Source organism: Micromonospora sp. WMMD882, assembly GCF_027497255.1.
GTDB lineage: Bacteria > Actinomycetota > Actinomycetes > Mycobacteriales > Micromonosporaceae > Micromonospora.
In genome coordinates, this window is the sequence record NZ_CP114903.1 from 2,015,428 (window position 1) to 2,073,098 (window position 57,671).

48 protein-coding genes, 1 tRNA gene, 3 rRNA genes and 1 pseudogene (1 of these 53 running past the window's edge) are annotated in these 57,671 nt (G+C 70.5%); 19 read left to right on the top strand and 34 right to left on the bottom strand.

The features are described 5' to 3' along the window. Positions 1–195 precede the first annotated feature (195 nt). Both O7606_RS07860 and O7606_RS07865 read left to right on the top strand, forming a co-directional pair. Complete coding sequence (locus tag O7606_RS07860) at positions 196–1,704, top strand: hypothetical protein (protein WP_281598407.1); 1,509 nt, start codon at positions 196–198, stop codon at positions 1,702–1,704. Continuing rightward, on the top strand, positions 1,701–4,178 hold the full coding sequence (locus O7606_RS07865; protein WP_281598408.1) for a hypothetical protein: 2,478 nt from the start codon (positions 1,701–1,703) through the stop codon (positions 4,176–4,178). Before O7606_RS07860 ends, O7606_RS07865 begins: the two co-directional genes overlap by 4 nt. A gap of 79 nt (positions 4,179–4,257) precedes the next feature. Here O7606_RS07865 and O7606_RS07870 read toward each other — a convergent pair whose 3' ends face one another. From O7606_RS07870 to O7606_RS07895, 5 genes are all read right to left on the bottom strand, one after another. Next, entirely contained in the window at positions 4,258–4,665 is a 408-nt protein-coding gene (locus tag O7606_RS07870) for a transposase (protein ID WP_281599542.1), read from the bottom strand. After that, complete coding sequence (locus tag O7606_RS07875) at positions 4,557–5,201, bottom strand: transposase (protein WP_348651137.1); 645 nt, start codon at positions 5,199–5,201, stop codon at positions 4,557–4,559. The genes O7606_RS07870 and O7606_RS07875 overlap by 109 nt, the downstream gene beginning before the upstream one ends. Before the next feature lie 427 nt (positions 5,202–5,628). Then, the gene (locus tag O7606_RS07885) at positions 5,629–5,754 is read right to left on the bottom strand and encodes a hypothetical protein (protein WP_281599918.1); all 126 of its coding nucleotides are present in this window, start codon (positions 5,752–5,754) and stop codon (positions 5,629–5,631) included. A 1,846-nt stretch (positions 5,755–7,600) separates the two neighbouring features. Continuing rightward, entirely contained in the window at positions 7,601–8,506 is a 906-nt protein-coding gene (locus tag O7606_RS07890; protein WP_281598410.1) for a DMT family transporter, read from the bottom strand. An 11-nt stretch (positions 8,507–8,517) separates the two neighbouring features. Continuing rightward, a complete protein-coding gene (locus tag O7606_RS07895; protein WP_281598411.1) occupies positions 8,518–9,300 on the bottom strand; it encodes a GntR family transcriptional regulator in 783 nt (260 codons plus the stop codon). A gap of 314 nt (positions 9,301–9,614) precedes the next feature. On the opposite strand from O7606_RS07895, the gene O7606_RS07900 reads away from it, so the two are divergent. From O7606_RS07900 to O7606_RS07965, 14 genes are all read left to right on the top strand, one after another. Then, positions 9,615–9,992: a DUF6284 family protein gene (locus O7606_RS07900; protein ID WP_281598412.1), complete on the top strand. Its 378-nt coding sequence runs from the start codon at positions 9,615–9,617 to the stop codon at positions 9,990–9,992. Next, a complete protein-coding gene (locus O7606_RS07905) occupies positions 9,992–10,360 on the top strand; it encodes an RRQRL motif-containing zinc-binding protein (RefSeq protein ID WP_281599543.1) in 369 nt (122 codons plus the stop codon). Before O7606_RS07900 ends, O7606_RS07905 begins: the two co-directional genes overlap by 1 nt. A gap of 142 nt (positions 10,361–10,502) precedes the next feature. Then, the gene (locus O7606_RS07910) at positions 10,503–10,814 is read left to right on the top strand and encodes a hypothetical protein (protein WP_281599544.1); all 312 of its coding nucleotides are present in this window, start codon (positions 10,503–10,505) and stop codon (positions 10,812–10,814) included. Then, on the top strand, positions 10,811–10,990 hold the full coding sequence (locus O7606_RS07915; protein WP_281598413.1) for a hypothetical protein: 180 nt from the start codon (positions 10,811–10,813) through the stop codon (positions 10,988–10,990). The genes O7606_RS07910 and O7606_RS07915 overlap by 4 nt, the downstream gene beginning before the upstream one ends. Further along, entirely contained in the window at positions 10,987–11,988 is a 1,002-nt protein-coding gene (locus tag O7606_RS07920) for an ABC transporter permease (protein ID WP_281598414.1), read from the top strand. Before O7606_RS07915 ends, O7606_RS07920 begins: the two co-directional genes overlap by 4 nt. A gap of 94 nt (positions 11,989–12,082) precedes the next feature. Further along, positions 12,083–12,589 carry an NUDIX domain-containing protein gene (locus tag O7606_RS07925; protein WP_281598415.1) on the top strand — a complete coding sequence of 169 codons (507 nt, stop codon included), beginning with the start codon at positions 12,083–12,085 and terminating at the stop codon, positions 12,587–12,589. Positions 12,590–12,671: 82 nt separating this feature from the next. Continuing rightward, positions 12,672–12,860, top strand: a complete 189-nt coding sequence (locus O7606_RS07930; RefSeq protein WP_281598416.1) for a hypothetical protein — start codon at positions 12,672–12,674, stop codon at positions 12,858–12,860. A 94-nt stretch (positions 12,861–12,954) separates the two neighbouring features. Then, positions 12,955–15,138 (top strand): FtsK/SpoIIIE domain-containing protein, encoded by a 2,184-nt coding sequence (locus O7606_RS07935; protein ID WP_281598417.1) that lies wholly within the window; start codon positions 12,955–12,957, stop codon positions 15,136–15,138. Between the two features lie 384 nt (positions 15,139–15,522). Beyond that, positions 15,523–15,810, top strand: coding sequence for a DUF4326 domain-containing protein (locus tag O7606_RS07940; RefSeq protein WP_281598418.1), 288 nt, complete (start codon positions 15,523–15,525; stop codon positions 15,808–15,810). Further along, complete coding sequence (locus O7606_RS07945; RefSeq protein WP_281598419.1) at positions 15,807–16,103, top strand: hypothetical protein; 297 nt, start codon at positions 15,807–15,809, stop codon at positions 16,101–16,103. The genes O7606_RS07940 and O7606_RS07945 overlap by 4 nt, the downstream gene beginning before the upstream one ends. Before the next feature lie 33 nt (positions 16,104–16,136). Then, positions 16,137–17,084 (top strand): bifunctional DNA primase/polymerase, encoded by a 948-nt coding sequence (locus O7606_RS07950; RefSeq protein WP_281598420.1) that lies wholly within the window; start codon positions 16,137–16,139, stop codon positions 17,082–17,084. After that, positions 17,081–18,640: a hypothetical protein gene (locus tag O7606_RS07955; RefSeq protein ID WP_281598421.1), complete on the top strand. Its 1,560-nt coding sequence runs from the start codon at positions 17,081–17,083 to the stop codon at positions 18,638–18,640. The genes O7606_RS07950 and O7606_RS07955 overlap by 4 nt, the downstream gene beginning before the upstream one ends. A gap of 531 nt (positions 18,641–19,171) precedes the next feature. Next, positions 19,172–19,354: a helix-turn-helix domain-containing protein gene (locus O7606_RS07960; RefSeq protein ID WP_348651158.1), complete on the top strand. Its 183-nt coding sequence runs from the start codon at positions 19,172–19,174 to the stop codon at positions 19,352–19,354. After that, a complete protein-coding gene (locus O7606_RS07965; protein WP_281598423.1) occupies positions 19,354–20,559 on the top strand; it encodes a site-specific integrase in 1,206 nt (401 codons plus the stop codon). The genes O7606_RS07960 and O7606_RS07965 overlap by 1 nt, the downstream gene beginning before the upstream one ends. 84 nt (positions 20,560–20,643) lie before the next feature. Here O7606_RS07965 and O7606_RS07970 read toward each other — a convergent pair. The 9 genes from O7606_RS07970 to ald all read right to left on the bottom strand — a co-directional run bounded on the left by O7606_RS07970 (position 20,644) and on the right by ald (position 29,226). Beyond that, positions 20,644–20,717 (bottom strand) — tRNA-Pro (locus tag O7606_RS07970). Positions 20,718–20,855: 138 nt separating this feature from the next. Further along, on the bottom strand, positions 20,856–22,259 hold the full coding sequence (der, locus tag O7606_RS07975; protein WP_281598424.1) for a ribosome biogenesis GTPase Der: 1,404 nt from the start codon (positions 22,257–22,259) through the stop codon (positions 20,856–20,858). After that, entirely contained in the window at positions 22,256–22,936 is a 681-nt protein-coding gene (cmk, locus tag O7606_RS07980; protein WP_281598425.1) for a (d)CMP kinase, read from the bottom strand. Before cmk ends, der begins: the two co-directional genes overlap by 4 nt. Before the next feature lie 179 nt (positions 22,937–23,115). Then, positions 23,116–23,889, bottom strand: coding sequence for a pseudouridine synthase (locus O7606_RS07985; RefSeq protein ID WP_281598426.1), 774 nt, complete (start codon positions 23,887–23,889; stop codon positions 23,116–23,118). After that, positions 23,873–24,760 carry an SMC-Scp complex subunit ScpB gene (gene scpB, locus O7606_RS07990; RefSeq protein WP_281598427.1) on the bottom strand — a complete coding sequence of 296 codons (888 nt, stop codon included), beginning with the start codon at positions 24,758–24,760 and terminating at the stop codon, positions 23,873–23,875. Before scpB ends, O7606_RS07985 begins: the two co-directional genes overlap by 17 nt. Beyond that, entirely contained in the window at positions 24,757–25,761 is a 1,005-nt protein-coding gene (locus O7606_RS07995) for a ScpA family protein (RefSeq protein ID WP_281598428.1), read from the bottom strand. Before O7606_RS07995 ends, scpB begins: the two co-directional genes overlap by 4 nt. A gap of 34 nt (positions 25,762–25,795) precedes the next feature. Then, positions 25,796–26,719, bottom strand: a complete 924-nt coding sequence (locus O7606_RS08000; RefSeq protein ID WP_036375269.1) for an AAA family ATPase — start codon at positions 26,717–26,719, stop codon at positions 25,796–25,798. Positions 26,720–26,999: 280 nt separating this feature from the next. Next, entirely contained in the window at positions 27,000–27,995 is a 996-nt protein-coding gene (locus O7606_RS08005) for a site-specific tyrosine recombinase XerD (RefSeq protein ID WP_281599546.1), read from the bottom strand. A 115-nt stretch (positions 27,996–28,110) separates the two neighbouring features. Continuing rightward, complete coding sequence (ald, locus tag O7606_RS08010; protein WP_281598429.1) at positions 28,111–29,226, bottom strand: alanine dehydrogenase; 1,116 nt, start codon at positions 29,224–29,226, stop codon at positions 28,111–28,113. 203 nt (positions 29,227–29,429) lie between these two features. Between ald and O7606_RS08015 the strand changes: the two genes are divergently transcribed. Beyond that, the gene (locus tag O7606_RS08015) at positions 29,430–29,765 is read left to right on the top strand and encodes a TM2 domain-containing protein (RefSeq protein ID WP_348651159.1); all 336 of its coding nucleotides are present in this window, start codon (positions 29,430–29,432) and stop codon (positions 29,763–29,765) included. Between the two features lie 108 nt (positions 29,766–29,873). Here the strand turns inward: O7606_RS08015 and O7606_RS08020 are convergent, their stop codons facing one another. The 14 genes and pseudogenes from O7606_RS08020 to O7606_RS08085 all read right to left on the bottom strand — a co-directional run bounded on the left by O7606_RS08020 (position 29,874) and on the right by O7606_RS08085 (position 47,500). Continuing rightward, positions 29,874–30,473, bottom strand: a complete 600-nt coding sequence (locus O7606_RS08020) for an NUDIX hydrolase (protein WP_281598431.1) — start codon at positions 30,471–30,473, stop codon at positions 29,874–29,876. Further along, entirely contained in the window at positions 30,470–32,275 is a 1,806-nt protein-coding gene (locus O7606_RS08025; protein WP_281598432.1) for a CTP synthase, read from the bottom strand. The genes O7606_RS08020 and O7606_RS08025 overlap by 4 nt, the downstream gene beginning before the upstream one ends. A 193-nt stretch (positions 32,276–32,468) precedes the next feature. Further along, complete coding sequence (locus O7606_RS08030) at positions 32,469–34,121, bottom strand: cellulose-binding protein (RefSeq protein WP_281598433.1); 1,653 nt, start codon at positions 34,119–34,121, stop codon at positions 32,469–32,471. Between the two features lie 279 nt (positions 34,122–34,400). Beyond that, positions 34,401–36,725 (bottom strand): hypothetical protein, encoded by a 2,325-nt coding sequence (locus O7606_RS08035; RefSeq protein WP_281598434.1) that lies wholly within the window; start codon positions 36,723–36,725, stop codon positions 34,401–34,403. A 131-nt stretch (positions 36,726–36,856) separates the two neighbouring features. Further along, positions 36,857–37,963, bottom strand: a pseudogene (locus O7606_RS08040) (glycosyltransferase family 4 protein); the annotation flags it as partial. Then, positions 37,960–39,624: a lipid II flippase MurJ gene (locus O7606_RS08045; RefSeq protein WP_348651138.1), complete on the bottom strand. Its 1,665-nt coding sequence runs from the start codon at positions 39,622–39,624 to the stop codon at positions 37,960–37,962. The gene O7606_RS08045 and the pseudogene O7606_RS08040, both read right to left, overlap by 4 nt. A gap of 1 nt (position 39,625) precedes the next feature. After that, positions 39,626–40,489, bottom strand: coding sequence for a hypothetical protein (locus O7606_RS08050; protein WP_281598435.1), 864 nt, complete (start codon positions 40,487–40,489; stop codon positions 39,626–39,628). A gap of 61 nt (positions 40,490–40,550) precedes the next feature. Continuing rightward, entirely contained in the window at positions 40,551–41,483 is a 933-nt protein-coding gene (locus O7606_RS08055; protein ID WP_281598436.1) for a copper transporter, read from the bottom strand. Between the two features lie 27 nt (positions 41,484–41,510). Further along, a complete protein-coding gene (gene steA / locus O7606_RS08060) occupies positions 41,511–42,689 on the bottom strand; it encodes a putative cytokinetic ring protein SteA (RefSeq protein WP_281598437.1) in 1,179 nt (392 codons plus the stop codon). Positions 42,690–42,807: 118 nt separating this feature from the next. Beyond that, positions 42,808–44,565 carry a DNA repair protein RecN gene (recN, locus tag O7606_RS08065; RefSeq protein WP_281599548.1) on the bottom strand — a complete coding sequence of 586 codons (1,758 nt, stop codon included), beginning with the start codon at positions 44,563–44,565 and terminating at the stop codon, positions 42,808–42,810. 108 nt (positions 44,566–44,673) lie between these two features. Then, on the bottom strand, positions 44,674–45,561 hold the full coding sequence (locus tag O7606_RS08070) for an NAD kinase (RefSeq protein WP_281599549.1): 888 nt from the start codon (positions 45,559–45,561) through the stop codon (positions 44,674–44,676). A gap of 22 nt (positions 45,562–45,583) precedes the next feature. Beyond that, positions 45,584–46,387 (bottom strand): TlyA family RNA methyltransferase, encoded by an 804-nt coding sequence (locus O7606_RS08075; protein WP_281598438.1) that lies wholly within the window; start codon positions 46,385–46,387, stop codon positions 45,584–45,586. 20 nt (positions 46,388–46,407) lie between these two features. After that, the gene (locus O7606_RS27600) at positions 46,408–46,734 is read right to left on the bottom strand and encodes a hypothetical protein (RefSeq protein WP_348651139.1); all 327 of its coding nucleotides are present in this window, start codon (positions 46,732–46,734) and stop codon (positions 46,408–46,410) included. Then, entirely contained in the window at positions 46,721–47,500 is a 780-nt protein-coding gene (locus tag O7606_RS08085) for a hypothetical protein (RefSeq protein ID WP_281598440.1), read from the bottom strand. Before O7606_RS08085 ends, O7606_RS27600 begins: the two co-directional genes overlap by 14 nt. A 112-nt stretch (positions 47,501–47,612) precedes the next feature. Here O7606_RS08085 and O7606_RS08090 point away from each other — a divergent pair, with 112 nt between their 5' ends. Next, a complete protein-coding gene (locus tag O7606_RS08090) occupies positions 47,613–47,951 on the top strand; it encodes an SCP2 sterol-binding domain-containing protein (RefSeq protein ID WP_281599551.1) in 339 nt (112 codons plus the stop codon). Positions 47,952–47,974: 23 nt separating this feature from the next. Here O7606_RS08090 and O7606_RS08095 read toward each other — a convergent pair whose 3' ends face one another. Next, on the bottom strand, positions 47,975–49,006 hold the full coding sequence (locus tag O7606_RS08095) for an HAD-IIA family hydrolase (RefSeq protein WP_281598441.1): 1,032 nt from the start codon (positions 49,004–49,006) through the stop codon (positions 47,975–47,977). Next, positions 49,003–49,959, bottom strand: coding sequence for a tetratricopeptide repeat protein (locus tag O7606_RS08100; RefSeq protein ID WP_281598442.1), 957 nt, complete (start codon positions 49,957–49,959; stop codon positions 49,003–49,005). Before O7606_RS08100 ends, O7606_RS08095 begins: the two co-directional genes overlap by 4 nt. Here O7606_RS08100 and O7606_RS08105 point away from each other — a divergent pair. Then, positions 49,882–51,264 carry a hypothetical protein gene (locus tag O7606_RS08105; RefSeq protein ID WP_281598443.1) on the top strand — a complete coding sequence of 461 codons (1,383 nt, stop codon included), beginning with the start codon at positions 49,882–49,884 and terminating at the stop codon, positions 51,262–51,264. The genes O7606_RS08100 and O7606_RS08105 overlap by 78 nt on opposite strands. A 441-nt stretch (positions 51,265–51,705) precedes the next feature. Here O7606_RS08105 and rrf read toward each other — a convergent pair. The 4 genes from rrf to tyrS all read right to left on the bottom strand — a co-directional run. After that, positions 51,706–51,822, bottom strand: a 5S ribosomal RNA gene (gene rrf, locus O7606_RS08110). A 79-nt stretch (positions 51,823–51,901) separates the two neighbouring features. Beyond that, positions 51,902–55,009, bottom strand: a 23S ribosomal RNA gene (locus O7606_RS08115). Between the two features lie 353 nt (positions 55,010–55,362). Next, positions 55,363–56,877 (bottom strand): 16S ribosomal RNA (locus tag O7606_RS08120). Together the 16S, 23S and 5S rRNA genes form the textbook arrangement of a ribosomal RNA operon. A 613-nt stretch (positions 56,878–57,490) precedes the next feature. Continuing rightward, positions 57,491–57,671: the end of a tyrosine--tRNA ligase gene (gene tyrS / locus O7606_RS08125; protein ID WP_281598444.1), read on the bottom strand. 1,106 nt of this gene lie beyond the right edge of the window; 181 of the gene's 1,287 nt are visible here — the last part of the coding sequence; the start codon falls outside the window, past its right edge; its stop codon occupies positions 57,491–57,493.

The following is a 57,671-nucleotide window of genomic DNA, read 5'->3' on the forward strand; positions in this document are numbered from 1 at the left end:
CCTTTGACAGCACCGTCTGACAGGGGCCAGCCGCCTTGGCCTGCGCCATCCGAGCCACCATTGGTACCGGAAATGCCGGAAGCTCGCGCTCTGTGTTCTGTCTGCTATCCGTCACTTCGCTGGCCATGCCCAACTGGTCTGCTTGCGTAGCGCGGTGGATCTCTTTGACCCTCCGATGATCGTGACGAAGCGCTGGTGACCGCGATGTTGGGTCCGGCGTGGACGGTCAAGCCGGACGCGCCTGAGGACACCGGCCGTCAGCCCCTTGCCGTCGAAGCCGTGATCGGGACACACGCTGCGGCGCTGATCCCTGGCGTCATCACCACCACTCCCCACGCCCGTTACCTGGCCTTGCACACCCGCCTCGCGATCGAGGCACAGCGGCGTGGCTGGACCGACAAGACCAACCTGGGACGGTTCAACGCGCTGGTCCGCCGCGCGGAAGTCGTGCTGGGCGCGGTCTCCGTGGCGCACGGGGAGGCGGACGAGGACCACCGGCTCCGGGCAGGCCCCTTCGGAGTACACGGGGTGAACACGATCAGACCGCAACTGCACCAGCAGCATGCCATCGACGTCGACCAAGTGGCCGACACGTACAGCCAGGTGCGGGGCGGCTACCTGCAGACGTACTCGGGGATCGAAGCGGTGCTCGGCCTCACCGACGGGGCACAGATTCCCCAGCCCGGACCGGCCGCCGACGCCGACCAGCTCGCCATCCTCGACGAGATCCTGAATCTTGCGGAACGGGACACACCGCTCTCCGTGGCGGACCTCAACGCCCTTCACCACCTGTGCGTATGCGCCATCGGCGATGCCCCCGACGGCGCGTGTGTACGCGACGCCTACTTCGCAGGCCCGAACGACTCCGGTGCTGCTACCACCCATCGCCGTAGCGCCGCCCTGCTCGTGGGGGCACTCACCGGGGATCAGGTCGACGGTGAATCGGTCGACATGTCCATGGACCGCTGGTGCTGCTTCCGACGAGGGTTGTCGGACCTCATGAGCGAAGACCTGCACAATCAGGCACTCGTCTGGCGTGGAGCGCTGCTGCGCAACTGGTCCGTCTGGGCATGGCGGCTGATCTGGGCGCGGTTGGTGTCGCCGCTGTCGAGCACCGGCACCCTCAACTACGCGACAGTCAAGTTCGTCCGCGCTCTTCCGGAGGTAACCGTCCGGGAAGCGCTCATCGACGGTCTCCCTCCGGTCGTCGACGACGTCGGCACCCCGCTGCCGGTCGAGCACGACCTGTACGACGAGGCGCGGGACAGCGATGACTGGACGGTGCTCGGCATGCTGCGGCTGATCGCCGTCGGCGCCAAACGCCTGGACCACCTCGACCCGGTTACCCGGAACGCCTTCACTGGTGAGGTCCCCGATGACCTGGGGCCCGGCTACGTCGCCGCCTGGCTGGCCCGCGAGGCCGACCGTCGGCTGGCGGATGCGGTCACCGACCTCGCCGGCGCGCTGTTCCACCGAGCCGAGTCGGTGAGTCGGCAGAAGATGCAGTGGACCCGGTACGGTCTGCGCCTGCCCACGCGGCTGCGTCGTGTGGGCGACCGGTGGCGTCTGGAGGGCCGGGAGGGGCGGGGCGCCGTGTCCCTACGGCTGCCCACCTTCACCAACGTCATGCAGCAGCTGGGTGTGCTCGCGCACGACGGCGACACCTGGCACCCCGGCCGGTACGCCACCGAGGTGGTTTCGTGACGGCGTGGGAGGACCTGCGGGGAGCCGCGCCACCTGCCCTGTTGCGCGGCCGGCCCGTGGCCGACGCCGAAGAGGTCCTTGTGCTCACGTACACCTGTGACCTGTCCTTCTTCGAGGACGTCTGCCTGCGGGAGGCGCAGGCCGTCCGAGCGCGCACGACTATCCTGTACGACGCCGACCGACTCACACAGAAGCCCCGCGGGAATGATTACCTGGCCCTACCGGTGGTCTGCCGGGCGGGCGGAGCCTTCCACCCGAAGCTAGTGGTGATCGCCTCCGAGGCGGATACCGTGGTGGCCATCGGCTCCGGCAATGCCACCCCATCAGGCTGGCACCACAACGCCGAGGTCTGGACGATGCTGCGTAGCGCCGACCCGACGGTGCCGCAGGTATTCCATGATCTCGCTGCCTGGCTACGGCGGCTACCCGATGCGGTCTGGATGGAGGACCTCGGCCGGGAACGTCTCGGCCGCGTTGCGGACATTCTCAGCTGCCGGCCTGCGGAAGGTGGGCCCGGCCAGCCCGTACTCGTGACGACGGCGACACGTCCGGTCATCGAGCAGCTCCCTGTGCCGAACACACTCGTCACATCTCTAGCTGTCGCCGCTCCCTTCTTCGACCCGCGGGCGGAGGCACTGCGCCGTCTGGTCGACCGCTTCGGACCCACCGCGCTGAACCTCATGCTGACCCGGGACGTCCAGTGCGATCCGGATGCTCTCGCGAAGGTGGTCAAACAGGCGACGACAGGGGTGGTCACCACTCCAGACAGCAGCCGCTACCACCACGCAAAGATCGTGGAATGGGAAACGGCCGATCGGTCGTGGGCGCTCACCGGCAGCGCCAACTGCAGCATGGCCGCCCTGGTCAAGACCATGGCCATGGGTGGGAACTGCGAACTCGGCCTACTGACCGAGACGCAGAACCCATTGATCACCGCCGTGCCCGTACAGGAAATCGATCTGGCGCGACCGGAGGACCTACACGCGCGGGAACCCGGCGAACGGGTCCGCTCGGGGATCGCACTCCGGATACTGGGAGTCCGGGTCAGCACCGAACGGGTGGAAGCCACCGCCCTCATCGAAGGTAGCCAGGCCCCGGCCTGGCTCATGGTCGACGGACTACAACTCGACCACGAGCGCAGCGACGGTCGGCTCCACCTCTACGCCGGCGTTCCGGCTCCCGACTGGTCCTTCACGATAGGCGAAACCGCCACCGTGCGCGTGGTTACGGACACCGGCGCTGAGATCCGCGATGTCGTGGTGACCGATGTGACGGCAGCGCTGTCACGTATCGACCGACCATCTCCGTTGGAACACGCATCACTGCACGTCGTCATTGCCGACCAGGCGCACCTAGCTGCGCTGTTCGACGCGCTCGCCCATCTCTCCACGGTCCGCCCGGACCGGATCGCGACCCCACAGGGCACAAGTCGGCGGCGCCGAGTGGAAGGCCGCATCACCACAGCGGTCGGGCCGGCCTTGCTGCGTTTCGCTCTGGGTATGGACCGGATCCTGCCGACGCCGGCAGACGATGACATCTTCGACGGCCTAGACAACGAGGACGACGGTCCGCAGCCTGCCCGGCAGATGGAGCCCAGGAAAACGGGAAACCCACCGCTCCGACCGGAGACCGTCGCGACGGTCCTGGACGCGCTCACGACAGGTCAACGCACACGCCTACGCCGTGAGATCGAGAGACTCGTAGACACGTCGCAGGGGTGGCCGCTGCCGGCGAAGCTGGCTGTCAGCAGACTCGTCCTGACCCTGGTCGCCGGCGGGCTCTGGGCGGACCCTGCCGACTGGTCCGACCTCCTCTACTGGCTGATGATGCAGCTCTGGACGACCGACCAGGAAGAGAGCCTGGAGGACGAGCATGCGGCCCTCGCCACGATCGGGCTGGTGGCGTTACACACCGGTCTCAACCGCGAGGCCGAGCCGGACAGCGCAATCGCCGAGAAGTTCGAGGAGTTACGACAGGCATACGCGGAGTGGACCGACTGGCTCGGCGCAGTACCTGAGGAGACGGTCCGAAGGTACGCAGCCGGCCTGAGCGGACACACCCTTGGCGCGCTGTTCGGGCAGACCGACTTCGTGGCGGAGCTCAGCTGGATCCTGAGTCGGTCAGCGCTGCAAGACGCGGTTGACCGGCTCACCGATGCCCGACTCGACAGCGGTGGCGTCGTCCGCGTAGCGGCTGGCCGAACCACCCGCCTTGCGGTCCTTGCGGCCTTGGACGTCCTGCGTGACTTCCCAGACACCCAGGTGGCGTCCGAGGCAGAGCCAGCGGTACACGGCTGGTGGAATAGGCGCCGTCTACTCCTGGTCACTCGGACCGGTGCGAACTGGCGAGCCGAGGTGTGGTCGCACCTGATGACCGGGATCGCCGCCTACTCGCGCGGGACACCGCTACCCCCGCCGAATCGGCGCTGGACGGCATCGGAACCAGATGATGCCGCCACCTCGACCAGACTCTGACCGACGGAGGTGGAGCCAAGGTTCCGGAGCGGAATCACTAAGTGCGCCTGTTGACAGGGCTAGTAGCCTGAATTCAACTTCATCGCCGACTATGCGGAGGGGGTGAACTAATGAAGGGATCGAACGACGACCGTCGCACTACCGAGATCATCGTCATCACGACGGAGTGATCGTGAACCGGGACGGCTAACCAGAATTCGATCGAGATCCCGGCACATGCCGTCGGCCGGATGGCATGTGCCGGCAACGGCTTCGATTCTCGAAGTCGGAATCGGGAGTGTCGGTTGGTGTAGCGCAGGCTGGCGCGGACGAGGTGGACGACCCACTGCTGGTGCACCGCCTGCGGCCAGACCTGTTCGATGGCGTCGGTCATGCCCTTCAACCCGTCGAAGCAGACCAGGAACACGTCCTCCACACCGCGGTTGCGCAGTTCGGTGAGGTAGCCGGCCCACTGCTTGGCGCCTTCGCCGCCGGTGCCGGCCCACATGCCGAGCACGTCGCGTTCCCGTCGAGGCTGACGCCGACCACGACGTAGACGGGCCGGTTCGCGACCTGCCCCTGCCGGATCTTCATCACGAGGGCGTCGATGAAGATCACGGGGTAGACGCGGTCGAGGGGACGTTGCCGCCAGGCTTCCATGTCGGCCAGGACGCTGTCGGTGACCCTACTGATCAGCTCTCGGGACACATCGGCGTCGTACACGTCGGCGAGGTGGGCGGAGATATCCCCGGTCGTCAGGCCCTTCGCATACAGGGACAGGATCGCCTCGTTGAACCCGTCCAGACAGCGGGCGTGCTTCGGGACGATCCTCGGGGTGAACGACCCGGCCCGGTCCCGGGGCACCTGGATCCGCACCGGCCCGACCTCGGTCGTCAACGCGCTTTCCTGCCGTTGAGCGCCCGAGCTGCTCGAACAGCGGTCACGCTCCGTGGCCGACTTCCGCGCTGTCCGCGTGTTGAACACGCTGCGGGCCCTGCGCGCTGGAGCCCGCCGGCCGCGGCCGAGCACCCTCCCCGTGGCCACGGCCGGCAGTGGCCTTCACTTTTCCGCGCGCCCGCCGACCTGGTGGTCCCCAGCTCGATCGGCCGGTGGCCCGGCGTCGACGTCCGCGACCCCGGCCGACGTCTCGGCGGCTACCTGGTCAGCCCCGGCTCGGTCGTCGACGGACGGCCATACGCGATCAAGCTGGACCTACCGATCGCGCCGCTTCCCCACTGGCTGGCCGCCCGCCTCACCAGCCGGCCGCCGTCCGGCCCGACGCCCTGTAACCGGAGAGGATCTCCCGTGCCTGAGCAGCCCTCCACCGAGGAATCCCCGACCAGGGCCCCGGAGCGCATCAATGCCGCCGCCCGGAGCATCCTCGCTGACCGCGCCGAGCGGACCCTCGCGCTCTGGAAACCACGGCAGTCGAGCCCGGCGACGAGCGAGCCATCACCACCCGGCTCGCCGACTACGCCAGCCGGGTCCGCCACCACGAGACGCCCGAGATGGAGGCGGCCACCGACACGCTTCCTGCCGTGGACGGGGACGTGGACAACCGGATCAGCAGGGGCCAGTTCACCGGTCCGGTGGTCATGGCCCGAGACCTGGAGCAGGTAAGCGCCACCGGTGATCCGGCACCCGATCCGGCCGTGGGACCGATCGCCGCTGACGATCAAATCTATCCAAGCCCCTGGCGTCTCCGACATCCTTGAGCGCCTTGGTGCCGTATGGGATGGGCGTTCCGCACCCGCAGAACACGACGATGCAGATGGATGACAAACCTGGTTGCCGGCCCGGATAAATGGGGGGGTTTCGGGGGGAGGTTCTTCAAAACTTTATAGAAGAACGTAAAAGCCCTGACCAGGTTTCCGCTGGTCAGGGCTTTTCTTGCGTCGGGACGGCCGGATTCGAACCGACGACCCCTTGACCCCCAGGAGGATCCGTTACGCATCTATGCAGGTCACACACGCCGTGACCGCAACTGCGCCGTGCACCCGCCGCGCTTCGTCCACATGTACGGCAGAGGCGGGTACGACGTGTGGTCCCCATCGGGTCCCTGTGTCGGCTCCCTCAACTTCAGTCGCTCACGGTGATCACGATTGAAGCGGTTGACACCCTGTGGGCTTTCCCTGTCACACCCGTGACGTAGCGTGCGGTCATGGCCCACCACCTGCCTGAGGATGGCACAGCGCTCTCGGACTCCTCGCAGAGCGAAGGCACTGCAACTGAAGCCAGCGGATTGGCCCCACCAACTGCGATCAACGGTCTTCCCAGCGATAAGGAACAGGATCCAGAGGCCAGCGCCCGCGCCGAAGATGGGAGGTGGCCACCCCTCTGGATGCAAGTCACGGCGCTTGTCTCCGCCTCTCTGGTTACTCTCCTCTGCCTGGCAGCCCTATGGCCCTTTTTCAAAAGCGCCATCGAAGTCGCTTCCTTGATTACAGAAACGCGACCAGTAAAATCAACTATCGAACCCGTCAGGGTGTACCTTGCGTCTACCGCAGAGGGTTTCGCGGTAAAAGGGAGTGAACTTTTTAGGATTTGGGTAGCAAGCGGGATCGCCTTACTGGCATTAGCCTGGGCTGGGTCAATCGGTGCACGCATTGGCTGGTTCGCCTTTGGAATACTGACGACCGCAATGGCATGGGAAGGGTCCGAACCGCAACACGCCACGATAGCTGCCGGCCTTAGCGTGATCTGGTGGTCTCTGATCTCGATCCCCGCATATCGTCGCACCACAAACAAAAGCGGCTATTCCCCATCCCCTCACCCGCTCTTCCGAATATTGGAACTTCTCCAATCGAGCCGCCTTGCCACCCTCTTGCTTGGACCAAATCAAGCATCCACGGCTACCGCGCTACCCGAGCACGCTCAATCAGCAATACATTACTCCCCGGACTCTAACCGTGCAGCGGAGTTGAGGGGCGCTGAAATGCAGCGGAGAATCGATAGCAGCATCGCCCGGCACGGCTTCGATAACGTAGCCACGTACATCAAAGCGAACTGGGGCAGGTCGCGAAAGGTAATGAGCGAGGAGCTAGGCGCACCCGAATGGTTCGTCAAAGAGCTCATACGAGCACATTTTCCACCCAGAGAGGGGACGTCGATCGGCCGAACGCCATGGCAAATCAAACAGGAAGCTTTAGCGCATTTTCGAAATGGCGAAAGCTTTGCATCCATCGGAAGACGATACCGCGTTAGCGGAGGAACTGTTAGTCGCTGGATTAGGGAGGAAGATCCCGGCGCTCAGTCGGCATCGAGCGATAGCCGCGAAGAAGAACGGGGGAATGAAGAGGGCAACGGCTCAACTAATTAGTCCAGGGCGACGCATCTCACCCGACCATCAGACTAACGGGACAAACTGTCTGACCGGACAGCCAAGTGCGCCAGTCCTTGCGCTTTGCCACCTAGGGGCGAAAGCACAATCCGGCACCCGACCCTTAACGCGTAATCGTTGTCGATTCGGCCTTAGTGGATGATTTGCGTTGCTGAGCTAGCCCGATGCCAGCCAGGACGAATATCATGCCCGCGAACATCGACCAGGTGAGCTGCTCATTCACTACTAGGGCACCAAGTACGACCGCGACGATGGGAAGCAGGTAGGTGGTGGTGCTCGCAACAGTCGGCCCTTCGTCCTCAATCAGTCGGTAATTGAGCACGTAGGCAGCCCCGGTACCTAGCAAGCCAAGGACGAGAAGGCTGGCAACCGCGTCGACCCGCCACGACGGCGCTACGAATCCTTGGACTGGTAAGGCGAACGCAACGAGAATCGCTCCGGCCGCAAGCTGGCTTGCCGCCAGAGTTATCGAGGAAATTCCTCGACCAGCGAGGAATTTCCCCATGTAGACGTAACTGACCCCGTAGCTGGCTGCGGCGGCAAGGCAGGCGATCCCGCCCCAGCTTGCGATTTCGCCTGCCGACCGCCACGGCGAGAAGATCAGGAGCGTTCCCGTAAACCCGAGGACCATGCCGATAGCGCGCTTCGGACTAACAGCGCGGTCTGCACCGACCAAGAATGCGATAAGGACAGTCCATAACGGCGTGGTGGCGTTAAGTACGCCAGCCACGTTGGAGCCTACCGTCTGTTCACCTACACCAAACAGGGTGTACGGGATGGCGTTGGCAACCAGGGCGGCAACGAATAAGTGCCCCCAGGTCCTTGAACCAGTCGGCCATTTCATTTCTCGCATCATCGCGATCGGTGCTAGCACGATGACACCGAGCACTAGGCGTACAAGCACGATTTGTACCGGAGTGAAGCCGCGCAGCGCTAGTTTGATCCACAGGAAGCTTGATCCCCATAGCAGAGCTAACAGGGCCAGCCTGACCAGGCTGCTGCGGCTCATCCGATACTCCCTTAGTCCTCTACGGGCATTTCGTAGTCAAGGCCGTTCAGGTCGCTGCGCATGACGAACCTCGTGACTTCGAATGCCTGCATCTTGTCGTCAATGCCCGTGTGGAGAACTTCGATTACGGGCACGCCGGGTGGAATCGACAAGCCTTTCGCCTCTTCCGGCGTGGGCATGCGCGCCGAGATCTCTTCCCGGATTCGGGCGATCGGATAACCAAGTTCCTCGAATCTGGCGTAGATACTCCCCCGCCCTAATGTCTTCTCACTGGCCAGTGGTGACGTTCCCGCAACCGCAGTCGGGATGTACGTAACACCCACCTGCACAGGTTCGTCATCCGCGAAGTACCAGTTCTCACGCCGAATCACCACGTCCTCGGAGCGGTCAAGCCCAAGCCGCTCCGCCACGTCTTCGGGTGGCGAATCCTGCGTCACCGAACGGCACTCGACCCGTGCCGTGCGCCCCTGCTTGGTCACCTCGATTCGGAACGGGGAAAGCCCCGTCTCCCCGCGCAGACGGCGCGAGTAGCGGTTAGCGCCGAGCCTCATCAGCGCGGGTCGGTTACGGACGAACACGCCTCGCCCATGTTGAGCATCCACCAGCCCTTCAGCTTGCAGAAGGGCCACCGCTTCCCGTGCGGTGTTGCGGGCCGTGCCGTACTCGGCAGCAAGCGAACGCTCCGACGGAAGCTTGTCCCCTGGCTTCAACTCCCGTTGCTTGATCCGCTCCCGCAGAGCATCAGCAATCCGCCTACTTGGTAGACGTTTGTCCTGTTCAGGCGATTCAGCCATGGCACCCCACCTCCACCAACAGCCTAGCGCGACTGGCTCAAGCCAGTCTCTTGACAGACGCGCCCCCGGTCCCCAGACTGGCTTAAGCCAGTTAACTGGCTCAAGCCAGTAGCCGGATGGTTGTCGGGGAAGGCGGCACATGCCGCACGCCTACGAGCCACCGCGCCTACTCGTCCTGTGTCAACTGCATGGGGTCGCACCTCCCCGAAAAGGTCGCCACGCATGGGCTAAGGCCCGTGCATCTCCCCTGTACACGCCCCGCGATGGTCCGCGCGACGATGCGCGGTCCGTCGCCTCCACACCCGGAGGTTTCCGTGAGGAAACACCCTGTCCCCACCGAGCCGACCCCCGCCGACCTGGGGGCGATCGACGCCGAATGGCCGCTGGTCGCCGCCGAGCTGGACCTGCTCGACGCTGAGATCAGCCTGATCTACGCCGAGGATCACGGGGGCCCGTCCCCGCTCGACTGGCGACGGGTCCGCCGGGCTGAGGCCCGTGTCACCCGCGCCGCCGCCACGGCGGTCCGTCCGGCTTGGAGCACTGACGGCTGCGTGCCGCACCGCCTGGTCGTGGTCGGCTGGACCGGTTGCAGCTACCGCTGCGAGATCGTGCGCTGCGGCACCTGCGGTGGTGAGCAGGTGTTGCACCGGACCGAAGACGGATGCCGCGCCGGCACCGCCCGCGCGGCCTGATGGGCCGCATCCGCGCCGCGTACTGGGATCCGGACGGGTCGCGGTACGGCATCCCTACCTACTGGTGGCAGGGTGCCCCGCCCGGTTACGCGACTCGCCGGCAACTGCGCGCCGCCGGTCTGCGCCCGGCCGGTCAGCCGGTAGCCGCGCAGATCCTCTGGCGCGGCATCGGCGGCACCCGCACCGCCTACCTGTACCGGGTCGATCTGGCCCGACCGAAGCGCACCGCCACCCCCGCCCAACTCCGCGCCGTCCGCGCGGCCCTGACCGCCCGGCGGACCTGCCCGACCTGCCGGGTGGTGCGCCCGTACTTCATCCCGCGCTCGCTGGGCGAGTGCACCCTCTGCGCCTACGGAGACCCGCCATGACCCTGCTCTTGCTGCTGCTGATCCTGCTCGGCGGTCCCGCCGTGATGCTCACCCCGTTCCTGATCGGCCACCTGCTCAACCGGCCGACCCCGAGGATGAAGGAGACCCTGCGATGACCGACCGCAAGACCCGCCGCGCCGTGCTGGCCGAGCTGCTGTTGCTGGCCAACCCCGCCGGTATCCGCGCCTCCACCTCCGACGCGCTGTCGGTCGACTTCGACAGCATCGCTGAGCTTCGCGGGTGGCTGCGGCTGGCCGGACTCGACACCGCCAACCTGCTCACCGGCGAGCGTGACAGCACCGACACCGAGGGCCGGCCGTACCGCAGCGCGTACGCCTACCCGGTGTGGCACGGCTGGAAGATCTACGCCTACGCCCGTGACTACACCGACACCGCCGCCCCGCTCGACCCGGCCACCACCGACCAGCTCACCGCCCTGGTGGTGGCCGGGTGAACGCCTGGACGCCGAAGCGCACCCGCCGGCCCTGGTCGACCAGCCCCGACGTGTTCACCTCCACCGGCCGGGACGGCTACTGCGGTGACGCCAAGAGCGGCCGGACGTGGGGCGTCAGCGAACACCGCCCCTACCCGCTTCCCCGCCCCGCTACCCGGAAGGACCGCACCCGATGACCGCTCCCACGATCAACGGCACGAAGTACCCGCAGCCCATCGAGGACCTGCTGCCGGCCGCTCGCGCGTTGGTGTTGCCCGAGGGGCAGAAGCTGCCGTCGCGTAACCGGCTGATGCGGGAGTTCCACATCGGCGCGCCGAAGGCCGATGCCCTGCGCGCGTTGCTGATGAACGAGGGCATCCGCCGGGATCTCGACCAGGCCGAACGGGACGGCCGACTGACCCGGCCCGGCACCCGCACGTCCGGCCCGGTGGTGTTCGACTACCCGGAACCGATCGGCCCGGACCCGGCCGACGACCAGGCCGAGCGGGCCCGCCTCTACAACCTGGTCCGGGGCGGTACCGGCGGCACGGTCGACGTGGCCGAGGCGGCCCGCCGGGTGGCCGACGACCCGCACGCCCCCGACTACGTCCGGTCGGTCGCCCGGGACCTGATCGACACCGCCCCGGACACCCGGGCGCACGCCGACACCGGCCACGCCCCGACCGCCACCGGGCAGCCGCCGGCCGTCGAGCCGACCGGGCAGGTAGAGCCGGTCGGACACCCGGACACGAAGATCCGCCCCGCACGGTCCCGGCGGGCGGTGGTGTGGCCCGTGATCCTGCTGGCGCTGCCCGCGTTCGTCGCGATCTGGGGTGGCTGGGTCGGACTCGGGAAGCTGACCGGGTTCGGGAAGGTGAACCTGTTGCCGGGGATCGGGTCCGGTTGGGTCATCGACACCGCCATCACCCTGCCCATCGGTGTCGAGACGTACGGGGCTTTCGCGCTCTACGTGTGGCTCACCGGTCGGGTGCCCGCGCGGGCGGCCCGGTTCGCGAAGTGGTCCGCCCTCGGGTCCCTGGCCATCGGCGCGCTCGGGCAGGTCGCCTATCACCTGCTGATCGCGGCCGGGATCACGTCCGCCCCGTGGTGGATCACGACCCTTGTCGCGTGCCTGCCGGTGGCCGTTCTCGGGATGGGCGCCGCCCTCGCCCACCTGATGCACGCCGACCAGTAGCTACGCCCGGCGGCACAGCCCTACGGCCTCAGAAACCAGTGCTGTGCCGCCGGCCCCATGCCCATCTGTCAAAGGACTTCAGGGAGAGATACCCATGTTCGCAGGTTCGACCATTGTGCACGCGCTCAGCCGGCACTTCACCGCGTCCGCTGTCGTGATCGACGCGGACGCCCGGCGGGTGCTGTTGATCGACCACAAGGCGTCCGGTCTCCGGCAGTTCCCCGGAGGGCATGTCGACCCGGATGAGACCGGTGACGAAGCCGCTATCCGTGAGGTGCGCGAGGAAACCGGCGTGATCGCCACTGTGTGGACCCCGACCAGGTTCGTGGTGCCCGGTGCCCGTCGGGTGCACCCGACGCCGTTCATGGTCGCGGAGTTCCCCGCGCCGCCGAAGCCGCACAAGGGTGAGCCCGCCCACCACCACATCGATTTGCTGTACATCGCTACGGCTGACAGCTCGGCCCCGATGACCACTCAACTTGCCGAGGTTGACGGCGCGGTGTGGTTGCCGCTGGACAACCTCGCCGTAGCCGCTGTCCGCGCTGACGTGCCCCCGGTCGCCACTGCCGCCTGGAAGGCCCTGACCGGCCAGACGCTCTGACCGCTTCCATCGCCACCGGATCATCGCCCGGTGGCGGTGGTAGCCGCCAGAGCGTCTGGCCGGCGGAGAGGAGCACTACGTCATGGACAAGAGCAAGAACCTGAGCATGCAGCTCGGCGACAAGGCGGACTGCGTGGCCTGCGGCACCGAGATCACCAAGGTCGAACAGGGGCGCGGTGTGCAGGTCTGGGTAGACGCCAGGGGCGACGCCTACCACGGCTTCGGCATCGGCGGCCACCTGCCGCTCAAGGGCACCGTCCGGCGTCCCTGACCCCGCCCCGGCGGCACAGCCCTCATGGCCTGGAAACCAGTGCTGTGCCGCCGGTCCTCCCCAACCGTCAACTGATCACGGAGGAACCCTCATCATGACGTCTCCCCGAGACGAATTCGACTGGCAGGCCGCTGAGGCCGACGTGAACACCACGGGTGGCCCGGACGCTCACGTGGTCGACCTGGACGCCGCCCGCGCCGCCCGCACCACCGGCCCGACCGCCGCCGACGCCGGTGAGGGCGGGCAGGCGCTGGTCGACTCCCCCGACGCCCAGCGCGCTCCGCGATTCACCCTTGACGGGGCGCGGGTGGGGCAGCGTCGGCCGATCCTGCCCGCATGGCTGCGTTCGCGTGCCGAGCTGCACGACGTGATGCGGTGGACGGTGGGGCACCTGCTGCACACCAGCGGCTACCACCTGGTGCGGGTGCCGAAGTACCTCGGCAAGCTGGCGTGGCGTGCCCCGGTCGGCGCGGGCCGGCTGCTGACCGCAGCGGCGCGGTGGTTGTTCGATTGGGAGGGCGAGTCGTTGCGGCAGGCCACCGCCCGCCGGGACGCCGCCGAGGACTACTTGAAGTTGTCCCGCCAGCGTGACCGGCGGGTCCGGTGGCGGGGCATCGTCGCCACCCTCACCACCGCGCTCACCCTCACCGGCGGTACCGCGATGCTGTGGGCACCCACCTGGGCGCAGTGGACCGTCCCGGCCCTGCTGGCCACCCTGTGCGGGATGTTCGGGCAGCCCGCCGACCGGCCGCTGTTGGATACGGCGGTGGTGGTGCCCCGGGTCGCGCGGTTGACCTCGGACGTGGTGGTGCGCGCCCTGGTCGTGCTGGGCATCGCGGGTATCAATCAGGCGATCGCGAAGCAGGGCGCCCGCGCGATCGGGTTCACCGCGCCGATCGTGCGCGACGGTCCTGGGTGGCGGGCCGATGTCGACCTGCCGCCCGGGGTGACGGCCGGGGACGTGATCGAACGCCGTGACCGGCTCGCCGCCGGCCTCACCCGCCCCCTGGGCTGTGTGTGGCCCGAGGGCATGCCCGAGGTGCACCCGGGTCGGCTGATGCTGTGGGTCGGTGATCAGGACATGGCCACCGCCCGCCAGCCCGCCTGGCCCCTCGCGAAGGCTGGTGGTTTCGACCTGTCCCGACCGGTGCCGTTCGGCACCGACCCGCGCGGCCGGATCGTGGCCTTCGACCTGCCCTACACCAACGTCCTGATCGGGTCGATTCCCGGCTACGGCAAGACCGCCGCGATTCAGGTGCCGATGCTCGCCGCCGCCCTGGACCCGCACACCGAGCTGTGGTGCTTCGAGTTCAAGGGAACTGGCGGACTCGACCCCCTCGCCAAGGTCGCGACCCGGTACGCCTCCGGCGCCGACGACGACACCGCCGAACAGGGCCTCGAAGCGCTGCGCGAGCTGCGCAAGGAGTGCCAACGCCGCGCCGCCGTCATCAAGGGCCTACCGAAGGCGGTGTGCCCGGACAACAAGGTCACCCCCGAACTCGCCCGCCGTAAGAACCTCGGTCTGCGCTGGCTGGTCGCGGCGTTCGACGAGATCCAGGAGCTGTTCAGCCATCCGGAGTTCGGCAAGGAAGCCGGGGAACTGGCGGAGAAGGTCATCAAGTTGGGTCGCGCCCTGGGCGTGATCCTGCTGTTCGCCACCCAACGCCCCGACGCGAAGAGCCTGCCGACCGGGGTCAGCGCGAACGTGGGTACCCGGTTCTGCCTGCGCGTCATGGGCCAGTTGGAGAACGACATGGTCCTTGGCACCAGTGCCTACAAGAACGGGGTCCGGGCGACCATGTTCACCCGCAAGGACAAGGGCGTCGGCTACCTGGTCGGCGCGGCCGACGACGCGCAGATCGTCCGCACGTTCTACGTCGACGGCCCGACCGCCGAACGGATCACCGACCGCGCCCGCGCGTTGCGGGAGCAGGCCGGGACGCTCACCGGCCACGCCGCCGGGCAGGAGACGGTCACCCCGGCCGCCCGCCGGGACACCCTCCTTGACGACATCCTCACCGTCGTACCGGCCGGTGAGGCGAAGGTGTGGACGGAGATCCTCACCGAACGGCTCGCCGATCTCCGGCCGGACGTCTACGGCGACCTGACCCGCGACCAGTTGACGGCCGCGTTGAAGCCGTACGGGATCACCACCGGGCAGGTCTGGGGCACCGACCCGACCACCGGGCGGGGAGCGAACCGGCGCGGCATCGACCGCACGCACGTCGCTGACACGGTGGCCGAACGTAACCGACAGCGGCGGGACAAAGCGGCGTAAGCCGGACGGCGGCAGGTGGCTAGGTCTAGCGGTGGCCCCCGCTAGACCTAGCACCCCCGCTAGCAACCCATCCCAATCCTGGCCAGCGCCCTAACCCCTAGCGGCGCTCCCCTCACCGCGCCCTCGATCCGGTCTGTGGAGGCATCCCGTGACCCCCATCGTTCTGCTCGCTAGCCTCGCCGCCCTCATCTACGCAGCGTCATACGCGATCGTCTGTGCCGTGTCCCCGTGGGGGCGTTGCCGGCGCTGCCACGGACGCCGATCCCACCGCACGGCCATCGGTACCCGCCGGGACTGCCCCCGCTGCGGCGGCACCGGCATCCGCGTCCGCGTCGGCCGCCGCCTCGCCGAGCATGTCCGCGCCCAGTACCGGGACGGCGCCCGATGACCGCCCGGCGCATCCAACGCCGCCGCACGGCTGGTTGGCGGATGCCCGAGGGCGCGGTCTACGTCGGCCGTCCCGGCCGCTGGGGCAACCCCTTCCGGGGTGACACCCCCGCCAGCCGCGCCGGCGCGGTACGGCTGTTCCGGCTGTGGGTCGCGCGGCACCCCGACTACGCCGACGCCGTCCGCGCGGAACTGGCCGGCAAGACCCTCGCCTGCTGGTGCCCGCTCGACAAGCCCTGCCACGCCGACGTCCTGGTCGACATCGCCAACCAGGCGACACCATGACCCGCCGGCATGCTGGCCGCGACGGACACACCGACTGGTGCGCCCGGGACCACCGCTGCAACCTCACCGAACACCGGTCGACGGAAATCCTGGTCGACCTTCCCGGCCACGCCCGCGCCGTCCTCACCCGCGTCCGCACCGCGACCGGCCGGGATCACGCCGAGATCCGGCTCCGCGTCGCCCTGGCCGTCACCGAACCGGCCGCCCGCCGACAACTGGCCGGCCTACTCACCGACGTCCGCCGCACCGTCACCCGCGCCGCTCTCGCTCGGCGGCCCCGGCCCGAACGCTGACCCCGCCCCCGCCGACACACCACGGAGGCATCCATGCCCGAACACGACCTGCTCACCGCCGCTCTCGCCCACGCCGCACGCGGCTGGCACGTCTTCCCGCTCCGCCGCGACGACAAGCGACCCGCGTTCCCCGACCACGCCGCCGACCGGTGCGCCGGCCACGACCCGCGCTGCCACGCCGCCGGCCGGCACCTCGGCTGGGAAGACCGCGCCACCTGCGACCCGGCCCGCATCCGCCGGGCCTGGTCGCACCGGCCCTACGGCATCGGCATCGCGTGCGGCCCGTCCCGGCTGCTGGTGGTCGACCTGGACGTGATGAACCACCCCGACGACACCCCACCCCCCGCCTGGGCCAACGCCACCGACGGCGTCGACGTCCTCGCCGCCCTCGCCGACCGCCACGGCGGCAGCATCGAACCCACGTACACCGTGACCACCGGGCGGGGCGGAAGCCACCTCTACTACCAGCACCCCACCAGCGGGCCGAAACTGCGCAACACCACCGGGGACCGGGGCGGACTCGGCTGGAAGGTCGACACCCGCGCCCACGGCGGCTACGTCGTCGCCGCCGGCAGCACCGTCAACAACCGGCCCTACGAGGTGGCGCTGGACTGCGACCCCGCCCCGCTACCCGGATGGCTGGCCGGCCTGCTCACCCCCACGCCCCGACCCACCCGACCACCGGTTGCCGTTGCGGCGCCCGCCATCCGGCGCGGCCGATACGTCGCCGCCGCGATCCGCCACCAGGTCGCCCACCTCACCGCCGCCCCCGACGGCCAACGCAACCACGCCCTGTTCACCTCCGCCGTCGCCCTCGGCCAGCTCGCCGCCGGAGGCGCGCTCACCGACGACGACGTGACCGCCGCCCTCGAACCCGCCGCCCTAGCGATCGGCCTACCGCCGGGCGAGATCGCGCGCACCATCGCGTCCGGTCTGCGCACCGGGGCACGCAACCCGCGCACCATCAGGAAGGCAGCATGAGCACCCGCCTACAGATCGGCACCGGACCCGAAACCATCCGCGTCCTCAAAACCGCCCTGGTCGACGGGCTGCTACCGGACACCTACGTGTCGGCCGGGGCGTTGGTGCACATGGAAGCGGTGTCCGGTGGCCTCACCACCGCCGCCGACGACGACTCCCCGCTGCCCGTCGCGGCGAGCATGGTCACCCCGGCCGGGCTGGCCGGGCTGCTCGCCGAACACGCCTACGTCTACCGGCTCAAGACCCGCAAGGACGACGCCGGAAACCCTGAACCGTACGAGGAAGAGACCACCCCACCCCGGGACATCCTCTCGTCCGTGCTGGCCGGGAAGACGTGGCAGGGCGTGCCACCGCTACGCGGCATCATCGGCGCACCCGTGCTGCGCCGCGACGGCACCCTGTTACAGCGCCCCGGCTACGACCCCACCACCGGCCTCTACCTCGCCAGCAAGGTCGCCCTGCCCCCGGTGCCCGACGAACCCACCCCGGAGCAGGTAGCCGACGCGCGGACCTTTCTGCTCGACCGGTTCCTGCGCGACTTCCCCTGGGCGTCCGCCGCCGATCGGGCGAACTACGTGGCGCTGTTGGCGACGCCGATCCTGCGGCACTTCACCCGCTCCCTCACCCCGTTCGCCCTGATCGACGCGACCATGCCGTCCTCGGGTAAAACGATCCTGACCGCCGGGCCGGGGATGCTCTACGGGCAACGCGTCATGACCTGGGCGTACTCGGATGAGGAGTTGCGGAAGTCCATCACCGCGGTCCTCGCCGAACAGGTCGGCGTCGTCATCTGGGACAACCTCGCCGAAGGCACCGTCATCGACTCCGCCGTCCTCGCGCAGCTGGTCACCAGCGGCGTGTGGTCCGACCGACAGCTAGGGGCGTCCCGCAACGTCGCCACCGTCAACGACCGCCTATGGATGGCCACCGGCAACAACCTCCAAGTCGGCGGAGACATGGCCTCCCGCACCGTCCGCGTACGCCTCGACCCGGACATGCCCCGGCCGGAGCTGCGCGACCAACGCGGGTTCGGCATCCCGCACCTTGACCAGTGGATCACCGACCCCACCAACCAACTGACCGTGCTGTGGCACCTCCTGGTCCTGGTGCTCGACTGGACCCGGCAGGGAGCGCCACGGGTGTCCGGGTTGTCGATGCGGCAGTTCACACCGTGGGCGCAAGCCCTCGGCGGGTTCCTCGCCCACCATGGCATCGACGGGTTCCTCACCAACGCCGCCGACGTCCGCGAGATCGACGAAGACGAAACGCGCTGGCGCGCGTTCCTCACCACCTGGCGCGACCGCCACGGTGGGCGGGCTCTGACCGCCGCTGAACTCCGCAAAGACGCCGAACCGGTCATGCTCGGCAGCACTGAACATGACCCGTGGGACGGGCAATTCATCACCACCCACAACGGCCGGCTACCTAACCCCCTGCAACTCGGCCGACTCCTCACCGGGCAGGCCGGACGGTGGCGCGGTGACCACGTCATCCGGGCCGGCAAGAACGACCGGGGCGACCGGTCCGTGTTCTGGGTCGAGCACCACCAGGGATGAAACCCGCTGAACCATCTCCGCATCTCCGCAACGCCGCACCAACCCGCCACCACCAGCGCAAACAATCTGCGGAGATCAGAACCTAGAGGATCATCGATCTCCGCATCTCCGCAGACTTTGCGGAGATCAGACCCCCTCTGCGGAGATCACCCCTCCGACTCTCCGCCTATCTCCGCAAGCATTCGCGCAGCTCACAGCCATGTTTGCGGAGATGCGGAGATGCGGAGATGGTTCAGCCCTCCCGCGCACAGCACGCACCGACCACCGCCACTGACCGACGCAGCACGCCCGCTGAGAGCCACACAGACAGCAGGACGCATGGCCGACACCAGGCAGGCCGAAATCTTGGCTCTACGGCGCTCTCAGCGGGCCGGCTTAGCTCAATCTGCCGCAAGCCGTCCCGAACCCTGCTCAACCGCCCCCACGGACCGAAAGGCGCTCACCGTGCGACTCGTGAGGCAGAACGCCGCACCAGACACGTCCGCCACCCCGGAAGGAGCCGACATCATCCGACTCTCACCGAAGCCGTTCATGTCCACGGAGGAGCTTGCCGAACTGCTCGATGTCGACCCGTCGACCGTCCGGCGGTGGCGCACCGTCCCGCCGTTGCAGGGTCCGCCGTTCATCCCGATCTCTGAGCGGGTGGTGAAGTACGCGACGGCCGACGTTGAGCGGTGGCTGTCCGCGCGCCGGGTCGACCCGAGGGCGGCCTGATGGCGGTTCCCCAGCAACCACCCATCGGCGTACCTCTCGGTTCCGATGTGGAGTTCCGGGCAGGCCGCGACCGGCCCTACCGGGCGCGCGTCCGGTGGGTCGACCCGTCGACCAAGCGGCGCCGGTCCAAATCCGCGACGGTCGCCACGCCCGAGGAAGCGCAAGCGTGGATCGACGGCATGGTCAACGCGGCACAGGGTGGCGTCGACCCGCTCGCCGCGACGAAGCGGCTGACGGAGTACGGCGAGAGCGTGATGCCGCTGGCGCTCCGAGGGCTGGAACGGAAGACCCTCGATCCGTACCTGGCCGGGTGGCGAAAGCGGGTGGTGCCCGCCCTCGGGCACATCCCGGTCCGGATGATTACCAACGGCGTGGTCGATCGGGCCGTCCACGCCTGGATTGCCGAGGAATGCAGCCGTTCCACGGTTAAGAACAGTCTCGCCGTGCTGGTTCGGGTGATGGAGCAGGCCGTCCGGGACGGCATCATCTCGCGCAACCCCGCACAGGTGACCGGGTGGCAGCGCGAATACCAGCGGGCGGAAGACGAGTTGGACGATCCGCGCACGCTCGCCCTGCCCGATTGGGAATCGCTGACCACGCTCGCCGCCGCGCTGGTGGAACGATCGGCGAACAACTTCCCCGGGTGGGGAGATGTCGTCATCTTCGCCGCGTGCACGGCGGCCCGAATCGGCGAGGTGTCCGGCGTCCGCGCCGAGGACATCGACCGGAAATCGTGGATGTGGACGGTACGCCGACAGACCACACCCGGACCCGGTGGCCTCATCGACAAGGGCACCAAAGGCAAGCGGGCACGGATGGTCCCGCTGATCGAAGAAGTGCGACCAATCGTGATCCGCCGCCTGGACTCGGTCAGCGACCCCCACTCCCGGCTGTTCACCGGTCCACGCGGTGGCCGGATCAGCACGGCGGTGCTCCGGGACGCGACGCATTGGGACGAGGTGGTGACGAAGCTGGGCTACGAGCACCTACGGCGGCACGACCTGCGGCACACCGGCCTGACGTGGATGGCTGACGCCGGGGTGCCGGTGCACGTGCTCCGCAAGATTGCCGGGCACGGTTCGCTGACGACGACGCAGCGGTACCTGCACCCTGACCGGCAGACGATCACCGACGCCGGTACGGCGCTCAGCGCGCACTTGAAGGCCCGTCGGTCCCCAGGTGGTCCCCGGCTACACGCGGTCTAGGTCAACGATCACCTACCGGCGCAGAATGAAATGAAGGCCGTTGACCTGGGCTTACGCTCCGGTCAACGGCCTTTCTGCGTGCTGTCGGGACGGCCGGATTCGAACCGACGACCCCTTGACCCCCAGTCAAGTGCGCTACCAAGCTGCGCCACGTCCCGATGCCGCCGTCGGGTCTCCCCTGCGGCAGCCGGTACAGCTTAGCGCAGGATCTTCCCGACGTACGCACAGGCCCCTCCCGCCACACCCCCTAGACCGTCCTAGGAGAGTGGGTGGTGGGAGGGGCCGGGAAGGAGGGGTCAGCCGTGCGCCTTGCCCCGGCCGCCGGGGCCGAGCTTCTTGCGTGGACGTACCGAGATCTCCACCGGGCTGCCCTCGAAGCCGAACTCCTCGCGGAGCTTGCGCTCGACGAACCGTTGATAGCCGGCGTCCAGCGGCGCGGTGGTGAACAGCACGAACCGGGGCGGGCAGGTGCCCGCCTGGGTGGCGAAGAGGATCTTCGGGGCCCGGCCGCCGCGCACCGGGTGCGGGGTCGCCTGCACCAGCGCGGTGAGCCACGCGTTGAGCTGCGCGGTCGGCACCCGGGTCTCCCAGCTCGCCAGGGCCTGCCGCAGCGCCCCGGCGAGCTTGTCCACCGCCCGGCCGGTCATCGCGGACAGGTTCAGCCGGATCGCCCAGGGGATCCGGCGCAGCTCCCGCTCGATCTCCTTGTCCAGGTAGTACCGGCGGTCCGCGTCGACCAGGTCCCACTTGTTGAACGCGATGACCAGCGCCCGCCCGGACTCGGTGACCATGGACAGGATCCGCTGGTCCTGCTCGCTGATCACCTCGCTGGCGTCCAGCAACACCACCGCCACCTCGGCCGCCTCGATCGCCGAGGCGGTGCGCAGGCTCGCGTAGTACTCGGTGCCGCTGGCCTTGCCGACCCGCTTGCGCAGCCCGGCGGTGTCCACCAGATGCCAGGTCTCCCCGCCGATGCGGACCAGGCTGTCCACCGGGTCGACGGTGGTGCCGGCGACCGCGTCGACCACCGCGCGCTCCTCACCGGAGAAGCGGTTCAGCAGGCTGGACTTGCCGACGTTGGGCCGCCCCACCAGCGCCACCCGGCGCGGACCGCGCGGCCGGTTCTCCACGATCTTCGGGGCCTCGGGCAGGGCCTCCATGATCGCGTCGAGCAGGTCGCCGGAGCCCCGGCCGTGCAACGCCGACACGGCGAACGGCTCACCGAGGCCGAGCGACCACAGCGAGGTCGCCTCCACCTCGATCGCCGTGTTGTCGGCCTTGTTCGCCACCAGGATGACCGGCTTGGCGCTGCGCCGCAGCATCCGTACCGCCGCCTCGTCGACGTCGGTGGCGCCGACCACCGCGTCCACCACGAACAGCACCACGTCGGCGGTGGCCACCGCCGCCTCGGCCTGGGCGGCGATGGCCGCCGCCCGGTCCTTGGCGTCCGGCTCCCAGCCGCCGGTGTCCACCACGGTGAACTCCCGGCCGGCCCACTGCGCGTCGTACGGGACGCGGTCCCGGGTCACCCCGGGCACGTCCTCGACGACCGCCTGCCGCCGCCCGATGATCCGGTTGACCAGCGTCGACTTGCCGACGTTGGGTCGGCCGACCACAGCCACCACCGGCACCGGGCCGGTCGGCTCCTCGTCCGTCAGGTCGGGCTCCCGCAACTCCACCCAGCCGGTGTCCTCGCTCATGCCACGCCCCGCTCGGCGAGCAGCTCCCGCAGCCGGGCGACGACCTCGTCGACGCCCAGCCCGGTGGTGTCCAGCACGACCGCGTCCGCGCTCTGCCGCAGCGGGTCGGCGGCGCGGGTCGAGTCGAATTCGTCCCGTCGCGCCAGGTCGGCGGCGGTGACGGTCACGTCGGCGGCGTCCTCCGCGCTGCGTCGCCGGGCCCGCGCCGCCGCCGAGGCGGTCAGGTAGACCTTCAGCTCCGCGTCGGGGGCCACCACCGACCCGATGTCGCGCCCCTCGACCACGATCCGGCCGGCGTTCGCGATCATCTCGCGCTGCCGGGCCACCAGCAGCGCCCGGACCGCCGGCACGGCGGCCACCGCCGACACCGCGCCGGTCACCTCGGGGCCCCGGATGTCGGCGTCGACGGGCGTCCCGTCGACGGTCACGCCGTACCCCTGGGGGTCGGTGCCGATCCGCAGGTCGACCTCACCGGCGACCTTCGCTACCGCCTCGGCGTCGGCCGGGTCGGTCCCGGAACGCAGCACCGCCCAGGTGACCGCCCGGTACATCGCGCCGGTGTCCAGGTAACGGGCGTCGAGCCCGACGGCCAGCCGCCGGGAGACGGTGGACTTTCCCGAACCGGATGGCCCGTCGACAGCGACCACACATCGCCCGGTCCGTACGTTCTCCGCCACCGCGTGTCCTCCTCAGCCCGTACCTCACGGATCGTCGGAAACGCCGACGCCCGCGAGCGGTAACCCAACGTGGTCCATCATGCCTGGCGGCTCGGACCCGACCGCACCGGCCACCGACCGGCCGCGACGCACGCCACCCGGCCCGGCCGCCGCTTTCTGCGGTACCCGCGACCGCCGGGTCAGTCACCCACCGCGCGGAACAACGCGGCGACCTCGGCGTTGGTCAACCGCCGGGTACGCCCGGCACGCAGGTCACCGAGCCGGATCGGCCCGATCGAGGTACGCACCAGCCGGCTCACCGGATGCCCGACCTCGTCCAGCAACCGCCGGACGATGTGCTTGCGCCCCTCGTGCAGGGTCACCTCCACCTGGGCGGTCTTGCCCAGGGTGTCCACCACCTTGAACGAGTCGACGGTGACCGGGCCGTCCTCCAGCTCCACCCCGGCCATCAGCCGCTTGCCGAGGTTGCGCGGGATCACCCCGGAGACCTGACACAGGTACGTCTTCGGCACCCCGTACGACGGGTGGGTCAGCTTGTGCGCCAGGTCACCGTCGTTGGTGAGCAGCAGCAGGCCCTCGCTGTCCGCGTCGAGCCGCCCGACGTGGTAGACCCGCTGCTCGACCCGGTTGCCGATGAAGTCGGCAAGCGCGGTACGCCCCTTCTCGTCGGCCATCGTGGAGACCACTCCGCGTGGCTTGTTCAGCGCCAGGTACACCAACCGGGTGTCGACCTGGAGGCGTTCGCCGTCGACGTGGATGACGTCGCGGGTCGGGTCGGCCCGGTCACCGAGCTGGGCCACCCGCCCGTTGACGGTGACCCGACGACGGAAGATCAGGTCCTCGCAGGCGCGGCGGGACCCGACCCCGGCGGCGGCGAGCACCTTCTGGAGCCGTTCGGCCCCCTCGTAGACGGGCGCGTCGGGCTTGGGGGTGCGGTCATCGGGTCGTGGCATCGGCGAACTCTTCTACGTCGTCGGGCAGGAAAGGGGCAAGTGGCGGCAGGTCGTGGACGCTGTCCAGGCCGAGTTTCTCCAGGAACAACGTGGTCGTCCGGTAGAGGAAGGCGCCGCTGTCCGGCTCGGCGCCGCACTCCTCGACCAGGCCGCGGGAGACCAGCGTACGGAGTACCCCGTCGCAGTTGACACCGCGGATGGCGGAGATCCGGCCCCGGGTGACCGGCTGCTTGTAGGCGACCACCGCCAGGGTCTCCAGCGCGGCCTGGGTGAGCCGGACGGACTGCCCGTCGAGGATGAACCGCTCCACGTACGGGGCGTGTTCCGGGCGGGTGTAGAGCCGCCAGCCGCCGGCCGCGCGCCGCAGCTCGAAGCCGTGCCCGGCGGCGGTGTAGTCCGCGGCGATCCGCTCCAGCGTGCCTCCGACCCGGGTGGCGGGCTGGTCCAGCACCTGGGCCAGGGTCGTCTCGCTGACCGGCTCGTCGACGACCAGCAGGATCGCCTCCAGCGCCCCGCGCAGCTCCGCGTCGTCCATCGGCGGGACCGGCTCGGGCTCGGCCCGCGCCACCCGGCGGCGCCCCCGGGGCGGGGCCGGGGCGGGCCGGTCGGCGTCGACCGGGGTGGGCTGGTCTGCTTCGGCCCGAACCGGCGCCGGGTCGGGCCGGTCGGCGCCGGCCGGAACGGAAGCCGCGTCGGGCTGGCCGGCGTCCGCCGGAACGGAAGCCGGGCCGGGTTGGTCGGCGTCCACCGGAACGGGGGGCGAGGTGGGCTGGTCGGCGTCGGACGGGGCGGGCGCAGGGCGGCGTTCCCAGGGCGGCACCCAGGCGGCGGCCTGGTCGGCGAGGGAGTGGGCGCGTTCCTCGTGGCTCATCCCGGCCCCTCCTGGGTCGTCGTCCCGGCAGCGGCGTCGACGGCCTCCGGCTCCGGCTCCGGCTCCGGCTCCGGCTCCGGCTCCGGCTCCGGCTCCGGCGGGACGATGGTCGGTCGGGCGGCGGCGTCGGTCGGGGACGGCGCGCCGGCGTACTCGTCGACCCGCAGCTCGGCGGCCCCGTCGGCCGGCCCGGTCCAGCGTACGGTCAGCTCACCGAGCGCCTGCTCCTGGGTGAAACCGACCAGCCCCTCCCGGTACAGCTCCAGCAGGGCCAGGAACCGGGCCACCACCTCCAGGGTGACCTCGCAGTCGGCGCAGAGCAGGGCGAAGGTGGCGGTGCCGGCCCGACGCAGCCGGTCGGCCAGGATGCCGGCGTGCTCGCGGACGCTGACCCGCACCAGGTGCACGTGGTCGATGGAGACGACCGGCGGCGGCTTCGGCGTCATCGCCTTCACCGCCAGTCTGAGCAGGCGCTCCGGGCCGACGCCGAGCACCAGGTCCGGCAGCGCCTGGGCGTACCGGGGTTCCAGGGTCACCGCACGCGGGTAGCGTCGGCCGCCCTCGGCCTCCAACGTCGCGATGTGCGCCGCCGCCTCCTTGTACGCCCTGTACTGCAACAGCCGGGCGAAGAGCAGGTCCCGGGCCTCCAGCAGGGCCAGGTCCTCCTCGTCCTCGACGTCGGCGGCGGGCAGCAGCCGGGCCGCCTTCAGGTCGAGCAGGGTCGCCGCGATCAGCAGGAACTCGCTGGCCTCGTCCAGGTCCCACTCGTCGCCCATCGCCCGGATGTACGCGATGAACTCGTCGGTGACCTGGTGCAACGCCACCTCGGTCACGTCGAGCTTGTGCTTGCCGATCAGTTGCAGCAGCAGGTCGAACGGGCCGGTGAAGTTCGCCAACCGGACGGTGAAGCCCGAGCCCTCGACCACGCCGTCGACCGGACCGTCGGGCACGGCCGGGTCGGCCGGCGCGGGCGCGGTGGGGTCGAGGGGCGGCGCGGTCACCGGACGACCGTAGTCCACGCCCCGCGGCCCCCGGTTACCGCTCCGCCTGCGCGGCGATCACCTCGCGGGCGAGCTGCCGGTAGTTGCGCGCCCCCGAGGAGGCCGGGTCGAGGGTGGTGATCGGCGCGCCGGCCACCGTCGACTCCGGGAACTTGACCGTCTTGGTGATGACGGTCTGGTAGACCTTGTCGCCGAACGCCTCGACGACCCGCTGGAGCACCTGCCGGCAGTGCGTGGTGCGACTGTCGTACATGGTGGCGAGGATGCCTTCCAGCTCCAGGTCGAAGTTGAGCCGTTCGCGCACCTTGTCGATGGTGTCCAGCAGCAGCGCCACGCCCCGCAGGCTGAAGAACTCGCACTCCAGCGGGATCAGCACGCCGTGCGCGACGGTCAGCGCGTTGATGGCGAGCAGGCCCAGCGACGGCTGGCAGTCGATGAGGATGTAGTCGTACTCCTTGCGGATGCTCCTGAGCACCCGCGCGAGCGCCATCTCCCGGGCGACCTCGTTGACGAGCTGGATCTCGGCGGCGGAGAGGTCGATGTTGGCCGGCAGCAGGTGCAGGCCCGCGACGTCCGTCTTGATCAGGACGTCCTCGGCGGTGACGTCGTCCTGCATGAGCAGGTTGTAGACGGACAGGTCCAGGTTGTGTGGGTTGACCCCCAGCCCCACCGAGAGCGCGCCCTGCGGGTCGAAGTCGACGAGCAGCACCTTGCGGCCGTACTCGGCCAGGGCCGCGCCGAGGTTGATGGTGGTGGTGGTCTTCCCGACGCCGCCCTTCTGGTTGGCCATCGCGATGATCCGGGCCGGGCCGTGCCGGTCGGTGGGCATCGGCTCGGGGATGGGCTTGCGCATCGTGTAGGCGGCCGGGTCGGCCGGACCGAGGTCCGCGCCGAGCGTGGCCTGCTGCTCACGGAGCTCCGACGTCCACGTCTCGGCACGGTCACCGTTGCCAGCCATGTCCTGTTGCCCCCTCCCGACGACCACCCGGCGTCGGAGCCGTCCGACGTCCCTCTGCGGCGCCGCTGCGCACCCCGGTCTGTCGCCCCCAGGAGGTCCGCGCCCGATGCCGACTGTACGCCACGTTCGCGCAGGCTGGTCGCCACCGGGTCGGCGTGTCGGCCGGGCCCGGGGCCGCCACCGGCCCGGCTCCCGCGGCCGTGACGATCGACACAGCGCCGCCGACACGTCGGCCCGGCCCGCCGGCCGACCGTGGACGGCCGTCGGAAGCCGGGCGTGGTCAGCCGTGGGCCCGGGGGTGGGCGGTGGCCCACACCTCCCGCAACCGCTCCACGGTGACCAGTGTGTAGACCTGGGTGGTGGTCACCGACGCGTGACCCAGCAGCTCCTGCACCACCCGCACGTCCGCGCCGCCGTCGAGCAGGTGGGTGGCGTACGAGTGGCGCAGGGTGTGCGGGGAGACGGCGTCCGGCCCGTCCACCGGCAGGCCGGCCCGTTCGGCGGCGCGCCGCAGGATCGTCCAGGCGCCCTGCCGGGAGAGCGCGCCGCCCCGGGCGTTGACGAACACCGCCGGGGTGCCCCGGCCGGCGGCGACCAGTCCGGGGCGGGCCCGCACCAGGTACGCGCGCAACGCCTCGGTGGCGTACCCGCCGATCGGGACGAGGCGGGAGCGGCCGCCCTTGCCGCGCAGCAACGCGGTCCCCTCCGCCGGGTCCACGTCGTCGACGGCCGCGCCGACCGCCTCGGAGATCCGCGCGCCGGTGCCGTACAGGAACTCCAGCAGCGCCCGGTCCCGCAGCGCCAACGGCGCGCCGTCGCCGGCCGCGCGCGCCGACCCGGCGGTGTCCAGCAGCCGGGTGACGTCCTCGACGGGCAGTGCCCGGGGCAGCCGGCGCGGCGGGGTCGGTGGTCGGACGTCCCGGCTGGCGTCCGCGCCGACCAGCCCCTCCCGCAGCGCGAACCGGTGCAGGCCACGTACGGCGCTGGCGGCGCGGGCGGCCGACGACACGGCCAGCGGGGGGCGCCCGTCGTCGCCGGCGCGCAACGCGGCCAGGTGCGCCTCCACCTGCGCCGGACCGACCGTGGCCAGGTCGGTCACGCCGGTCGCGGCCAGCGTCTCCAGGTACCGCTCCAGGTCCCGGCGGTACGACCCGAGGGTGTTGGCGGACAGGCCCCGCTCGACGGTGAGGTGGTCCAGGTAGCCGCGCACGACCCGACGCAGCGCCGGCGCGGCGGCCGGGGGCGCGGCGGGCGTCGGAGCCGGGTAGACCGGCACGGCCGTCGTGCGCTCCGGGTCGGCCGGCAGGGCGGTCACGGGGTCCGGTCCGGTCCGGTCGGCGCGGCTGGCTGCGGCACGGTGGTCGGCGGCGGGGCGGGCGGACGGCGGCCGGTCAGCCGAGGACCTCGGCCAGCGGCAGCGCGCTCAGCCCGTGCGCGTCGGCGACCGGGCCGTACGTCACCCGACCCGCGTGGGTGTTGAGGCCCAGCGCCAGCGCCGGGTCCTGGCGCAGCGCCTCCCGCCAGCCCTGGTTGGCCAGTTCGAGGGCGTACGGCAGGGTCACGTTGGTCAGCGCGTACGTGCTGGTGTGCGGGACCGCGCCGGGCATGTTCGCCACGCAGTAGAAGATCGAGTCGTGCACCTGGTAGGTCGGCTCGGCGTGCGTGGTGGGACGGGAGTCCTCGAAGCAGCCGCCCTGGTCGATGGAGATGTCGACCAGCACGCTGCCCGGCTTCATCCGGGAGACCAGCTCGTTGGAGATCAGCGTCGGGGCCTTCGCGCCGGGCACCAGCACCGCCCCGATGACCAGGTCCGCGTCGAGCACGGCCCGTTCGATCTCGTACGCGTTGGACGCGACCGTCTGGAGGTGCCCCCGGTAGATGGCGTCGGCCTGGCGCAGCCGCCCGACGTTCTTGTCCAGCAGCAGCACCTCGGCCTGCAGGCCGAGCGCGATCGCGGCGGCGTTCATGCCGGACACGCCCGCCCCGATGACGACGGTCTTGGCGGCGTACACGCCGGAGACGCCGCCCATCAGGATGCCGCGCCCGCCGCCCTGCCGTTGCAGGTGGTACGCCCCCACCTGCGGGGCGAGCCGGCCGGCCACCTCGGACATCGGGGCGAGCAGGGGCAGCGAACGGTCCGGCAGCTCGACCGTCTCGTACGCGATGCCGGTGACCTTCCGCTCCAGCAGCGCCTCGGTGCACGCCCGGGAGGCGGCCAGGTGCAGGTAGGTGAAGAGCACCTGCCCCTCGCGCATGCGGGGGTACTCCTCGGCGATCGGCTCCTTGACCTTGAGCACCAGCTCGGCGGTGTCCCACACCTCGTCGGCGGTGGCCAGGATCTTCGCGCCGGCGGCGGCGAACTCCTCGTCGGTGATGCCGACCCCGGCGCCGGCCCCGGACTCGACGAGGACCTGGTGACCGTGGCGGGTGAACTCGTTCACGCCCGCCGGCGTGATCGCCACCCGGTACTCGTGGTTCTTGACCTCGCGCGGGATACCGACCTTCACGACGACACCTCTCCCCCGGGCCGCTTGCGCCCGGTCCGCCCGGTGCGACGGCAGCCCCGTCGCCGCCGCGGTCCACTGCCCCTGTGCGCCGCAGTCTAGGCGGGTCGGCCGGCCCGGACAGCCTGCAGAGTGACACCCCGTGAGCGGCTCTCCTGACGATGTGTCAGGCATACCTGGCCGACAACGTGAGCCGACCTCGGCCGTTGGGACAGTGTTCGCCCCTTGTCGTCTCATCGGCCCCGACTCGGTGCGGACAGCAGCGAAGTGGATCATTAGGGTGTCGCCTCATGACCTACCCTGCGTACCAGCACCCCGGCGGCGTCTCCGACAAGAGCAAGGTCGTCGCCGGCATCCTCCAGATCGTGCTCGGCGGTTTCGGCGTCGGCCGGTTCTACATGGGCGACACGAAGACCGGCGTGATCCAGCTCGTGGTGACCCTGGTCACCTGCGGCATCGGCAGCCTCTGGGGGTTCGTCGACGGCATCCTGATCCTGATCAACGGTGGCGTCGACGGCCAGGGCCGACCGCTGCGCGACTGACCGCCGGCCCGAGCGGAGGGGGCCGTACGACGCCGTCGTACGGCCCCCTCGCCGTGCGCGGCGCAGCCGCCCTCCCGCGGCGGCGTGGGCGCGGAGACCCCGGACCGGTCAGCGGGGCAGCGGCGCGTCGACCGGGCGCAGCGGCGCCCAACCGGCGTCCCGGGCGCGGACCGCGGCGAGCAGCCCGGCCACGCAGGCGGCGTTGGTGATCTCACCGGCCAACGCCCGGGCCACCGCCTCGTCCAGGTCCACCCGCGTCACCTGCATGTCGGCCTCCTCGTCGTGCCGGTCGTGCCGCTGGTCCGTCGGCACCTCGGCCAGGTCACGGGCGAGGAACACCCGGACCCGCTCGCTGGAGAAACCGGGCGAGCTGTGCAGGTCCACGAGCACGTCCACCCGGGCGGCCGTCAGGTCGGTCTCCTCGGCCAGCTCGCGCAGCGCCGCCCCGGCGAGGTCCTCGCCGTGGACGTCCATCAGCCCGGCCGGCAGCTCCCAGAGGTAGTCACCGACCGCGTGCCGGTACTGCCGGACCAGCACCACCCGGCCGGCGTCGTCCAGGGCCACCACGGCCACCGCGCCGACATGCCGGACCACGTCCCGGACGGCGGTGCCGCCGTCCGGCATCGCCACCTCGTCGCTGAACACCTGGAAGATCCGCCCGGCGAACCGTTCGGTCCGGCCGCGCAGCTCGTACCGGGCCCCGGTCACGACGCCGATGCCGTCGCGGGGTCGGCGGCGTCGGCGGTGACGCCGTCGTGGGAGGTCGACCCGCCGGAGCGGCCGGCGGACCCCGACCCGGCCCCGCCCGGGGTGGTCGGCTGCCCCGCGACCTCACCCAGCTCGACCGGCAGCCGGTCGGCCTCGGAGTAGTCGACCGCGGCCCGGACGAACGCGGCGAAGAGCGGATGCGGGCGGGTCGGCCGGCTCTTCAGCTCCGGGTGCGCCTGGGTGGCCACGAAGAACGGGTGCAGCTCGCGGTCCAGCTCGACGAACTCGACCAGCCGACCGTCCGGGGAGGTGCCGGAGACGTGCAGACCGGCCTTGGTGAGGGCGTCCCGGTAGGCGTTGTTCACCTCGTACCGGTGGCGGTGCCGCTCGCTGACCTCGGTGCTGCCGTACGCCTCGGCCACGATCGAGCCTTCGGTGAGCGTCGCCGGGTACGCGCCCAGCCGCATCGTGCCGCCCAGGTCGCCCTTGCCGGCGACGATGTCCTCCTGGTCGGCCATGGTGGCGATCACCGGGTGCGCGGCCTCCTCGTCGAACTCCAGCGAGTTCGCGCCGGCCAGGTCGCCGAGGTGGCGGGCCACCTCGATGGCCATGCACTGGAGTCCGAGGCAGAGGCCGAGCAGCGGGACGGCGTTCTCGCGGGCGTACCGGGCGGTGCCGATCTTGCCCTCGATGCCGCGCACCCCGAACCCGCCGGGGATGACGATGCCGTCCACGCCGGCCAGGGCCGCCGCCGCGCCCGCCGGGGTGACACAGTCGTCGCTGGGCACCCAGCGCAGCTTCACCCGGGCCCGGTGGTGGAAGCCGGCCGCCCGGATCGCCTCGCTGACCGACAGGTACGCGTCGGGCAGGTCGACGTACTTGCCGACCACCGCCACGGTCACCGTGTGCCGGGGGTGGTGCACCCGCTCCAGCAGGTCGTCCCAGGCCGACCAGTCGACGTCCCGGAAGGAGAGGCCGAGCCGGCGCACCACGTACGCGTCGAGGCCCTCCCGGTGCAGCACCTTGGGGATGTCGTAGATGCTCGGGGCGTCCGGGGCGGCGGTGACGGCCTCCCGGTCCACGTCGCAGTAGAGCGAAAGCTTGTGCTTGAGCTTGTCCGGGATGTCCCGGTCGGAGCGGCAGACCAGCGCGTCCGGCTGGATGCCGATGTTACGCAGTTGGGCCACCGAGTGCTGGGTCGGCTTGGTCTTCAGCTCGCCCGACGGGGCCAGGTACGGCACCAGCGAGACGTGCAGGTAGAAGCAGTTGTCCCGGCCCAGGTCGTGGCGGACCTGGCGGATCGCCTCCAGGAACGGCAGCGACTCGATGTCGCCGACCGTGCCGCCGACCTCGGTGATCACCACGTCCGGGACGTTGCCGTCGGCGTCCGGGTCGGCCATCGCCAGGATGCGCGACTTGATCTCGTTGGTGATGTGCGGGATCACCTGGACCGTGTCGCCGAGGTACTCGCCGCGCCGCTCCTTGGCGATGACGTCCGAGTAGATCTGGCCGGTGGTGACGTTCGCCTTGCCCGACAGCGCCTGGTCGAGGAACCGCTCGTAGTGGCCGACGTCCAGGTCGGTCTCCGCGCCGTCCTCGGTGACGAACACCTCGCCGTGCTGGAACGGGTTCATCGTCCCCGGATCGACGTTGAGGTACGGGTCGAGCTTCTGCATCACCACCCGCAGCCCGCGGGCGGTGAGCAGGTTGCCGAGGCTGGAGGCGGTGAGCCCCTTACCCAGCGAGGAGGCGACGCCCCCGGTGACGAAGATGTGCCTGGTCGTCCGTGCTGATGGGGCCAAGGCCTGCTCCCGTGTCGTCTGTCGCGGTCGTGCAGACCGCCGTGCCGATCAGCCAACTGATCACGCGATCCACGGGATTCCACGGTAACACCTCACCCGGGTCGGCCCCGGGTCGCACCCGGCGGGCCGGGGCCCCGGACGGGGCCGGCGGGCGTCGTCGGCCGCCGCGCCCCGCCCGGGTGGGGCGGAACGGTTACGGCGTCACGATCCGGCCACCGAAGGTCACCACGAGGCGGCCGTCCGCGGCGAAGGACCAACCGAGCGCGCCGGAGTACTGGGCGCACCGGGAGCCGTTCGTGCCGGCCCAGAACTGGTTCGAGCCGTCCGCGTTGCCGACGACCCGGTCGTTCGAACCGCTGTCGCACGAGGTGTTGTTCCGGAACACCGAGGAGCCGCCGTCGAAGTTGAAGTTGCGTTCGGTGTTGCCGATGTTGGCGTTGTTCGACACGGTCATCGTGCCCGGGTTGCGGTTGTAGGTGAACCCGTGCTTGCCGTTGCGGTAGGCGATGGCGCCCCGGATGGTGTGGTTCACCGCGATGTCCTCGCCGCCGAGCTTGAATCCGTTCCGGTCGCCGTTGCCGGCCTGGCCTCCGTTGCTGAGGGTGCCGTTGTCGTAGGCGAGGGAGGACTCGATGGTCACCGCGCCGATCGGGCCGGTGTCGCTCTTGGTGTAGAGGTCGTAGCCGTCGTCGATGTTGTGGTGGGCCACGGTGTACCGGAAGACGTTGCCGGAGCCGACGGTGAGTTTCGGGGCGAAGCCGTCCGCGTCCTCGCCGTCGGAGTCGACGTTGTCGTGCGACACCGTGCTCAGCACCAGGTTGTCGGACGGCCACTGGTCACGCGGCGCGCCGGCCACCAGCCGCGACAACTGCAACCCGGAGTCCCGGTTGTGACGGGTCACCACCCGTTCGATGATGTTGTTGTTACCGGCCAGGAGGATGCCGTTGTCCCCGGCCCGCTCGACGACGATGCCGTGGATGTGCCAGAACGACCCGCCCACCTCGAGTCCCCGGTTCGCCGGGTCCTCGCTCTGGGCCGAGAAGTTCAACACCGGGGTCTCCCCCGGGTACGCGAACAGCTTCTTGCGGGCGCTGGACGTGCCGTTGTTGTTCTGGCCGATGGTGATGGTCTGCGTCTGCCGGTAGGTGCCGCCCCGCAGGTAGATCGTCCCGCCGACGGGGATCCGGGTGATCGCGGAGGTCAGCGTCGTCGGGTTCGCCTCGGTTCCGGCGGCGCCGTCGCTGCCGTTGGGCGCCACGTAGAGCGTGCTGCCCGACGGCGGGGGCGTGGTGGGCGGGGTGGTCGGCGGGGGCGTGGTGGGCGGCGGCGTGGTCGGCGGGGCGCCCGTCGAGGCGTAGGTCTCGAACTCGGCGACCCGGGGCGTGCCGCTGGCGCCGGTGATCTCGAAGTTGATCTTTTTCAGTGAGGCCGGCGGGAAGCTGATCTCACCGGTTCCGCTGCCGGTGGCCAGCACCGCGCCGGTGTCGTTGTTGACGACCCGCCACGACCCGATGGCGCCGCCGCCCGAGGCCGCCCGGATGACGACGGCGCCCACCGTGGTCGCCGATCCCCACTTGACCGAGATGCGACCGGTCGACCCGCTCGGCGACCAGTAGGTGCCCAGGTCGCCGTCGACCACGTTGCCGTAGCTCGTGCCGCTGGCCTTGCTGGAGCCGTCGGCGTCGGCCCCGAGGCTGAGGTTGGGTCCGCTGGCCAGGGCCGGCATGCCGGCGCGGCCCGGGTCACCACCGGCGCCGGCCGACGCGGTGGCCATCGGCAGCGCCGCGCCCACCGCGACCAGGGCGACGCCGCCGGTGACGAGCTTGAGTCTCGTTGTCGTCTTCACTGTCGAGCTCCTCGGTGAGCGCGGCGGGCAGCGTCCCACGACCCGAGCCGCACGTGGCGTCGGGCGGGCGTCCCGGCCTGACCAGATGCCGAAACATCGATGAAACACCAGGCTAGGAAAGCGCTTGCCGGCATCGCAAGGGCTGAGACGTGCAGGTTTGTTGCAGGACCGCCGGGCAGACCACGCCACCACGGCGACAACGTCGTCATTGCGGCCGAGAAGCAGGGCGCGCCGACCGGCCCGGCCCCCGCGCGACCGCGACGTCTCGCGCCGCCGGGCTCAGGCCGTCGCGGTCTCCGTCGACGACCGGGACGCCCGTCCCACCGCGCCACCCGACGGCTCCGGCGGCGTTCCCCCGCCTGCGGCTTCGCCCCTGCCCGCCGCGTCGGCGTCGCCCGCGGCGTCGGAATCCGGGCGGTCGCCCGGCCCGCCTTCCGTCACCGGCTCCCGGGCCTGGTCGACGGCCGGCCGGGCGCCGGCGACGAAGTCCTGCGGCCGGTTCCCCGGCGGCTGGGTCCGGTCCGTCGAGTGCCCGAGCACCCGCAGCGAGGTCAGCGCCGCCATCGGCACCACCAGCGCGGCAGCCGCGCCCGCCACGTCCAGCGCCGCCCCGCCGAGCAGCCCGCCGGTCACCGCCGCCACCGCCGTACCGGCCATCGCCGCCCGGATCGCCGGGTAGATGCCGAACAGCCGCATCAACCCGCCCCAGGGCTGGAGCAGGGCGAACCACACCAGCACCGCGCCGACGACGGCCAACACGGTCAACGGGCTGCCGATCAGGGTCTCGAAGTTGGCGGTGCTGGCGCGGTGCACGGTCAGCCCGCCCGTACCGTCGCCCAGGGCGGCCAGGAACCGACCCAGCCCACCCCGGTCCGCCGGCGGACGGCGCAGGTCCAGCACGCCCAGACCGATGGTGACCGCGACTCCCGCCAACGTCGCCCAGGTCAGCCGACTCAGGGTCAGCCAGCCACCGGTGCAGATCACCGCGGCGACCGTCACCCCGGCGGACAACGCGATCGCGCCGACCGAGTCCGCGCCGGAGTAGGGGCTGCCCACGATCACCACGGCCGCCGCGCCGAGCGCCACCACCAGGGTCGGCCGCCAGCGGCGACCCACGTGCTGCGCCAGCCAACCGGCGGTCAGCAACGCGCCGGCCGTGAACGCGCCCAGACCGACCGTGCCCAGACCGGCGTACCGGCCGCCCTCCAGGGCGGAGTAACCGACCACGCCGTTGAGTTGCAGGCGGGCCCCGGTGAGCACGTCCGCGCCGACGACCAGCGCGGTCAGCCCGGCGACCACGCCGAGCGGCCCGAGGGTCCGCTGGTGGCCGGGAACCAGCCGGACCAGCGCGGTCGCGCCGGCCAGCAACGCCACGGTCACCACCGCGAAGTACCAGCCGGCGTGCTGACCCCGCCACCACGGCACCAGGTCGGCCAACAGCGCCGCGGGGATGGCCAGCGCGGCAGCCACCAGCAGCGTCTCGACCACCGCCACCACCGGCCGGGCCACCGGGGCCCGGACCGCCGGTCCGGCCCGCCGCCGGGCCCGGCGCAGCAGCGGCAGGACGGCGACCGCGAGCGCCACCTGGAAACCGGCGAGCAGCACGAAGAACCACCGGGCCACCCGCCCCTGGGCGCTGGCCTCCCGGTCCGCGCCGGCCGGGGCGTCGATGGCGGTGTGCAGGTCCGACGGACGGCCGTCGACCGGGGTGGCCACCCGGCCGAGGAAGTTGCGTTCCGGCAGCGGCCGACCGAGGGTGGCCAACGCCGTCGGGGCCAGGTCGACCAGTTGCAGGTAACCCTCCCGCCCGGTGCTCTCCGACGTCAGCCAGCCCCTCTCCCACCCCGGGCCGTCGGCGATGGCCACGTGCAGTCGGGACGGCTGGGCGGTGTCCGAGACGCCGGCCACCAGGACCAGCGAACGGGCCGGCCGGGCGGCCAGCACCCGGGCCAGAGCCGTGTCGGCCCGTCGGGCGGCGGCGTCGCGGGCCGCCCGGTTCTCACCACCGACCGTCCCCAGGTCGACGATGCTCAGCACGCAGGTGCCCAGCAGCCCGGCCGGGTCACGAGGCAGCGCCGGCTCGTACCGGTCCACCCGGCCGAAGGGGCGGGCGGCGGCCACCGCCGCGCCCGGGCCGACCGCCACCGTGCAGCGCACCGACTCGGCCAGCGCGCCGGGCACCGCGCCCCACGGCAGGCGGTCCTGGTTGTGCGCGACCACGCTCTCCTGCTCGGGCAGGTTCGCGCCGAAACCGTCCGGCTGCTGCACCGTCACGTCCACCGGAGGGCAGGCGCCCGCCGGCCGGTTCGCGTTCCACGCCGTGTAGTTCCCGGCGCCCAGGGTCAACCAGCCGTCGACCGGGCAGGTCGGTCGTCGGGCCGAACGCGCCGACAGGGAGCCGATGGAGCCCTGCTCGGCCATCCGCCACAGCGTCGGGGTGTTCTCCGGGTCCACGTCGTCCCAGCGCAGGCCGGGCACCCCGACCAGGACGACGAAGTCGGCCTCGGGTCGGCGGGTCGTGTCGTCCGGCTCGGCGGCCAGCGCGGTCACCCCGAGCACCACCACGACCAGGGTGAGCAGGAGCGGTGCGATCCGGCGCAGCATCAACCACGTCCCGTCGCGGCGTCCGGCGCGGCCGGCCCGAGATCCGATCCGGCGTCCGGTCCGGACCGCGGCCCGGTCGGCCGGGTCGGCCCGGCGTGCGGCTCGACCGGCCCGGATCGCGGCCCCGGCGGCGGCGCGAGGTCGGCGTAGATCGCGACCAGAGCGGCCACCGTGTCCGCCTCGGTCGGCCAGTCGGCCGCCCGGGCCAGGCCACGGCGCGCCAGGTCGGCCCGGCGGGTCTCGTCGTCGAGCAGCGCGCCGACCGCCCGGTCGACCGCCTCGACGTCGCCCGGCGGCACCAGCACCGCGGCGTCACCGACCAGCTCCGGCAGGCCACCCACGTCGGTCGCCACCAGCGGCACGCCGGCCCGCAGCGCCTCCTGCGCGAACAACTGGCGGGCCTCCCAGTCGCTGGTCACCACGGCCAGATCCGCCCCGGTGAGCAGGTCGGCCACGTCGGCGCGGTGCCCGAGCAGGGTCACCGGCGCGCGGGCGGCGGAGATCCGGGCGGCCAGCGGCAGGTACGCCGGACCGCTCCCGGCGATCACCACGACCGGGGGCGGGGTCCGGTCCCGCCACCGGCCGGCGGCGTCGACCAGCACGTCGTACCGTTTCTGCGGGTGCAGCCGGCCGACCGAGAGGATCAACGGCTGGTCGGCGGCGACACCGAACTCGGCCCGCACCGCCGACCGCCGCCGGCGCGGCACGGGCAGCGCGGGCGCGGCCACCGGGGCGAGCCGGACGTCGGCGGCGCCCACCGCGGCGACCCGGGCCACCAGGTCACTGGAGGCGCCCAGCGCCACCCGGGCCCGCCGGGCGACCAGCCGCTCCGCCAGCCCGGAGAGCCGACCCCGCAGCCCTCCCGCGAGCACGGCGTTGTGCCAGGTCACCACCAGCGGGGCGGCGGGTCGGGCGAGCGCCGCCACCAGACCGGCCCGCAACCCGTGCGCGTGCACCACGTCGACCGGCGAGGCGGCCAACGCCCGGCGCAGCGCCACCACCGCGCGCGCGTCGGCCGGGGTCGGGCTCGCCGGGATCTCCACCGGGGTGAACCGCGCCCCCGCGCCCACGAAGTCGAACTGCTCCTGGGTGGCGGCGGGCCCGCAGACCAGCACGGACGCGCCACCGTCGACCAGCCCCCGGGTCACCGAGCGGACGTGCTGACCGACCCCGCCGGTGCTCGACGCGAGCAGCAGGGCGACCGTGCCCGGCCACCCGGCCTGACTCCTGGCACTCACCGATTCACCTCTCGTCCTCGCCGCGTCCGACCCGGGCCGCCGGCCCGTACCCGGCCGGGGAGCCGGCGGAGCACACCGGCCAGCAGCGGCCGGACGTCCCGCCGATCGGCCGGGTACGCCACGGCGAGGAACACGACACCCACCACGACTCCGGACAGCATGCCCGTACCCAACGCCCCGGCTGTCGTCGGGGTGCCGTCACCGACCCCGGCCAGCGCCCGGGCCACCCCGACCCCGGCGAGCGCGGCCACCGACCCGGCGAGCAGCCCGGCCGCCCCGGCGCGGGCGCTGCCGGCGAGCGCCGCCGGGCCCGCCGACCGCCGCGCCGCGACCAGCAGCAGCGCGCCGAGCAGCAGCATGCCCGCGCTGTTGGCGACGGCGACGGCGAGGACCCGGTCGTCGACCGGGAGCAGGACGCCCAGCGGCACCGCGACCGCCGGCACGGCCAGCCAGCCGACCGTGATCGCCACGGTGGCCGCCCGGGTGTCGCCCCGGGCGTAGAGGGCACGGGAGAGCACCGCGAACAACCCGTAGCCGAGCAGGCCCGGCGCGTACCCGACGACCGCCGCGGCGGCCGGCCCGGCCGACGACTCCGGCAGGAAGAACGCGGCGACGGGCTGCGCGGTGCCGACCAGCGCCGCCGCGCCGAGGCAGCTGAACAGCAGCACCCCGCGAACGGTCGGCGCGAGGGTCGCCCGGTAGCCGTCGGCGTCTCCGCCGGAGGCCGCCGCCGCGAGCGTCGGATACGCGGCCACCGCCAACGGCACCGCCAGCACCGCCCAGGGCAGCAGGTACACCGTCTGCGCCAGGTTGAACGCCGCCGGCGCGTACACCGGACCGAACGAGACCTGGTTGATGATCACCAGCAGGGCGAGGTTCTGGGCGGTCACGGTGACCGCGCCGGCCACCGCCAGCCCGCCGACCCGGGCCCGCGCCCGCGGCTCGAAGGCGTACCCGGGCCGCGGGCGCACCCCGAGCCGGCGCAGCGGCGCCAGCAGCGACAGCGACAGCACCACCACGCCGAGGGTGGTGCCGCCGGAGAGCACCAGCTCGTCGGCGAGACCCACGTCACCGATCCCGGGCAACCTGCCGGCCCGCCAGAGGAAGGTCAGGTACACCACGATCACGGTCAGGCTGGACAGCAGCGGCGCCAGCACCGGCCAGGCGAACCGACGGTGTGCCTGGAGCACCCCGGTGAGCACGATGCCGACCCCGTACAGCGGCAACTGCGGGGCGAACACCTGGAGCATCCGCGCGCCGGTGGCCTGCTGGTCGGCGGTGAGACCGTCGCCGACCAGCCCGACCAGCGGCCCGGCCGCCACGGCCACCAGCACCGCCAACGGCACCAGCAGGGTCAGCGTCCAGGTCAGCAGCGCGCCGGTGGTGGCGGCCACGGCCGCCCGGTCGCCGGCCGCCACCGCCCCGGCGAGCAGCGGCACGACCAGGCTGGCCAGCGCGCCGCCGGCCACGATCTCGAAGACGATGTTGGGGACGGTGTTCGCGACGAGGTACGCGCCGCCCAGGTCGGTCGGCCCCACCACCCAGGTGAAGACCGCGGTACGGGCGAACCCGGCGAGCCGGGCGGCGACGGTGAGGACGGCGATGAGCGCCGCCGCTCCGGCGAGGCGCCCGGCCGCGGCGAGGGGTGCCGGCGCGCTCACGTCAGACCGGGCGCCGGCCCAGCGCGTCGAGCTCACGCAGCCCCGGGGTCCGCTGGATGACCTGGGTGAAGCTGACCTTCTCGCTGGCCGCGGTGAGCCCGGCGAGCACCGCCAGGAGGCCGGCCCGCCCGACCGGCCCGGTGCGGGCGGCCAGCGCCACACCGAGCACCGCGCCGAGCGCGTTGGCCCCGCTGTCGCCGAGCATCACCTGCTCGTCCAGGTCATCGCGGATCAGCCCGGCGGCGGCCCCGACCGCGCCGGCGGCGAGCCCGCCCTGCCGGCCCCGGGCCAGCGGCGCGCCGAGCAGGATGCCGGACTTCAACGCCCGGCCGGGACGCAGGTCGAGCAGGTTCAGCAGGTTCGCGGTGCCGGCGACCACTCCCGCGCCGAGCAGCACGTCGGTGGTCCGGCCCAGGGGGCCCTGGCGTCGGCGACGACGGTGCCCGGCCACCGTCGGATCGGCGGCGAGAAGGGCGGCGGCGGCCAGCCCGGCCAGCCCCACCCCGGCGACCTTGACCAGGCCCGCGGTGACCATGCCCTCGCGCAGCGCGGCCAGGTGACCGGCGAAGCCCTTGGCCGCCTTCTGCTCGGGACGGGACCCCACCACGTCGTCGTAGAGCCCGACCGCGCCGGCCCCGAGCCCGGCGACCAGGACGGCCGCCCCGGCGGCGGGGCCGGGCGCGCCGAACGCCGCGCCGGTGGCCGCCCCGGCCGCCAGCGCCGGGCCGGCGGCCAGGGTGACCGTCGCGCCCCGGAAGTTGGTGCGCTCCAGGGCTGGCGCGTACGGCGTGGCGCGGACCTCGCGTAGCAGGTAGCGGGCGGCGACCGCGCCGACTCCGGCGGCGAGCAGCCGACCGGCGCTCATGCCGACCACCACCGGCGGCGGGCGGGGCGGGCGGAGACGGACATCCGGGCGCTTCGTTCGCTCACTTGGGCAGTGTAGGCACCAGGGATCCGGCGCCGTCGCCCACGCCGTACTGTCCGGCCTTCTTCTCGGTGAGCTGCTGCACGAGGGCGAGTACGGTGACCAGTTGGCCCTGCACGGTGTTGGCGTTGTCGACCGTGGAGACGGTCTGCGCGAGCACCGGGTCGGCCCGGACCACGGCGACCAGGTTGCCGCTGGTCGAGCCGTTGCCGCCGACGACGATGGCGCCGGTCCGGTCGAACTGCTCGGCGATCTTCACCACCGACTCGTCCTTGCGCGCCGCCTCCTTGTCCACGTACGGCTGGCCGCTGACCACCACGACGGCCTCGGCGGCCCCGGTGACCCCGTCGGCGGCGGCGAGGTACCCGGCGTTGCTGTAGGCGGCGAGCACCGCCTTGCGGTCCGGCTCGCTCACCGGCGGCGTGTGGTCGAGCAGCACGGTGGCCAGCAGGGCGCTGGAGGTCTCCACGCCGTGCCCGTTGCCGGGCAGTCCGTCGGTCGGGGCGCCGGTGGGGCCGGCGGCGGTCTGGGCCAGCTCCAGCAGGTTGCTGTTGTTGTCCGGGGTGATGAACTTGTCCTGGACGTCCACCCGGCCGGTGACGTTGGCCCCGGCGAGCTGGAGCATCCTCAGCACCCCCTCGGTGTGGTCCCGTCCGGTGGGCAGGCTGAGCACCAGGACCCGCTTGCCGGTGAGCGAGCCAGGCAGGAACGCCTGGGCCATCTCGGCGGCGAACTCCTCCTCCAACTCCAGTTCGCGTTCCATGTCGTTGACCGCCTGACGCATCAACTGGTTGTCCTTGCGCAACGAGTTGACGGTCTCCTTCAGCGAGTCCGCGACCGGACCGTTGAGCGCGGCGGTGCCGACCACCAGGCCGATCGCCAACGCCAGGAACACCGCGGTCAGGGACACCACGTGGTAGCGAAAATTGATCACGCTTGCAGCCTCTTGATCGGTCGGGAGCTAGAAGAGCTGGCCGAGCTGGAACACGAAATTGTCCCACCACTCCGAGACCACGCCCAGGTAGGCCTTGCCGACGGTGGAGACGGCCACCGCGGAGGCCATCGCGGCCACCGCGGACAGGACCAGCAGCAGCAGGGACGATCCGGAGATGCTCTGCCGGTAGAGCCGGCTGACGCCCTTGGCGTCGACCAGCTTCCCGCCCACCTTGAGCCGGGTCAGGAACGTCGAGGCCATGCCACCGCGCCCCTTGTCGAGGAACTCGACGAGGGTGGCGTGGGTACCCACCGCGACCAGCAGGGACGCGCCCTTCTCGTCGGCGAGCAGCATGGCCAGGTCCTCGCTCGTGGCCGCCGCCGGGAAAGTCTGCGCCCGCACCCCCAGCCCCTCGACCCGGGCCAGACCCGGCGCCCGCCCGTCCGGGTACGCGTGCACGATCACCTCGGCGCCGCAGCGCAGCACGTCGTCGGTGACGGAGTCCATGTCACCGATGATCATGTCGGGGGTGTAGCCCGCCTCGACCAGCGCGTCCGCGCCACCGTCGACGCCGATCAGCACCGGCTTGAACTCCCGGATGTACGGCCGCAGCACGTCCAGGTCTTCCTTGTAGTCGTAGCCGCGCACCACGATCAGACAGTGCCGCCCCCGGATCGGGGTCTGGATGTCGGGCACGCCGACCCCGTCGAGCAGCAGGTCGCGCTCCTGCCGGAGATAGTCCATGGTGTTGGCGGCGAACGCCTCCAACTGCACCGACAGCCCCTCCCGGGCGTCGGACATGGCCTTGGCCACCGTCTCGGCGTCCTGCAGGATGCCGTGCGCCACCGGCTCCTCGCCGACGAAGACGGTGTTCCCCTCGACGCGCACCACGTCGCCCTCGCGGATCCGCTGGAAGACGCTCTCCCCCAGGTCGTCCAGGAGGGGGATGCCGGCGGCGACCAGCACCTCCGGCCCCAGGTTCGGATAGCGACCGGAGACCGAGGGCTTGACGTTGAGCACGGCGGCGACCCCGACCGCCACCAGCGAGTCGGCGGCCACCCGGTCCAGGTCGACGTGGTCGATCACCGCGACCTCGCCCGGCCGCAGCCGGCCGACCAGACGTTTCGTGCGACGGTCGAGGCGCGCGACGCCGGCGACCGAGCCTGGTTCCGCGCTACGGGTACGGCGCAAGGTGGGTAGACGCATCGGGACCATCCTGGCATGGGGAACAGGGTTTTCCACCGCGACATGCCTGAGCAGGGCCGCCTACCCAGGGAAGCACACCGGAGCGCACGCCGGTGTGGCTGCGCTCACAAACGCCGGGTCAGGGCCGCCGTTCCCGGGATGCCACCGCCAACAACTCCTCCGCGTGAGCGATACCCAAATCGGAGTCGGGCAAACCGGCGAGCATCCGGGCCAGCTCCCGGGCCCGCTCGGTGTCCTCCACCACCCGCACCCCGCTGGTGGTCACCGCGCCGCCGGTGTCCTTCGCCACCACCAGGTGCCGGTCGGCGAACGCGGCCACCTGCGGCAGGTGGGTGACCACCAGCACCTGGTGGCTGCGGGCCAACCGGGCCAGCCGACGGCCGATCTCCACCGCGGCCTGACCACCCACCCCCGCGTCCACCTCGTCGAAGACCAACGTGGGCGGACCACCCGAGCCGGCGAACACCACCTCAATGGCGAGCATCACCCGGGACAGCTCGCCACCGGACGCGCCCCGCTGCAACGGCAACGACGGGGCGCCCGGATGGGCCAGCAGCCGCAACTCCACCTCGTCCACGCCGTCCGGCCCGACGCCGACCTCCGACCCGTCCACGGTCAGGGTCGGCTCGGTCCGCCCGACCGGCCGCGGCAGCACCGCCACTTCGATGCGGGCGTGCGGCATCGCCAACCCGGCCAACTCGACGGTGACCTCCCCGGCGAACCGGTCCGCCGCCTCCCGGCGGGACGCCGACAGCCGACCGGCCAGGTCGGCCACCTCGACGGCCAGCCGCTGCCGCTCCCGGTCCAGCTCGTCGAGGAACTCGTCGGAGGTGTCCAGGTCGGCCAGCCGGGCCCGGGCCCGCTCCGCCCACGCCACCACCCCGTCGACGTCGTCGGCGTACTTGCGGGTCAACGCGCGCAGCGCGGCCCGACGCTCGTAGATCACCTGCAACCGGGCCGGGTCGGCGTCCAACGCCGCCAGGTACGCCGACAGCTCCGCCGAGACGTCCCCGACCAGCGTCGCCGCCTCCTCCAACCGGGCCGCCAGGTCGGCCAGCGCCGGATCCGTGCCGGCCTGCGCCTCCAGCGCCCGGCGGGCAGCGCCCAGCAACGCGGTCGCGTCCGGGACCTCGTCGGTCGGCTCCGCTCCCCCGGCCACACACTGGTGCGCGATCTGCGCGGCGGTCCGCAACCCCTCGGCGTGCTCCAGCCGCTGGGCCTCGACCTTCAGCTCGTCGTCCTCGCCCGGCTGCGGATCCACCCGGGTTATCTCGTCCAGGCCGAGCCGGAGCAGGTCCGCCTCCTGGTGGCGCTCCCGGGCGTTGCGCCGCCGGTCGGCCAGGTCGTCGACCACCCGCCGCCACCGGCCGTACGCCTCACGCAGCTCGTCGAGGAGCTTCTCGTGCGCCGGCCCGGCGAACCGGTCCAGCGCGGCCCGCTGCTCCGCCGGCCGCAGCAGCCGCAACTGGTCGGACTGACCGTGCACCGCCACCGCCTGCTCGCCGACCTCACCCAGCATCGACACCGGCATGCTCCGCCCGCCCAGGTGCGCCCGGGAACGTCCCTCCACGGTGACCGTACGGCTCAGCAGCACCGAACCGTCCTCGTCCGGCTCACCGCCGGCGTCGACGATCCGGGCGTGCACCGACGCGGCCACCCGCCCGGCGAGACGCAGCCGCCCCTCGACCACCGCCCGACCCGGCTGGGCGCGGACCCGGCCGGCGTCGGCCCGACCGCCGAACAGCAGCCCGAGGCCGGTGACGACCATGGTCTTGCCGGCGCCGGTCTCGCCGGTGATGACGTTCATGCCGCCGGTCAACGGCAGCGTGGTGTCCTCGATGACGCCCAGTCCGGTGATGCGCAGCTCTTCCAGCACAGCCACCGACAGTAGACGCGGTCGGTGACAGTTGACCAGCCGACGCGACCCGGGCTGTGGACAACCCGGGCGTGGATCAGGACCGACCCGGAGCCGGGGAGACCGGACTCACCTGCGGTTGCCCCGCCAGCCGTGCACCGGCAGGCCGAACTTCGCCACCAACCGGTCGGTGAAGGAGCGGGCCCGCAGCCGGACCACCCGCACCGGCAGCGTGCCCCGACGGACGGTGACCCGCGCCCCCGGCGGCAGGTCGTACACCCGCCGGCCGTCGCAGCTCAACACCGCCAGGGTGGTGAACGGGTCCACGGTGATCGAGAAGATCGACGTCGGCGCGGTCACCAGCGGCCGGCTGAACAGGGCGTGCGCGCTGATCGGCACCAGCAGCAGCGCCTCCACCTCGGGCCAGACCACCGGGCCGCCCCCGGAGAACGCGTACGCGGTGGAGCCGGTGGGCGTGGCGCACACCACCCCGTCGCAGCCGTACCGGGACAGCGGCCGGCCGTCCACGTCGACCAGGAGCTCGAGCATCTGGGCCCGTTCCCCCTTCTCGACGCTCACCTCGTTCAGCGCCCAGGACTCGATGGTCGGGCCGCCCTCGAACTCGGCGGTCACGTCGAGGGTGAGCCGTTCGTCCACGGTGTAGTTGCGCTCGACGACGTCCCGGACGGCCAGGTCCAGGTCGTCGATCTCCGCCTCGGCGAGGAAGCCGACCTTACCGAGGTTGATCCCCAGCAGCGGAGCCTTCGCCGGGCGCGCCAGCTCCGCCGCCCGCAGGAACGTGCCGTCCCCGCCGAGCGCGAACACGATCTCGGCGCCCTCCGCGGCGTCCGGCCCGCTCACCGGCACCACGCCGGCGGGCAGGTCCAGGTCGTCGGCCTCCTCGGCGACCACCCGCACCTCGAAACCGGCCGCGACCAGGTCGGCCGCGACCGCCCCGGCGTGCTCCGTGCTGCGCCGTCGGCCGGTGTGGGTCACCAGCAGGGCCGTCCGGCTCACCGGGTCAGTCACGCCCACCGCCTCACCCTCTCTGTCCGGCCAGCACGACCGACCGGACCCGCTCCGGGTCGGCCGCTGGGGCGTCCCCGCGTAACCATACGAAGAACTCGACGTTGCCGCTGGGCCCCGGCAGAGGACTGGCCGCCACGTCCACCAACCCGAGACCGAGGTCCGCCGCGGCGGCGGCCACGTCGAGCACCGCCTCGGCGCGCAGGGCCGGATCCCGGACCACCCCGCCCGCGCCGACCCGTTCCCGGCCCACCTCGAACTGCGGTTTGACCATCAACGCCAGATCGCCGTCCGACCGGGTGCACCCGGCCAGCGCCGGCAGCACCAACCGCAGCGAGATGAACGACAGGTCGGCGACGGTGAGGTCGACCGCCCCGCCGATCGTCCCGGGCGTCAACGTCCGCACGTTGGTCCGCTCGAAGACCCGGACCCGCTCGTCGGTACGCAACGGCCAGGCCAGCTGCCCGTACCCCACGTCGACGGCCACCACCTCGGCCGCGCCGGCCCGCAGCAGCACGTCCGTGAAACCCCCGGTCGACGCGCCGGCGTCGAGACAGCGCCGGTCGGCGACCACGAGCCGGGTGAACGCGGCAAGCGCGCCGGCCAGCTTGTGCCCGCCCCGGGAGACGTACTCGGAGGTCGGGTCGTCCCCGGTGACCAGCAGCGGATCGGCCGGGTCGACCATCGCGGCGACCTTGTGGGCCACCACCCCGCGAAGCTGGACCCGGCCCGCCTCCACCAGGCCGGCGGCCTGCTCCCGGGACCGGGCCAGACCGCGGCGGACGAGTTCGGCATCCAGCCGGTTGCGACGTGCCATGGGGTGCGGTTCTCCGTGGGTCAGGTCTGGTCGATGGTGGCGAGGGTTTCCCGCAGCGTCTGGTAGGCGGCCTCGTAGTGCGGGATCTGGTCGGCCGGGGTCAGGGCGGCGGCGTTCACGATCGCCCGCACAGCCGCGTCGACCGCCGGATGTGCGCCGTCGTCCGGCGTCGGGTCGACCACGTCGGCGCCGGTCACCGGATGCTCCGGCAGGGCCCGCGGCGGCAGGCCCGGCCGGCCGCCGACCGGCGGCCCGGGACGTGGACCACCCGGCGGCGGACCCGGCCGCGGCGACGCGTTCACCGCCGCGCCCCGACACGACACCCCGGCCGGCTCACGCCCCGCCACCGGAGGTCGTCGTCCCGGCGTCGCCGGACGTCCGCTGAGCTCCGTCCGGGGCCTCGCCGGGCGTCGTCGCCTTCCTCCCCGGCGTCCTGCGCGTCCTGGTGGCCCCCGCCGGGGCCTCCGCCCCGTCCTTCGTCGTCTCGGGATCCCGGGTCCCGGCCCTCCCGGAAGCCCCGTCCTTCGGCTTCGCGGGAGCCTGGCCCTGGGCCCTCGCGGGAGTCCCGTCCTTCGGCTTCGCGGGAGCCTGGGTCCTCGGCTGCTCCGGAGCCTGGGTCCTCGACTTCGTCGAGGGCTGGGCCTTGGACTTCGTCGGGCGACCGGTGGGCTCGGCCGCGGGCCGGACGACCACCCGGGCGTCGGCCGGCGCGGTGGCACGGCGCACCGCCGAGGGGGTTCTCTTCGCGACCGTGCCCCCGGCCGCGCTGCCGGGCGTCGCCGGACCGGCGACCCCGTCGGCCGCCGCCGGGATCCGTGCCTCCCGTAGCTGCCGCTCCAGCTCGTGGACCCGTCGGGTCAGCTCGGCGACCTCGTCCGCGGTGGCCAGCCCCACCGCGCCCAACGCCCGGTCCACCTCGAACCGCACCAGCTTGGTCAGCGCCTCCCGGTTTGCCGCGCTGGTCGCCACCAGCTCCTCGGCGAGCGCCTGCAACTGCGCGGCGGTCGCCCCGCCGGAGCCGACGACGCGCCGCACCGCGTCCTGTGCCTTCTTCCGGGGCGCCTCCGTGAGGCCCAGCGCCAGCTCGAGGTAGGCGCGCCACGCGTCCTGCATACCTGAGTCCTTCCGCGGGGGTCGGGATGTGCTGCTGTCACGCTACCGGGCCGGCACGGGTCCCCCGTGCGGTACCGTGCCGGGAGACGTGGCACGAGACGAGGGGGCGCCGGTGGCCAGCGTGGACGAATGCCGACAGGCGTTGCAGGATCTGGCCGCACGGCTGGACGACAACGCGGACCGGGTCCGCGACCGCATCGACCTGGATCGGACGCTGGCCTGCCGCGTCACCGACCTGGACGCCGCCTTCCACGGACGGCTGACCGGTGGCCGGCTCATCGATCTCGCCGACGGCGACGACCCGAAAGCGAAGATCGCGCTGATCGCCACCAGCGACGACCTGCTCGCGCTGGTACGCGGCGAACTCGACGTGACCCGGGCGGTGGCGGCCCGCCGAATCTCGATCAAGGCGAATCCGTTCGACCTGATGAAGCTCCGCAAGCTGCTCTGAGTCGTGCCGGGCCGGAGGGCGGCTCAGCCGGTCAGGTCGAGCGCCCGCAGCGCCTCCGCCGCCGCCGGGGTGGCCGGCCGGACCGGAAAGCCACCATCGGGGGGCGACGGCGCCGACCAGGCCGCCGCGCAGAGCACCGCCAGCGCGTCCAACGCAGCGCCGGCGCCGTCCAGCTCGATGGCGTCGACGCCGGCCACGGCCGACCAGCCGCCGTCGACCGACGACCCGGCCGGCACCCGCACCACGGCAGTCGGATCGAAAAGCCCGGACAGGTCGAAGGAGACGTACGTCGGACGGGCCAGCGGCGACGCCACCAGCAGGTCGGCGACCCCGCTGACCCCGGTCAGCACGAGCAGACTCGGCAGTCCGGCCCGGCCAGCCCCCTCGATGTCGGTGTCCAGCCGGTCGCCCACCACGAGACAGTCCGCGCCCTCGGCGCGGCGGGCGGCGGTCGCGAACAGAGCCGGCTCGGGCTTGCCCACGACCAGGTCCGGGCCCCGGCCGAGCGCGGTACGCAGCGCCGCGACCAGCGATCCGTTACCGGGCAGCGGACCACGGCCGCTGGGCAGCGTACGGTCGGTGTTCGTGGCGACCCACATCGCGCCGGCCCGGATCGCCACCGTCGCCTCCGCCAGATCGGCCCAGCCGACCTGCGGCCCGTAGCCCTGCGCCACCGCGACCGGTGACTCCTCCGCCCGTCCGACCGGGCGCAGCCCCACCTCGCTGATCTCGGCGCGCAACGCCTCGGCCCCGACGACCAGCACGGCGGAGCCGGCCGGAAACCGGTCCCTCAGCGCCTGGGCCGCCGCGGCGGCGGAGGTCAGCACCTCGTTTGCGCGCGCCGGCACTCCCATGCCGGTGAGCAGGTCCGCCACCTCCGACGAGCGGCGTGAGGCGTTGTTCGTCGCGTACACGACGGCATGGCCGCCGGCGTGCAGCCGCGCGACGGCCTCCACCGCGCCGGGGATCGGCCGGTCGATCAGGTAGATCACACCGTCGAGGTCGAAGACCACCAGCCGGTACCCGTCGACCAGGCCGCCCCCGCCACTGCTCACCGCTGGTCCGCCCCCGGACGTCCAGCGTCGTCCGCCGGCTCACCGTCGACCGGCCCGTCGGCCTCGGAGCCCGGCGCCGACCGCAGGTCCGCGCCGCTCACCGGAGCGTCGGCTCCGACGCCCGTCACCGCCGTTTCCGGACCGGTTCCGCTTGCCGGCACACCGCCGCTCGCCGCCGTGTCCCCGCCGACCTGGGCGTCGGCGACGGACTCCCCGCCAGCGCCGGCCGTGGAGACCCCCTCCCGGTCGGCCCGGGCTTCGTCGGCGTACTCCTCGTCGTCGTCGCTTGTCGTCGCGTCGTCGACGGCCGTGGAGACGTCGTCCTGGTCGGCCGGGGCCTCGTCGGCGTACTCCTCGTCGTCGCCCTCGATCACCACACCGTCGAGTTCCAGCAGCCGCTCGGCGGCGTCGGTCTCGTCGTCGGCGTCGACCTCGGCGGCCCGGGCGAACCACTCCCTGGCCTCGTCACGCCGGTCCACCGCCAGCAACGCGTCCGCGTACGCGTACCGCAGCCTGGCCGTCCACGGCTGGACCGCCTCGGTGGTCAGCTCGCGTACCTGGAGCATCGCCACCGCCGCGTCCTTCTGCCCGAGGTCCCCGCGGGCGCCCGCGGCGACGATCAGCAGCTCGGTCGCGACAGCAGGGTCGAGCGCCTCCTGGTCGGCGCCCCGGAACAGGTCGATCGCCCGCTCCGGGCGCCCCAGCGCCCGCTCGCTGTCGGCGAGCACCGCCAGATGGCTCTGGAGACCGGTCATCCGGTGGTACGTCCGCAGCTCGGCGATCGCCGTCTGCCACTCCCCCGCGTGGTAAGCGGCCAACCCGACCGCCTCCCGTACCGCCGAGATCCGTGCGGCCAGCCGGCGGGCGGCCAACGCGTGCGCGAGCGCCTCGGTCGGATCCTCGTCGATCAACTGACCGGTGGCGACCAGGTGCCGGGCGACGGTCTCCGCCACCGGCTTGTTCAGGGAGAGCAACTCCGCCCGGACGGCGGTGTCGAGGTCGCTCGCGGCGATCTCGTCCGGCAGCGTCGGCGCGACGGCCTGGTCGCCATCCTCACGTCGCCCCTCCCGGCGTGGGCCGTCGGTGTGCCCGCCGTCACGACGGCGGTCGTCGAACCGGCTCCGGTCGTCGCGACGGGGCCGGTCCGCGTGGCCGCCCCGGTCACCCTCCCGGTACGGCCGCTCCCGATCCCCGCCCCGGAAGTTCTCCCGAGGCGCCCGGTCGTTCCGGTCGCCACCGCGGAAGCCACCCTCACGACGGTCAGCGCCCCGGAAGCCACCTTCACGCGGGGCGCGATCGTCCCGACGGAAGCCACCCTCACGTCGGTCACCGCCCCGGAAGCCGCCCTCACGCGGGGCACGATCGTCCCGACGGAAGCCGCCGTCCCGCGCGGGAGGCGCGGAGCGGAAGCCGCCCTCGCCACGGTCGTCGCGCCGGAAGCCCCCTTCACGCGGAGCGCGGTCGTCCCGACGGAACTCGCCACCGTCACGGCGGAAACCACCCTCACGCGGCGGACCGGAACGGAAACCACCATCCCGACGATCCCCACCCCGGAAACCACCATCCCGCGGAGCACGATCCTCGCGGGGGCCACGGTCGTCACGGGGGGCCCGATCGTCACGTGCGGCCCGGTCGTCGCGGCGGAAACCGCCGTCACGGTCACCGCCACGGAAACCACCCTCACGGGGAGGACCCGACCGGAAACCGCCAGCACCACGGTCGTCACGCCGGAAACCGCCCTCGCGACGATCCCCACCACGATCGTCCCGGCGAGACTCCCCGCCCGTCCGACGGAATCCGTCCTCACGCGGGGCTCGGTCGTCGCGGCGGAAACCACCGTCACGGTCACCGCCACGGAAACCACCCTCACGGGGAGGACCCGACCGGAAACCGCCAGCACCACGGTCGTCACGCCGGAAGCCACCCTCGCGACGATCCCCACCCCGGAAACCACCGTCACCCCGATCGGCACCGCGGTAGCCCCCCTGGCGGGGGGCGTCGTCGCGGCGGAAACCACCAGGTCGGGTATCACTGTCCCGGCGGGGACCACCACGGGATCCGGTGTCGTCACGACCGTCACGACGGAAGCCATTGTCACGCGGGGCTCGGTCGTCCCGACGGAACTCGCCACCGTCACGGCGGAAACCACCCTCACGCGGCGGACCGGAACGGAAACCACCATCCCGACGATCCCCACCGCGGAAACCACTCTCACGCGAGCCGCGATCATCGCGGCGAACTCCCTCGCCCCGATCTGACCGGGGGAAACCACCCTCCGAACGGTCACCGCCGCGGAAGCCGCCCTGACGGCGGTCGTCGTCGCGGCGGAACGCGCCGCCTCGGCTGTCACCGTCCCGGCGAAAGCCGCCGCGCTCCCGGGAGTCACCGTCCCGGGGGCTTGACCGGAAATCTCCCGTACGGCGGTCGTTGCCACGGTAGCCGCCGCTGTCGCGACCGCCCCGTTCCGCGCCGCCCTGCCGGCCAGCGCCCGAGTCGCGGTCACCACGGTATGGCGGGCGATCGTCCCGACGCGCCGATCCCTCGCGCCCGCCAAAACGGTCAGCGCGGTCTTCGTAACGACGGGGACGATCTCCGCCCTGCGGTCCTGAACTCACAGGTACATCCTTCCTCAGTGCGCCACAACTGGCGCTACGCAGTCGAGGGCCGACCCCGGTGGGGCGGCCCTCGACTGGAAGATTGTCCGGCGGTGTCCTACTCTCCCACACCCTCCCGAGTGCAGTACCATCGGCGCTGGAGGGCTTAGCTTCCGGGTTCGGAATGTAACCGGGCGTTTCCCCTCCGCCATGACCGCCGTAACACTATCGACTTATCAAACACACACGAGCGTGGTGTTCGTTTGTCGTGAGTTGCACAGTGGACGCGAGCAGAATCTTTGTAGTCAAGTCCTCGGCCTATTAGTACCGGTCGACTGAACCCGTTACCGAGCTTACATCTCCGGCCTATCAACCCAGTCGTCTAGCTGGGGGCCTTACCCCTGTCACCAGGGTGGGATACCTCATCTTGAAGCGAGCTTCCCGCTTAGATGCTTTCAGCGGTTATCCCTTCCGAACGTAGCCAACCAGCCGTGCCCCTGGCGGGACAACTGGCACACCAGAGGTTCGTCCGTCCCGGTCCTCTCGTACTAGGGACAGCCCTTCTCAAGTATCCTACGCGCACGGCGGATAGGGACCGAACTGTCTCACGACGTTCTAAACCCAGCTCGCGTACCGCTTTAATGGGCGAACAGCCCAACCCTTGGGACCTGCTACAGCCCCAGGATGCGACGAGCCGACATCGAGGTGCCAAACCATCCCGTCGATATGGACTCTTGGGGAAGATCAGCCTGTTATCCCCGGGGTACCTTTTATCCGTTGAGCGACACCGCTTCCACACGCAAGTGCCGGATCACTAGTCCCGACTTTCGTCCCTGCTCGACCTGTCAGTCTCACAGTCAAGCTCCCTTGTGCACTTGCACTCAACACCTGATTGCCAACCAGGCTGAGGGAACCTTTGGGCGCCTCCGTTACCCTTTAGGAGGCAACCGCCCCAGTTAAACTACCCACCAGACACTGTCCCTGAACCGGATAACGGTCCGAAGTTAGATACCCAAATCAACCAGAGTGGTATTTCAAGATTGCCTCCACCCATACTGGCGTATGGACTTCACCGGCTCCCACCTATCCTACACAAGCTAATTCGGATACCAATGTCAAGCTATAGTAAAGGTCCCGGGGTCTTTCCGTCCTGCCGCGCGTAACGAGCATCTTTACTCGTACTGCAATTTCGCCGGGCCTGTGGTTGAGACAGTGGGGAAGTCGTTACGCCATTCGTGCAGGTCGGAACTTACCCGACAAGGAATTTCGCTACCTTAGGATGGTTATAGTTACCACCGCCGTTTACTGGCGCTTAAGTTCTCCGCTTCGCCCCGAAGAGCTAACAGGTCCCCTTAACGTTCCAGCACCGGGCAGGCGTCAGTCCATATACATCGAATTACTTCTTCGCATGGACCTGTGTTTTTAGTAAACAGTCGCTTCCCCCTGCTCTCTGCGGCCATACAACGCTCCACCCGCGCGGGGCTTCACGTCTCCGGCCCCCCTTCTCCCTAAGTTACGGGGGCAATTTGCCGAGTTCCTTAACCACAGTTCACCCGATCGCCTCGGTATTCTCTACCTGACCACCTGTGTCGGTTTGGGGTACGGGCCGCTCGGAACTCGCTAGAGGCTTTTCTCGGCAGCATAGGATCACTGACTTCACCTGAATCGGCTCGGCATCACGTCTCAGCCCTGTGCGCCACGGATTTGCCTATGGCACGGCCTACACGCTTACCCCGGCACAACCACCGGCCGGGCTCAGCTACCTTCCTGCGTCACCCCATCGCTTGACTACTACCCGCCAGGTTCCCACGCTCACCACACATGATCCGAAGACCACCTGCAGCTCGGATGGTTAGCACAACGAGGTTCATCACGGGCGCTCCTTCGCGGGTACGGGAATATCAACCCGTTGTCCATCGACTACGCCTCTCGGCCTCGCCTTAGGTCCCGACTCACCCAGGGCGGATTAGCCTGGCCCTGGAACCCTTGGTCATCCGGCGGAAGGGTTTCTCACCCTTCATTCGCTACTCATGCCTGCATTCTCACTCGTGCCGCGTCCACGACTAGGTCACCCCGTCGCTTCACCCCCGGCACGACGCTCCCCTACCCATCCACACACCTGCACGGCACATCAAGGCGCCGCGAAGTACCATGTGAATGCCACAGCTTCGGCGGTGTGCTTGAGCCCCGCTACATTGTCGGCGCGGAACCACTTGACCAGTGAGCTATTACGCACTCTTTAAAGGGTGGCTGCTTCTAAGCCAACCTCCTGGTTGTCTATGCGACCCCACATCCTTTTCCACTTAGCACACGCTTAGGGGCCTTAGCTGGTGATCTGGGCTGTTTCCCTCTCGACTACGAAGCTTATCCCCCGCAGTCTCACTGCCGCGCTCTCACTTACCGGCATTCGGAGTTTGGCTGATTTCGGTAAGCTTGTGGGCCCCCTAGACCATCCAGTGCTCTACCTCCGGCAAGAAACACACGACGCTGCACCTAAATGCATTTCGGGGAGAACCAGCTATCACGGAGTTTGATTGGCCTTTCACCCCTAACCACAGGTCATCCCCCAACTTTTCAACGTTGGTGGGTTCGGCCCTCCACACGGTCTTACCCGCGCTTCAGCCTGCCCATGGCTAGATCACTCCGCTTCGGGTCTAGAGCATGCGACTAAAACGCCCTATTCAGACTCGCTTTCGCTACGGCTCCCCCACACGGGTTAACCTCGCCACATGCCACTAACTCGCAGGCTCATTCTTCAAAAGGCACGCCGTCACCCCGCAAGGCTCCGACGGATTGTAGGCGAACGGTTTCAGGTACTATTTCACTCCCCTCCCGGGGTACTTTTCACCATTCCCTCACGGTACTCGTCCGCTATCGGTCACCAGGAAGTATTCAGGCTTACCAGGTGGTCCTGGCAGATTCACGGCAGATTTCAGGAGTCCGCCGCTACTCGGGAACACCCACAGAAGGTCAGCAACTTTCACCTACCGGACTATCACCGTCTACGGTCAGCCTTCCCAGACTGTTCGACTAGCCACTGACTTTGTAACTTCTCCAACACGTGTCAGCATGTTGAGCAGGGTCCCACAACCCCGACCACGCAACCCCTGACAGGTATCACACGCAACCGGTTTAGCCTAAATCCGCTTTCGCTCGCCACTACTCACGGAATCACTAAATTGTTTTCTCTTCCTACGGGTACTGAGATGTTTCACTTCCCCGCGTTCCCCCCATACACCCTATGTGTTCAGGTGCAGGTGACATCACATGACTGATGCCAGGTTTCCCCATTCGGACACCCTGGGATCACAGCTTGGTTGACAGCTCCCCCAGGCCTATCGCGGCCTCCCACGTCCTTCATCGGCTCCTGGTGCCAAGGCATCCACCGTTCGCCCTTGACAACTTGACCACAAAGATGCTCGCGTCCACTGTGCAATTCTCAACAAACGACCAACCCACAACCCACAGTCTCCCACCAGACCCGACAACCGCCGACGGTATGAGAAACCAGGCCATGCCTGGCAGTCACATCCAGAAGAAACCCACCACACAGGGTTGTTCCTTCAGGACCCAACAGGGTGCCCTACATTCCCACCAAGCCGCACCATCAACCCGTTCCCACCACCCCACAAGGCAGCTGTACTAGAATCTCAGGCCGTTGCCCAGCAAAAACTCACCAGTGTCTCCGCCATTCGAGCACCCCGACCCAACATTCGCAGGCCGCGGGCCCCATACCAGCTTTCGCCGGATGGTGCTCCTTAGAAAGGAGGTGATCCAGCCGCACCTTCCGGTACGGCTACCTTGTTACGACTTCGTCCCAATCGCCAGCCCCACCTTCGACGGCTCCCTCCACAAGGGTTGGGCCACCGGCTTCGGGTGTTGCCGACTTTCGTGACGTGACGGGCGGTGTGTACAAGGCCCGGGAACGTATTCACCGCAGCGTTGCTGATCTGCGATTACTAGCGACTCCGACTTCACGGGGTCGAGTTGCAGACCCCGATCCGAACTGAGACCGGCTTTTTGGGATTCGCTCCACCTCACGGTATCGCAGCCCATTGTACCGGCCATTGTAGCATGCGTGAAGCCCTGGACATAAGGGGCATGATGACTTGACGTCATCCCCACCTTCCTCCGAGTTGACCCCGGCAGTCTTCGATGAGTCCCCGCCATAACGCGCTGGCAACATCGAACGAGGGTTGCGCTCGTTGCGGGACTTAACCCAACATCTCACGACACGAGCTGACGACAGCCATGCACCACCTGTGACCGCCCCCGAAGGACCCCCCATCTCTGGAGGTTTTGCGGCCATGTCAAACCCAGGTAAGGTTCTTCGCGTTGCATCGAATTAATCCGCATGCTCCGCCGCTTGTGCGGGCCCCCGTCAATTCCTTTGAGTTTTAGCCTTGCGGCCGTACTCCCCAGGCGGGGCGCTTAATGCGTTAGCTGCGGCACAGGAAACCGGAGAGGCCCCCCACACCTAGCGCCCAACGTTTACAGCGTGGACTACCAGGGTATCTAATCCTGTTCGCTCCCCACGCTTTCGCTCCTCAGCGTCAGTATCGGCCCAGAGACCCGCCTTCGCCACCGGTGTTCCTCCTGATATCTGCGCATTTCACCGCTACACCAGGAATTCCAGTCTCCCCTACCGAACTCTAGCCTGCCCGTATCGACTGCAGGCCCGCAGTTGAGCCGCGGGTTTTCACAGTCGACGCGACAAGCCGCCTACGAGCTCTTTACGCCCAATAAATCCGGACAACGCTCGCACCCTACGTCTTACCGCGGCTGCTGGCACGTAGTTGGCCGGTGCTTCTTCTGCAGGTACCGTCACTTGCGCTTCGTCCCTGCTGAAAGAGGTTTACAACCCGAAGGCCGTCATCCCTCACGCGGCGTCGCTGCATCAGGCTTCCGCCCATTGTGCAATATTCCCCACTGCTGCCTCCCGTAGGAGTCTGGGCCGTGTCTCAGTCCCAGTGTGGCCGGTCGCCCTCTCAGGCCGGCTACCCGTCGTCGCCTTGGTAGGCCATCACCCCACCAACAAGCTGATAGGCCGCGAGCCCATCCCAAGCCGAAAAACTTTCCACCAACAATCATGCGACCGAAGGTCATATTCGGTATTAGCCCCCGTTTCCGAGGGTTATCCCAAAGCCTGGGGCAGGTTGCTCACGTGTTACTCACCCGTTCGCCGCTCGAGTACCCCGAAGGGCCTTTCCGCTCGACTTGCATGTGTTAAGCACGCCGCCAGCGTTCGTCCTGAGCCAGGATCAAACTCTCCAACAAAAACCTGTCGAAAAATCCATCCCGGCAACAAAAAGTGTTGCCAAAGGAATCCCCACCAACACAAACCACAAAGGTCTGCGCCAGCACGGCGGTATAACTAATTGGCACTGGCTTATCAAGCACCCTGTTGAGTTCTCAAAGAACAACCACACACCATCAGCAACCCCCACCACCGTGGAGACCCATCCGGGGCAAACCGTTCCCATCCCCGCCGCTCCCGCGCCGGGCACTTCTACTACGTTACCTCACCGTTTCCACCCCGTCAAACCGGTCTGACCCGATCTGACCCGACTTCACCCGGTTCAGCACCCACAACCCCAGACAGCAGCAAACCACCACACTGAGATCATCGGATTTGGCAGGCCGGCCGCCGCAGTCACCCGCAAGCACGCCCGGTTCCCTACCGATCGTCAACCATACCCGGCCAGTTCCGCCCCGCCAAATCGACCCCCAGGCCGACCCAACCGAACACCACCCGACACCACCCGCTCCGGCCTCCCAGGACCTTTGCCCTGTTTCGTCCGTTCCGCGCTGGCAGAGAGAAAGTTACGCGTCCAGCGGTTCCACCGTCAAATCCGCTGGACGCGTCCCGCGTCACATCATTGGCGGAAGGCTATTTACGCAGCTCAACGCCGGCAAACGACCGTTTACCGCGACGCAGCACCAGGTAACGCCCGTACAGCAGCACAGCCGGGTCGACGGTCGCGTCGCCCTCGGTGACCCGTTCGTTGTTCACGTACGCGCCGCCCTCCGCGATCACGCGGCGGGCCTCCTTGAGACTCGGCACCAGACCG

Coding starts and splice junctions, on each gene's coding strand:
- O7606_RS07870 (WP_281599542.1), bottom strand. CDS start 4,665: ATGTGGGCCGGCACCGGCGGCGAAGGCGCCAAGCAGTGGGCCGGCTAC.
- O7606_RS07885 (WP_281599918.1), bottom strand. CDS start 5,754: ATGACCACCGGACCGGTGAACTGGCCCCTGCTGATCCGGTTGTCCACG.
- O7606_RS07890 (WP_281598410.1), bottom strand. CDS start 8,506: ATGAGCCGCAGCAGCCTGGTCAGGCTGGCCCTGTTAGCTCTGCTATGG.
- O7606_RS07895 (WP_281598411.1), bottom strand. CDS start 9,300: ATGGCTGAATCGCCTGAACAGGACAAACGTCTACCAAGTAGGCGGATT.
- O7606_RS07905 (WP_281599543.1), top strand. CDS start 9,992: ATGGGCCGCATCCGCGCCGCGTACTGGGATCCGGACGGGTCGCGGTAC.
- O7606_RS07920 (WP_281598414.1), top strand. CDS start 10,987: ATGACCGCTCCCACGATCAACGGCACGAAGTACCCGCAGCCCATCGAG.
- O7606_RS07925 (WP_281598415.1), top strand. CDS start 12,083: ATGTTCGCAGGTTCGACCATTGTGCACGCGCTCAGCCGGCACTTCACC.
- O7606_RS07930 (WP_281598416.1), top strand. CDS start 12,672: ATGGACAAGAGCAAGAACCTGAGCATGCAGCTCGGCGACAAGGCGGAC.
- O7606_RS07935 (WP_281598417.1), top strand. CDS start 12,955: ATGACGTCTCCCCGAGACGAATTCGACTGGCAGGCCGCTGAGGCCGAC.
- O7606_RS07940 (WP_281598418.1), top strand. CDS start 15,523: ATGACCGCCCGGCGCATCCAACGCCGCCGCACGGCTGGTTGGCGGATG.
- O7606_RS07945 (WP_281598419.1), top strand. CDS start 15,807: ATGACCCGCCGGCATGCTGGCCGCGACGGACACACCGACTGGTGCGCC.
- O7606_RS07950 (WP_281598420.1), top strand. CDS start 16,137: ATGCCCGAACACGACCTGCTCACCGCCGCTCTCGCCCACGCCGCACGC.
- O7606_RS07955 (WP_281598421.1), top strand. CDS start 17,081: ATGAGCACCCGCCTACAGATCGGCACCGGACCCGAAACCATCCGCGTC.
- O7606_RS07960 (WP_348651158.1), top strand. CDS start 19,172: ATGTCCACGGAGGAGCTTGCCGAACTGCTCGATGTCGACCCGTCGACC.
- O7606_RS07965 (WP_281598423.1), top strand. CDS start 19,354: ATGGCGGTTCCCCAGCAACCACCCATCGGCGTACCTCTCGGTTCCGAT.
- der (WP_281598424.1), bottom strand. CDS start 22,259: ATGAGCGAGGACACCGGCTGGGTGGAGTTGCGGGAGCCCGACCTGACG.
- O7606_RS07985 (WP_281598426.1), bottom strand. CDS start 23,889: ATGCCACGACCCGATGACCGCACCCCCAAGCCCGACGCGCCCGTCTAC.
- scpB (WP_281598427.1), bottom strand. CDS start 24,760: ATGAGCCACGAGGAACGCGCCCACTCCCTCGCCGACCAGGCCGCCGCC.
- O7606_RS08000 (WP_036375269.1), bottom strand. CDS start 26,719: ATGGCTGGCAACGGTGACCGTGCCGAGACGTGGACGTCGGAGCTCCGT.
- O7606_RS08035 (WP_281598434.1), bottom strand. CDS start 36,725: ATGCTGCGCCGGATCGCACCGCTCCTGCTCACCCTGGTCGTGGTGGTG.
- O7606_RS08050 (WP_281598435.1), bottom strand. CDS start 40,489: ATGAGCGCCGGTCGGCTGCTCGCCGCCGGAGTCGGCGCGGTCGCCGCC.
- steA (WP_281598437.1), bottom strand. CDS start 42,689: ATGCGTCTACCCACCTTGCGCCGTACCCGTAGCGCGGAACCAGGCTCG.
- O7606_RS08075 (WP_281598438.1), bottom strand. CDS start 46,387: ATGGCACGTCGCAACCGGCTGGATGCCGAACTCGTCCGCCGCGGTCTG.
- O7606_RS08085 (WP_281598440.1), bottom strand. CDS start 47,500: ATGCAGGACGCGTGGCGCGCCTACCTCGAGCTGGCGCTGGGCCTCACG.